The organism is Paenibacillus sp. 1011MAR3C5 (genome assembly GCF_003591485.1).
Taxonomy (GTDB): Bacteria; Bacillota; Bacilli; order Paenibacillales; family Paenibacillaceae; genus Pristimantibacillus.
The window spans coordinates 1-57671 of record NZ_QZCF01000004.1 but is presented as its reverse complement, the minus strand read 5'-3'; the positions used below and the strand labels follow the sequence as shown (position 1 = coordinate 57671).

45 protein-coding genes and 1 pseudogene (1 of these 46 running past the window's edge) are annotated in these 57671 nt (G+C 46.7%); 13 read left to right on the top strand and 33 right to left on the bottom strand.

The features are described 5' to 3' along the window. Nucleotides 1-926, top strand: partial view of a transketolase gene (gene tkt, locus D3P07_RS14040; protein ID WP_397334587.1) — the 3' end only. It extends 1081 nt beyond the left edge of the window; the window shows 926 of its 2007 coding nt (coding positions 1082-2007); its start codon lies off the left edge, out of view; it ends in the stop codon at nt 924-926. A 74-nt stretch (nt 927-1000) separates the two neighbouring features. On the opposite strand, the gene D3P07_RS14035 is transcribed toward tkt, so the two are convergent. Further along, nucleotides 1001-2455 (bottom strand): ABC transporter substrate-binding protein, encoded by a 1455-nt coding sequence (locus D3P07_RS14035; RefSeq protein ID WP_119801199.1) that lies wholly within the window; start codon nt 2453-2455, stop codon nt 1001-1003. Between the two features lie 387 nt (nt 2456-2842). Between D3P07_RS14035 and D3P07_RS14030 the strand changes: the two genes are divergently transcribed. Continuing rightward, entirely contained in the window at nt 2843-3661 is an 819-nt protein-coding gene (locus D3P07_RS14030; RefSeq protein WP_119800868.1) for a PIG-L deacetylase family protein, read from the top strand. After that, nucleotides 3661-3810 (top strand): annotated as a pseudogene (locus tag D3P07_RS14025) (OsmC family protein); the annotation flags it as partial. The gene D3P07_RS14030 and the pseudogene D3P07_RS14025, both read left to right, overlap by 1 nt. A gap of 59 nt (nt 3811-3869) precedes the next feature. Here D3P07_RS14025 and D3P07_RS27790 read toward each other — a convergent pair. From D3P07_RS27790 to D3P07_RS13975, 10 genes are all read right to left on the bottom strand, one after another. Further along, nucleotides 3870-5732: a flagellin N-terminal helical domain-containing protein gene (locus tag D3P07_RS27790; RefSeq protein ID WP_119800867.1), complete on the bottom strand. Its 1863-nt coding sequence runs from the start codon at nt 5730-5732 to the stop codon at nt 3870-3872. Between the two features lie 205 nt (nt 5733-5937). Continuing rightward, a complete protein-coding gene (locus D3P07_RS14015) occupies nt 5938-6642 on the bottom strand; it encodes a DNA alkylation repair protein (protein WP_119801198.1) in 705 nt (234 codons plus the stop codon). A 262-nt stretch (nt 6643-6904) separates the two neighbouring features. Beyond that, entirely contained in the window at nt 6905-7513 is a 609-nt protein-coding gene (locus tag D3P07_RS14010) for an acyl-CoA-like ligand-binding transcription factor (protein WP_259391503.1), read from the bottom strand. 24 nt (nt 7514-7537) lie between these two features. Beyond that, nucleotides 7538-9049, bottom strand: coding sequence for a DHA2 family efflux MFS transporter permease subunit (locus D3P07_RS14005; protein WP_119800866.1), 1512 nt, complete (start codon nt 9047-9049; stop codon nt 7538-7540). A 339-nt stretch (nt 9050-9388) separates the two neighbouring features. Further along, entirely contained in the window at nt 9389-10651 is a 1263-nt protein-coding gene (locus tag D3P07_RS14000; RefSeq protein ID WP_119800865.1) for a Gfo/Idh/MocA family protein, read from the bottom strand. 90 nt (nt 10652-10741) lie between these two features. After that, nucleotides 10742-12424, bottom strand: a complete 1683-nt coding sequence (locus D3P07_RS13995) for a response regulator (protein ID WP_119800864.1) — start codon at nt 12422-12424, stop codon at nt 10742-10744. 13 nt (nt 12425-12437) lie between these two features. Then, nucleotides 12438-14171 carry a sensor histidine kinase gene (locus D3P07_RS13990; RefSeq protein ID WP_119800863.1) on the bottom strand — a complete coding sequence of 578 codons (1734 nt, stop codon included), beginning with the start codon at nt 14169-14171 and terminating at the stop codon, nt 12438-12440. A 40-nt stretch (nt 14172-14211) separates the two neighbouring features. Beyond that, on the bottom strand, nt 14212-15096 hold the full coding sequence (locus D3P07_RS13985; RefSeq protein ID WP_119800862.1) for a carbohydrate ABC transporter permease: 885 nt from the start codon (nt 15094-15096) through the stop codon (nt 14212-14214). A gap of 33 nt (nt 15097-15129) precedes the next feature. Then, the gene (locus tag D3P07_RS13980; RefSeq protein WP_182914325.1) at nt 15130-16035 is read right to left on the bottom strand and encodes an ABC transporter permease; all 906 of its coding nucleotides are present in this window, start codon (nt 16033-16035) and stop codon (nt 15130-15132) included. 104 nt (nt 16036-16139) lie between these two features. Then, nucleotides 16140-17813, bottom strand: coding sequence for an extracellular solute-binding protein (locus D3P07_RS13975; protein WP_119800861.1), 1674 nt, complete (start codon nt 17811-17813; stop codon nt 16140-16142). Nucleotides 17814-18041: 228 nt separating this feature from the next. On the opposite strand from D3P07_RS13975, the gene D3P07_RS13970 reads away from it, so the two are divergent. The 3 genes from D3P07_RS13970 (at nt 18042) to D3P07_RS13955 (ending at nt 20331) form a co-directional block, all read left to right on the top strand. Continuing rightward, a complete protein-coding gene (locus tag D3P07_RS13970; RefSeq protein ID WP_119800860.1) occupies nt 18042-18728 on the top strand; it encodes an N-acetylmannosamine-6-phosphate 2-epimerase in 687 nt (228 codons plus the stop codon). After that, nucleotides 18728-19723, top strand: a complete 996-nt coding sequence (locus D3P07_RS13965; RefSeq protein WP_119800859.1) for an ROK family protein — start codon at nt 18728-18730, stop codon at nt 19721-19723. The genes D3P07_RS13970 and D3P07_RS13965 overlap by 1 nt, the downstream gene beginning before the upstream one ends. Before the next feature lie 338 nt (nt 19724-20061). Beyond that, a complete protein-coding gene (locus D3P07_RS13955; protein WP_119800857.1) occupies nt 20062-20331 on the top strand; it encodes a DUF6809 family protein in 270 nt (89 codons plus the stop codon). Nucleotides 20332-20624: 293 nt separating this feature from the next. Here D3P07_RS13955 and D3P07_RS13950 read toward each other — a convergent pair whose 3' ends face one another. The 7 genes from D3P07_RS13950 to D3P07_RS13925 all read right to left on the bottom strand — a co-directional run bounded on the left by D3P07_RS13950 (nt 20625) and on the right by D3P07_RS13925 (nt 25094). Then, on the bottom strand, nt 20625-21029 hold the full coding sequence (locus D3P07_RS13950; protein ID WP_119800856.1) for a VOC family protein: 405 nt from the start codon (nt 21027-21029) through the stop codon (nt 20625-20627). Between the two features lie 80 nt (nt 21030-21109). Next, entirely contained in the window at nt 21110-22057 is a 948-nt protein-coding gene (locus D3P07_RS13945; protein WP_119800855.1) for a helix-turn-helix transcriptional regulator, read from the bottom strand. Nucleotides 22058-22267: 210 nt separating this feature from the next. Further along, nucleotides 22268-22594, bottom strand: a complete 327-nt coding sequence (locus D3P07_RS13940; RefSeq protein ID WP_259391502.1) for a hypothetical protein — start codon at nt 22592-22594, stop codon at nt 22268-22270. Nucleotides 22595-22730: 136 nt separating this feature from the next. Continuing rightward, entirely contained in the window at nt 22731-22871 is a 141-nt protein-coding gene (locus D3P07_RS27055; RefSeq protein WP_182914324.1) for a hypothetical protein, read from the bottom strand. Nucleotides 22872-23468: 597 nt separating this feature from the next. Further along, complete coding sequence (locus tag D3P07_RS13935; protein WP_119800854.1) at nt 23469-23795, bottom strand: type II toxin-antitoxin system RelE/ParE family toxin; 327 nt, start codon at nt 23793-23795, stop codon at nt 23469-23471. Next, nucleotides 23779-24051: a type II toxin-antitoxin system Phd/YefM family antitoxin gene (locus tag D3P07_RS13930; protein WP_119800853.1), complete on the bottom strand. Its 273-nt coding sequence runs from the start codon at nt 24049-24051 to the stop codon at nt 23779-23781. Before D3P07_RS13930 ends, D3P07_RS13935 begins: the two co-directional genes overlap by 17 nt. 155 nt (nt 24052-24206) lie before the next feature. Then, on the bottom strand, nt 24207-25094 hold the full coding sequence (locus D3P07_RS13925; RefSeq protein ID WP_119800852.1) for a phosphotransferase family protein: 888 nt from the start codon (nt 25092-25094) through the stop codon (nt 24207-24209). Nucleotides 25095-25456: 362 nt separating this feature from the next. Between D3P07_RS13925 and D3P07_RS13920 the strand changes: the two genes are divergently transcribed. Next, on the top strand, nt 25457-26206 hold the full coding sequence (locus D3P07_RS13920; protein ID WP_119800851.1) for a class I SAM-dependent methyltransferase: 750 nt from the start codon (nt 25457-25459) through the stop codon (nt 26204-26206). Nucleotides 26207-26455: 249 nt separating this feature from the next. After that, the gene (locus D3P07_RS13915; RefSeq protein WP_119800850.1) at nt 26456-27823 is read left to right on the top strand and encodes an MFS transporter; all 1368 of its coding nucleotides are present in this window, start codon (nt 26456-26458) and stop codon (nt 27821-27823) included. Nucleotides 27824-27933: 110 nt separating this feature from the next. Here D3P07_RS13915 and D3P07_RS13910 read toward each other — a convergent pair whose 3' ends face one another. The 10 genes from D3P07_RS13910 to D3P07_RS13865 all read right to left on the bottom strand — a co-directional run bounded on the left by D3P07_RS13910 (nt 27934) and on the right by D3P07_RS13865 (nt 36753). After that, nucleotides 27934-30258 carry an ABC transporter permease gene (locus D3P07_RS13910; RefSeq protein ID WP_119800849.1) on the bottom strand — a complete coding sequence of 775 codons (2325 nt, stop codon included), beginning with the start codon at nt 30256-30258 and terminating at the stop codon, nt 27934-27936. After that, the gene (locus D3P07_RS13905) at nt 30258-30962 is read right to left on the bottom strand and encodes an ABC transporter ATP-binding protein (RefSeq protein WP_119800848.1); all 705 of its coding nucleotides are present in this window, start codon (nt 30960-30962) and stop codon (nt 30258-30260) included. The genes D3P07_RS13910 and D3P07_RS13905 overlap by 1 nt, the downstream gene beginning before the upstream one ends. Before the next feature lie 243 nt (nt 30963-31205). Then, nucleotides 31206-31619 (bottom strand): hypothetical protein, encoded by a 414-nt coding sequence (locus tag D3P07_RS13900; RefSeq protein WP_119800847.1) that lies wholly within the window; start codon nt 31617-31619, stop codon nt 31206-31208. 254 nt (nt 31620-31873) lie between these two features. Next, entirely contained in the window at nt 31874-32545 is a 672-nt protein-coding gene (locus tag D3P07_RS13895) for a sensor domain-containing protein (protein WP_119800846.1), read from the bottom strand. A 113-nt stretch (nt 32546-32658) separates the two neighbouring features. Next, nucleotides 32659-33840 (bottom strand): MFS transporter, encoded by a 1182-nt coding sequence (locus D3P07_RS13890; protein WP_119800845.1) that lies wholly within the window; start codon nt 33838-33840, stop codon nt 32659-32661. Between the two features lie 209 nt (nt 33841-34049). Beyond that, nucleotides 34050-34592 (bottom strand): histidine phosphatase family protein, encoded by a 543-nt coding sequence (locus tag D3P07_RS13885; protein ID WP_119800844.1) that lies wholly within the window; start codon nt 34590-34592, stop codon nt 34050-34052. Between the two features lie 13 nt (nt 34593-34605). Then, nucleotides 34606-35061, bottom strand: a complete 456-nt coding sequence (locus tag D3P07_RS13880; protein WP_119800843.1) for an NUDIX hydrolase — start codon at nt 35059-35061, stop codon at nt 34606-34608. Nucleotides 35062-35142: 81 nt separating this feature from the next. Continuing rightward, on the bottom strand, nt 35143-35673 hold the full coding sequence (locus tag D3P07_RS13875; RefSeq protein WP_119800842.1) for a GNAT family N-acetyltransferase: 531 nt from the start codon (nt 35671-35673) through the stop codon (nt 35143-35145). Nucleotides 35674-35952: 279 nt separating this feature from the next. Beyond that, on the bottom strand, nt 35953-36462 hold the full coding sequence (gene yidD, locus D3P07_RS27305) for a membrane protein insertion efficiency factor YidD (RefSeq protein WP_220482023.1): 510 nt from the start codon (nt 36460-36462) through the stop codon (nt 35953-35955). Between the two features lie 72 nt (nt 36463-36534). Then, on the bottom strand, nt 36535-36753 hold the full coding sequence (locus D3P07_RS13865) for a DUF4177 domain-containing protein (RefSeq protein ID WP_182914323.1): 219 nt from the start codon (nt 36751-36753) through the stop codon (nt 36535-36537). A 388-nt stretch (nt 36754-37141) separates the two neighbouring features. Here D3P07_RS13865 and D3P07_RS13860 point away from each other — a divergent pair, with 388 nt between their 5' ends. Together D3P07_RS13860 and D3P07_RS13855 are read left to right on the top strand one after the other, a co-directional pair. After that, the gene (locus D3P07_RS13860; RefSeq protein ID WP_119800840.1) at nt 37142-38131 is read left to right on the top strand and encodes an ABC transporter substrate-binding protein; all 990 of its coding nucleotides are present in this window, start codon (nt 37142-37144) and stop codon (nt 38129-38131) included. Beyond that, nucleotides 38128-40143, top strand: coding sequence for an iron ABC transporter permease (locus tag D3P07_RS13855; RefSeq protein WP_119800839.1), 2016 nt, complete (start codon nt 38128-38130; stop codon nt 40141-40143). The genes D3P07_RS13860 and D3P07_RS13855 overlap by 4 nt, the downstream gene beginning before the upstream one ends. 69 nt (nt 40144-40212) lie before the next feature. Here the strand turns inward: D3P07_RS13855 and D3P07_RS13850 are convergent, their stop codons facing one another. Further along, nucleotides 40213-40788: a DUF4256 domain-containing protein gene (locus tag D3P07_RS13850; protein ID WP_119800838.1), complete on the bottom strand. Its 576-nt coding sequence runs from the start codon at nt 40786-40788 to the stop codon at nt 40213-40215. A gap of 170 nt (nt 40789-40958) precedes the next feature. On the opposite strand from D3P07_RS13850, the gene D3P07_RS13845 reads away from it, so the two are divergent. Beyond that, nucleotides 40959-41630: a CatB-related O-acetyltransferase gene (locus tag D3P07_RS13845; RefSeq protein ID WP_119800837.1), complete on the top strand. Its 672-nt coding sequence runs from the start codon at nt 40959-40961 to the stop codon at nt 41628-41630. Between the two features lie 178 nt (nt 41631-41808). Here the strand turns inward: D3P07_RS13845 and D3P07_RS13840 are convergent, their stop codons facing one another. Further along, a complete protein-coding gene (locus tag D3P07_RS13840; RefSeq protein ID WP_182914322.1) occupies nt 41809-42777 on the bottom strand; it encodes a sigma factor in 969 nt (322 codons plus the stop codon). Nucleotides 42778-43026: 249 nt separating this feature from the next. Continuing rightward, complete coding sequence (locus D3P07_RS13835) at nt 43027-49005, bottom strand: S-layer homology domain-containing protein (RefSeq protein ID WP_119800835.1); 5979 nt, start codon at nt 49003-49005, stop codon at nt 43027-43029. 368 nt (nt 49006-49373) lie between these two features. Here D3P07_RS13835 and D3P07_RS13830 point away from each other — a divergent pair, with 368 nt between their 5' ends. After that, a complete protein-coding gene (locus tag D3P07_RS13830; protein WP_119800834.1) occupies nt 49374-49862 on the top strand; it encodes a YfbM family protein in 489 nt (162 codons plus the stop codon). Between the two features lie 94 nt (nt 49863-49956). Here the strand turns inward: D3P07_RS13830 and D3P07_RS27575 are convergent, their stop codons facing one another. Next, nucleotides 49957-55305: an S-layer homology domain-containing protein gene (locus D3P07_RS27575; protein WP_259391501.1), complete on the bottom strand. Its 5349-nt coding sequence runs from the start codon at nt 55303-55305 to the stop codon at nt 49957-49959. Between the two features lie 274 nt (nt 55306-55579). Here D3P07_RS27575 and D3P07_RS27050 point away from each other — a divergent pair, with 274 nt between their 5' ends. Next, nucleotides 55580-55717 (top strand): hypothetical protein, encoded by a 138-nt coding sequence (locus D3P07_RS27050; protein WP_182914321.1) that lies wholly within the window; start codon nt 55580-55582, stop codon nt 55715-55717. Between the two features lie 183 nt (nt 55718-55900). On the opposite strand, the gene D3P07_RS13820 is transcribed toward D3P07_RS27050, so the two are convergent. Beyond that, nucleotides 55901-57671 (bottom strand): InlB B-repeat-containing protein (locus tag D3P07_RS13820; RefSeq protein ID WP_182914320.1); only part of this gene is annotated, 1771 nt, incomplete at its 5' end.

Here is a 57671-nt window from a genome sequence, read left to right as displayed (position 1 = left end):
AAGAAATCATCAACGTGCTGGCGACAGAAATGCCGGGCATGATTGGCGGATCGGCTGACCTTGCGAGCTCCAATAAAACGATGATCAAAAACAACAAGCCGTTTCTACCCGAATCCTACAACGGGCAAAATATTTGGTTCGGCGTTCGAGAGTTTGCTATGGGCGCGATACTGAACGGCCTAGCCTTGCATGGCGGATTAAAGGCGTATGCGGGTACATTCTTCGTATTCTCCGACTACTTGCGCCCAGCAATCCGTCTAGCGGCTCTCATGGGATTGCCTGTTACTTACGTCTTTACTCACGATAGCATTGCGGTAGGCGAGGACGGGCCAACGCATGAGCCAATTGAACAGCTGGCCTCGTTGAGAGCCATGCCTAATCTGTCCATCTTCCGTCCAGCCGATGCCAATGAAACGATAGCGGCATGGAGATTAGCGGTAGAATCCCAGGATGTCCCTACTGCCCTCGTGCTTAGCCGTCAAAATCTGCCTACTATGAAAGATACCCAGCAGATGGCTTATGAGGGAGTCTCCAAAGGAGCTTACATCATCTCCAAGGGCAAGACTGATCATCCGCAAGCGCTTTTGCTCGCTACCGGCTCTGAGGTTCACCTGGCGGTACAAGTTCAACAAGCGCTGGCCGAGGAGCAAATCGATACAGCCGTTGTCAGCATGCCGTCCTGGGACCGCTTCGAAAAGCAGAGCGCAGAGTATAAACAATCTGTATTGGCACCGTCTATCAAAAAACGGATTGCGATCGAGATGGCTTCCTCTCTCGGTTGGGAACGTTATGTGGGCGATGAAGGCGAAATTATCGCGATTGATAAATTCGGCGCTTCCGCACCGGGAGATACGATTATTGAACAGTACGGCTTCAGCGTTAGCCAGATTGCGGGGCGTGTGAAGAAGCTGCTCAATATTCAATAAATCAGGCAATAGGTACAGCTACTTCATCAAAAAAAGTTGCAGACATGATGTCTGCAACTTTTTTATGTGTATCATTACTCTTGCACAATACCATCCGCTCCGAACGTTTCCGCTGCAGCCTTTTTAACCGATTCGAACATTTCCTCCGGAGTAATTTCATTGGCAAGTAAAGCTTGCAATTTAGGTATAATGACCTCTGTCTCCACTTTGATCGCTTTTGCACCCAGCTCAATTGGAATATCCGGGCGGGCCGGCGCAGCCTGCTTGAGCAAATTCTCAAGCGCGGCAAAGTTATCCGCATTTTGGATGGACTCCATGCTTTCTGCCGCTTTGCGGCCGCTGTCTGTAATATCTGCCAGGAAAGACTCATGATTGACCGTGGCTGCAATTTCCCCGCTCGCCAGGAAATACGCCGCTTTCACTACATTGGCTTTATGCTCATCCGTCGGTTCTTTTTTGCCGCGGAATGTTACGTAACCGTCAACAGCAGTATGGGATACCGCTTTATGGCCTCCAAAGGAAGGCAATGGCAGAACGACATAGTCCACCTTAATGCTATCCTGTACGGCGCTGCCGTCATTCGCTTCGATTTTTTTGTTATTGATATTCGCCGAATTTTCGAATGAAGTCATGCCTTTGCCTGTAATCATGGTTTGTCCGGTCAGGAACATATTCCAGCGTTTCCCCGCATCAATCGAGCTCAGCTCCTTCGGCATGGAACCGTCGTCAATCATTTCACGAATCGCTTTTAATACGTCTAGGAAATTCGAGCTTGTATAAGCGTACTTGTGATCCTCCGTAAACGGTGAAGGCAGACCCGCGTTTTTGACCAGTATGGTTAAATAATCTTTCGATGTGACGCCGGCAGTGGCAAAAACAAAGCCGTAACGGGCGGTTTTTCCATTCTCTTGAACCACGCCTTTTTGGATCGCCTCCCGGAATTGTTCATAGGTCCAGCCTTCCTGCTGCACCTTCTTCCAATCAATCCCGGCAGCCTCCATAAACTGTTTGTTTCCTCCGATTGATTGAACGGACATATATGCCGGGAAACCGTATAGGCCATCCCCATTTTTCATGTATTCCAATGGCACCTCGTCGAAGTCCTCTACCATCTCCGGAGTAACAATATCCTTAATGTCCATGAGCATGCCCATTTGCGCATATTTGGCGACCACATCCGCTCCGATAAAGGCAAGGTCGGGAGGGCTTCCCGCATTGACTTGCGTGTCGAGCTTCTGGGCCATATCCTCCCAGCTTGCAGGCTCGATTTTCAAGGTCAAATGAGGATACAATTCATTGAACTTTTTTTCCATGGCGTCAAAATTACTTTGAAAGTTGGCAGAGACAGGCGGAAGCAAAGCCGTGATAGTGTCTTTGGCAGGTGAATCCGACTCCGTCTTGCTAGTGACGGCAGGCTGGGTTGCGCTCGGCGTATTCACAGGATCCTTCGTTCCACAAGCAGCTAATATCATCCCCATAGATAACGTTATGGCCAACACGGTTGAAGCAACTTTTGTCTTCATGTTCAGGTTCCTCCCTGTAATAGGTTCCTCATTCCGCAAATAAAGCGCTTTCAATCAACATCATCTTAAACCGATTTGCAAAAGACAGTCAATAGTTTTTGAAATATTACTCCTTCATGAAGAATATATTCGAAATTTAATAACAATAATCTCACCAGCATTTACTCGATCGATTCTGATATTTTATTCCGTTTTTATAATACAATATGATTTTTTATTACAAATATTCATTGTCTGCTATATTGCGTCATGCTAATATGGGTTAGAGGAATGTGCTTATATACCCTGAAAAGAAAGCGGTTCCAATTATGAATCTTACGGATTTGGCTAGCATTTACGAAGACTTGATGCTCTACATCACCCAACCATTCTATCTTTTGGAGGAGATTACGTATGTCAAAGATTCTTAATGTGATCGTCATTGCAGCTCATCCCGACGAGCCGGAGGAATATGCAGGAGGCACCGCTGCCCTCTATGCCGAGCTCGGTCATCGCGTAAAGTTTCTTACTCTTACTAACGGAGATATTGGGCATTACGACTACAAAGGTCCTGAGCTTGTCAGACGCAGAGGCGAGGAAGCGCTTGTAGCTGCTGAACGTCTGGGCGTTCAAGAATATACAATATGGAATATATCCGATGGCTGGCTGGTGCCAAGTCCAGAAAACCGCGATAAGGTCATTGAACAAATTCGAGAGTGGGACGCAGATGTCGTTATTACATTCCATGGCCATGGCGGCGGCCATTTCGACAATCGCAACGCAGGCAGAATCGTCCGCCAAGCTGCCGAATATGTAGCGAGCGGCGCTGCTTCATTCAACAAACAACCGTTATTCCTTCTGATGCCAGACTTCACCGCACGTTCTATTTATAAAGCGGATATTGCCATTGATATATCCTCCGTTCTGGAGAAAAAGCTGCTTGGCTGTGATGCCCACGCTTCACAGTTCTACGAGCTGGCGCCTTGGCAGAAACGAATTGACCATCTCGTGCCAGAGAGCCTGGAGGACAAAAAAGCTTTTATTCTGAAGTATTGGGCTAACTTCTTCAATGTGTCGGAAGAGATGCTTCCTGCGCTTGAGCGCTGGTACGGGAAATATAAGACCGCCGAGATCCAATATGCCGAGCCATACGAGATTGCCAGCTACAACTTGCGCGAGTGGAGCGAGGAGGACATTAGAGCTTTAGTTCCGATGCTGCAAGTAGAGCAATAGACATCCGATATACCTTCTACATCAAGACCAATTCTCCTCAAGAGAAGGTCGAAGCTTTTGTACAGTTTCTAGAAAGCAAATGCCCGGTAGGCGATACCATCGCGAATCCGGTCAATCTTAAGCTGAACCGTATCGTAATTGAAAGTTAAGACTTACTCTCCCGCTAACCAGAAAAGGCCCTCCATAAAGAGGGCCTTTTGTCTATATCCTATTTGATCAATTGCAAAATGGCTTGCGGATTGGAATTCGCATGCGACAACATCGCTTGGGCTGCCTGAGTCAAAATGTTGGATTTCGTCAATTCCATCATTTCCTTGGCCATATCCGTGTCGCGAATTCTGGATTCGGCCGCCATTAAATTTTCGGCATAATTGTCTACCGACTTCATCGTATGCTCGAGACGATTTTGCAGGGCTCCATAAATCGATCTGAAATTCGTTACCCTTGATAAAGCGCCTTCGGTCTGGCCCAATGATACTGCAGGATCAGCCGGCGGCAGAATGCTAAGATTTGCAATTCCCAGGCCGTCAGACTTCGCATTGAACAATGGAATATGAAGCACCTGGTTTTCTTGATCGCCCGTTTGAATATCCACCTTGGGAGGGACATAGTCAATGTCCTTAATATCCGTGGTCACTGTCTCAACAATAGAATGGATGGTTTCGGTATATTCTTCCGTAAACCGGTAGACATCTTTTTTGAAATTAAAATTGCTTAGCGAAAAACCGAACTCCAGCACGCCCCCGTCATCCAGATCCGCACTCTCCCAGACTGTCGTAATGCTATTAGCAATTGAATCCAGCTCTGCACTCCCTGTCATCAACGAATTCGGCTTGACATAGCTTCCGCCATTCAGAAATGCAATTTCAAAATCGACCAACTCGTTAGACAATTCAAATACCGATCCTGCATCAGGAATGTCCGCGCTGGCTGCCGTGCTGCCGATCGGCACCCCGTTAGAGGAAGAAATGTCGTAGATAGCGTTGTATCTCGGTTGAAAAACTGTACTGAACCTGATTTGCTTGTCATCCGCGCCAGACTGATTGCGCACCTTGAACTCCACTGTGAATGACGTTCCATCTGTCATCATCGTTTTTTCGATTTCAATACCGTCCTTGGAATAAAAGATCGATAAAGAACCTGCCAATATATTCCCGCCGTCTACCGTAAACGTATCCAGCGTATGTGGGACGCCGTCAATTTCGATCACCGTATTCCCGTCCCAAAATCCGCCGAAATCTGGATATTGGCCCGCATGCGTCGAATTGACAACATATTCTGTCTGGAAGTAAATATCGCCAATCGAATTATGTTTAATATCCAGCTCTTTAAATTTCGGCTCGTTTTCCCAGATGCGTTCAAAGGTAAATTCGACAGTTGCAGTCTTATCCGTTTGCGTATGAACGTTTTTTTCGTAATCGTTAAAGCCCGGTCTGCCATCCGGAGAAACGATTGGCGTTAAACGCGCCTCATGATCGTATTCGTTATTGGTTGTCGTTCCCGTTGTTGACGTTACGACATTCTGAGGGTGATCGGGAGTTCCGACAGGATAGAAACCGTAATATACTTCCCGGTCGGTCACCGTAGTAGGAAACGGTCCTGTAGTCGTCACATCAACATTCAGGCTCGAACGATCCTCCAGCACTTGATAGTCTTCTCTGGAAAGCAGATTAATGGTATTAAAATCGGTTCTGCGCGCAATGTTGTCGATTTCCTCCGTCAACTGCTTGATCTCAAGCTCGATATTGCGCCGGTCATGATCGGAATACGTGCTGTTCATGCCCTGAATAATCAATTCCTTCTGGCGGTGGATCATGGCGGTGATTTCCTGGAAACCGCCCTCCGCCGTCTGAACGAGCGAGGTTCCGTCCTGAATATTCCGGCTCGCTTGCTCCAGCCCCCGAATTTGTCCCCTCATCTGCTGGGATATCGCAAGACCGGCCGCATCGTCTGCCGCCCGATTGATGCGAAGCCCGGATGACAGCTTCTCTAAGGATGCTCCCGAGCTTTTGTTGCTTTTATTTAAACGGTTTGCCGTATTTAGTGCCGAGATGTTATGCGCTATTTTCATTAACCCCACCCATAATCTTCGCTTTTTTATCTATATCGGCAAGTGGTATCCTAATATTTAGCATTTTACACATCTTTTTTGCTACTTTGGTCACAAAAATTTACGAAAAGCTCTCCAAAAATACCTTCCATTAGTCCAAAAGTAGCAATTCGTTATTGCTGCATGCCACACTTGCACAATTTATGGAAGCCCACATTTATAGCTATCAGCATCTTACATGTCTGCGCTTGAAGCCGATTTCCTCTTTGTCGATGGCCTTCTGAATGCGTTCGGAAGCGTTCAGATAGTCTGTTTTCTTGCCCTTCTGAACCTCTACCGGACCCACTTCGCTTGCAATCTCGACCGCCTTCTCATGAAGCGGCACAAAGGATACCGCTACGGTGTAGATGAAATTATTCATGGAGTATTTCGCACGCTCGGGCGCGTCGTGAATCGTATTTTTGGCTAAATCCAGCAAATCGGCCATCTTTTCTACGGAAAACTCGTGGTCCTTGCGGTTCCCCAGCAGCCAGCAATAGCAGCTCCAGCCCGCAGACCTTTTCAGCTCTTCATCGCTCGCAATCCACTTATCCGCCACTTGCTGCGCGATATCAGCTTCGGCGAGAGTGACTGCAACGATATAATCGGAGATCATATAAAAGTAAGCACGATCGATCCAGCGGTCAAAATCCGCTTCCGTCATCACTTTCGGCTCTGCAATAACCCCTGCGAAATACATGGCGTCGTAGTTGCCTGTAGCATAAAGCTGCTCAGCCAAAGGCTGATTTAATCCTGTTTTCTTTTTGATCGGCTTCATTTGGCCGGTCGCTACGCCAAATAACGGCTCCTGTGCGCCGTTGGTCATATACATCTTTTTAGTGCGTTCCTTGCCTAACGCTTCAAGCTCCTGCATAACCGCTTCGAATTCCATCGTCATCACACATCCTTTGTCATCAAAAGTATCTTCCTTACTTGCCGATCTTGCCTTGACGCTCCATTCCTCGTAACGCTTAGTAATAATGCTCGATGATGAGGAGATCATTTTTGACCAGCCTGTTTGTAGAATGAGAATTGTAGATCCCGCAATTCTTGCTCCTCTTTGATCAGTTCAGATCAATAGAAAAAAATCTCGCATTTTGAAATGATCAAAATGAGAGAAGGAGAACGCCTAATATAGCGATGGGTGGAGCTGATTAATTTATATCTCCTCTAAGACCCAATTCCAATTGATGAAATGCATCTTGAAGCAGCTCAGCCAAATCTGCTTCGGGGTGCTCGGCATAATGAAGCAAAACTGCAGAGCATGCTCCAGTCACCGCACCCGCCAGCACCTTAACTGACCAGTTGTCACTCGTTACGCCCAGACGCGCCGCCACCTGCTCGGCAATCATATCCATCGTCCCGTACATATTACTAACGGATGCACTGCGCAGCTCGGGAATCGACATAATGACCTCGATCCGCTCTCTGGCGGTCTTAATCTCGGCGGCTGACATACCGGCGACTCCTGACAGCATTGCGTTGCGTACAGCAGCCAGCGGACTCAGCTCCTCTGGCTGATTTTTTATTTCTGCAATCAAGATCGGATCGTAGTTATCGATAATAAGCACATCCTCTTTCGTCTTAAAGTAGCGAAAGAAGGTGCTTTGAGATATTTCGGCCGCTTCAGCAATCTGCTCGACTGTTGTCTCCTGATAGCCGTTTTCACGAAAAAGCCGCAGCGCATGCCGCTGCACAGCAGCCATCGCTTTCGCTTTTTTTCGTTCCCTCAGTCCGGCAGATGTCTTATTAATAGGCGGCATTCAACATTCTCCTTTGTCCTCTATCTATATATCTACTTGTTGTCCGGCAGAGGCACGCTCCTTCACTTTCCGCAAGAAAAGCACTGCAAGCAATAATCCTGCCGCAGCTATGCCTCCGCATATCCATAACAAACGACTCATCCCCAGTACAAAAGCATCCTGAACCTGCATTAGCAGCGGAAGCGAGTCCAACTGCCGGGCAATTGCTGCACCGGCTGCAACATTGCGCTGCACCGCTTCAGCGGCTTGCTCTGGCAAGCCGTTCACATCTAGTGTACCACGATAAGAACGGCTAAGCACAGTACCCAGAACCGCTACCCCAATGGTTCCGCCGATGTTGCGCAGCGCCATAATCAAGGCTGAACCGACCCCGCTCCGTTCGGCAGTTAACGAAGATAACGCCATATCCATCGCCGCAGGCAGTACAAGGCCAATTCCAAAGCCGGATATCGTAATCCATACTGCCGTCAAACCGAATCCGTCTGAAATCGGCATATTCGCACCAATGGCAAGTGAGACCCCAAGCAACACGAAACCGCATGCCATTGCGGCCCAAGCCCCCGTTTTATGCTGGATGGCATCTGCCGCCTTCGATCCGATAATCAAACCGCCTACAAGCGGCAACAACCGCAAGCCCGCGCCAAACGCGTCCGTCCCTTGCACTCCCTGAAAAAATTGGGGAAGCACAAATAGCAGCCCGAACATAATAAATGAAATAATCGTTGCCATGACAGAGCCCCAAGTAAATACAGCAGAGCGGAATAGCCCAGGATCGACCAGAGGAGCTTGACAGCGTCGAATCCACCATACAAATCCGGCTAGCAGCACTACACCGGCTCCAATTGACAAGAGCGCTTCCGCATTGCCCCATCCGCCTTCTCCCGCTTCAATTAATCCATATGTAATACCGACCAGGCCTAAGCTGGATAACAGCATGCCAACATAATCAGTTCGAACGCTGTTCTCGCCGTGCGATTCTTTCAGGAGCAAAGCGATAATAACAAAGGCTATAACAACAAATGGGATATTAATCCAAAACACAGAGCTCCAGTGATAGTGATTGAGCAGCCAGCCGCCTGCAATCGGACCAAGCGGTATGCCAATTGCATTGGCCATCACCCAAACCCCTATTGCCTTGGAGCGCTCCTCCTCTGCAAATAGGATCGGAATAAGCGACATGGACAGCGGAACCAGCAAAGCGGCACCAAGTCCGAGCATCGCACGCCCGATAATTAAAGTTGTCGATGTCTCTGCATAGGCGCATACGATAGAAGCCGCTCCGAATAAGAGCAACCCGATGAACAGCATCTTTTTTCTTCCCAACCGATCACCGAGCAGTCCCGCTGGCAGCAAGGCGGCTGCAAACACAAGCATGTAAGCATCGGCAAACCATTGCAGATCGCTGCTCGATGCCTGCAATTCAGTGGATAATGTAGGCAAAGCTAAATTTAAAATCGTCATATCCAGTCCGACAGCCAGCAGTCCGATCGCCAGCCCAATCAAAACCCACCATCTGCGACTATGTTGTTTCTCCATTGCTTTTTCCACCCTTCAAATAAAATATGACATCGACTTTCATTTGAGAGTATATATCTTTTGATACTATGAGTCAATTTTATTTATTTTCTTGTGAGAGCTGTGGCCTGCAACCTAGTCAGCGACTATTTTCTCTATAAATCCATCGTGAATAGACTCTGCTTAATGTGCAGCAGAAAAAAAAGCGCCCTGCAGACGGATCTGCAGGGCGCTCTACAATATTATTTATCATAAAAACTTAATTTTGTAGAATTCCGCTACAAGAAAAAACTACGACTATCCTTCAAAGAGGATGCCGTAGTCGAATGGCTGGCCAAGCGCGGCCATCACGAGATTTTCTTACGCTTCCGCCGCAAATTCCGACAGATTCACCGCAAATCCTTCATGCAAACGGGAATGTTCAGCCGCAAAGGCCATTAGATGGCTTTGCAGTGAAGCCGTTGCGGACGTCAAGCCGTGTGACGGGTTAAGCTCAAACTCGCGGACGTCGCGCAGGAACGAATTTACCATCCGCTCATCGCCGCCGCCATGGCCATCTCCTTCTACATGGCAGCGAATCTCTACCTGCTCGCCTGTCGCATAACGGAACAGCGTAAAGGAGCCTTTGTCCATATCGCCGATCATTTCGCCATGCGTCCCCATAATTTGAACCCGGCGAGTGCCGCTTTGGGTCAGTCCCGACATGATAAAGGAAGCGTTCGCGCCATTCGCAAAGGCCAGATTGACCACCTGATGATCCACCACATTGTTGTCGCAGCGGTAGACGCAGCGTCCGAACGGACCTTCCTTCAGTGCCTTCATAATTCCCTCTTGCGACAGATCGCTTGTCATATAACGCGCCCATGGGTGATGCGGAGGCTGGATATACATCTTCATGGCTGAAAATGGACATTCCCTCTCCACTGCGCAGCCATCGATACACCTGAGCGTCGAGCCTTCCGGAGCGTTCTCTTCCCGGAAATGCAGCAGTGAGCCGTATGAGCTCACACTCGTACAGGGCTGATTCATCAGCCAGGAGATGATGTCCAGATCATGGGAGGACTTCGCCAATATCATGGGGCTAGTCTCCTCCGAATTGCGCCAATTCCCTCGCACATAGCTGTGCGTCATATGATGATAACCGACATTCTCGGTTAATTGAATCGTCCCGACGATGCCCAGCTCGCCATCCTGGATGCACTTCTTGATCCCCGACCAAAACGGGGAGTAACGAAGCACATGCGTCACCACCAGCAGCCGCTTATGGCGAAGCGATGCCTGCTCAAGCCGGATGCATTCCTCCAAGGTAGGCGACATCGGCTTCTCCAGCATGACATGATAGCCCAGCTCCATCGCTTTCATAGCCGGCACATAGTGCATCCGGTCAAGTGTACATATGATCATCACGTCCGCAATGCGGCCTTGATCGAATGCCTTTTCCCAGGAATCGTACACAAATTCCGGCGGAATCGCATGAATCTCCGCGAATTGGCTTCTGCGCTCTTCATCCGGCTCGGCCACCGCAACGATCTTGAGCTCATTCGGAAATTTCTCCGCATAAGGCCCATAAATATATCTTCCTCTGCTGCCTGCGCCAAGCAGTACGGCTGTTAATGTTTTCATGCCCATTCCCCCTCTTAGCCCATCTGTACTTCCCATTGTAAAAGGAGGCTGTGCGAGGAGAAAGAGACTGTTCATGACATCCATATACAATTATTGACCTTTCGTTTGCGCTCCGGCGCGAGCCGTCCGGAAGTCCTGCGGCGTCGTGTCATTCATCTTCTTGAAGAAGCGAATAAATGCTAACGCTGAGTTATAGCCAAGCTTGGCGGAGATTTCGTTAACCTTCATCGACGTGTTCAGCAGCATGTCGATCGCAATGACATTCCGGTAGTCATTCACGTATTTGGACAAACCGATTCCAGTCATCTGCTTATACAGCCGTGACAGATAGGATGGATTCAAGCTGACGTAATCGGCCAAAGCTGTAAGCGAGATGTCCGTCGCAATATGTTCCTCGATATAGCGATGCACTTTATTGACCACTTCAGTCGGCAGCAAGCTGCCTCTTAGCGTATTCCACTCGAAGAAGCAGTCGGCCAACCTTCTGTAGTATTGAGTCAGCTCAGGCCATGAGGCCGAATCGCCATGACGGAATAACGGATCGAGATCCATCTGCGTATTGACGTAATCGCAAATATCCCGGTTTTGGTGCAAATAAAACAAAAACACCGCGGATAAGGAATGATACAATTCAATCTTCCGCTCATTGGAAGCTCCCGAATCCGCCCAAACCGATGTAAGCTCGGCATAAAGCTTGTTGAACGGCTCCCGATGGTTGTTTTCGAGGCAGCTCATCAGCAATTGAACGCGGGTATGGTAGAAGCTGTCCCGATAAGCTCCCGCTTTGTCACCGGACTCTCTGCTTTGAACGTCCTTGTCGGTCAGAATGACCTCATGAAACAAACCATGCCCCTGCACCAAGCCGTATTTGATGGAATGGAACCGGTCCGAGACATTGCTCCAAGCGGCTACTTCACTTCCAAGCAGGAACGAAACCGGCAGGCCCAGCAGCTCCTTGCACGTTCCTTGAATGGTCTCCAATATGCCGCTGGCGTAGCGGTGCGCCCTGATCCAATCCGGGCTGCCCGGCTCGGCCGTAATGCCCTCCGCTGCTTTCGGCTGAAACAGCCACACGATCTTCGACAGCTCGAATACGACCGAATAGCACCTCACCTGCGCAGTCAAATATTCATCGCCTACGTTTTGCAGCGCATAAGCAAGCAGAGCTTTGTCAGGCGTTGTGAACATCTCTTTCCAGGCATCAATTCTTCCAACCAGCATATAGACCGGCATGGACGCATCCAGCGGAATATCGATTTCTTTGAAAATTTGCGCCAGCTGGCCCTCCGTAACTTGCTTCCCTTGAAGAAGGCCCCACATGTATTCCTTTTGCAAGGAAGGTAATGCCCTTCTCATGTTGGACTCGGCCCTTGAGATCATTTGCGCCTGATTCTGTTCTTCCCTCAGCTTATCCATGGCGCGCTCAATGGCTTGAATGATTTTGTCGTCGCTTTCCACCTTCAGAATGTAGTCAAAGCCGCCATAAGTCATCGCATCTCTGGCATACTGGAAATCATTATATCCGGTTAAAAAGATTACCTTGCACGCCGGCCATTGCGACAGAATTTCCTGCAGCAGCTCGATCCCTCCAATGCCGGGCATCTTAATGTCGGACAGCACAATATCAATGCGATGCTGGGACAGGATTTGCAGCGCTTCTTCACCTGAATAAGCCTTATGCACCTCCAGCTGCAGATGCTCCGTCTGCTCGAACAGCTCCAACAGGCCATCTACAATAATAGGCAGGTCATCCACGATTAGCAGTCTATACATGCCGATTCCTCCTCTAGCTCGCGCTCAGTTTGATACTGACCTGCAGTCCTCCCAGCTCGGACCGCGACACCGTAAGGCCGTATTCCGCTCCATAACGCAACTGGACCCGGCGGTGAACATTGAGGATTCCGGTCGTCTCCTCGATCCGGTTCGTCGAATGCAGCAGCTTCTTCCGCAGAAGCTCAATGCCTTCATCCGTTATGCTCCTTCCGTTATCCTCCACATAGATGGAGAAGTCATTCCCCTCCTGCCGGCTGTGAACCCATAGCTCGCCGGGCTCCAGCATATTGCCCAGCGCATGCTTGTATGCATTCTCGATAATGGGCTGCAAGATCAGCCTTGGGACGGTAAAATCCGGGGCATCGCCTTCAAACAGCACATCGATCTTCTCGCCGTAACATATCGTTTGCATCTTCACATAGGTGCGGGAATGCTCCAGCTCAAGCGACAGCGGGATGTCATCTTCATCGTTGCGGGTAATGAACTGGAAGTATTGTCCGATATAAAGACAGAATTGATAGGCCTTCTCCTTCTGGCCCTCTGACTTGATCAACCGGCATAGCACAAAAAAGCAATTGTATAGGAAATGAGGATTGATCTGCGATTGCAGGCGCTTCAGCTCCGAACGCTGATTGCGGATTTGCCCCTCATAATTTTCTTCGATCAATGTCTTCAAATATCGGACCGTATCGTTGAACGCTTCATACAAATAACCGAACTCGTCGGCCCCGCGATCCATAACGATAGGGTCCAGCCTGTTCTGCTGGACGCGGCGGAAGGAATGGACCAGCTTCATTAAAGGCCGGTAAATAAACCGCAATAGAAAATACGTAAAAAACACCACGATGACAGCCGCAAGCGCACAAGCCCACCAAAATAACGTGCGGTACACTTGAAGCGAGCCAAGAGCCGTCTCCTCCGGAATACAGGTAATGGAGTACGCATTCCATAGCTCGGAATACTGATACACGGCAAGATACCTATGATCCTTGTAATGGATGGTTTCATACCCGCTGCTTGATAGCGCTTCCTTTTTTTCCTCCGCAAAAACTTTCATTTCTGCCAGCCAGTCGGCATCCGCGCCGCTGTCAATGCTCCATTCCCGCTCCAGATTGAACAGCGCCGTATGGCCGCCCCGCTTTCTGCCGATTTGCGCTAGCGTCTCTTTGATCTTGGCGGTGGACAGCTCGACTCCCACCAGATACATCGGCTCTCTGGACGTGTTGATCGGATATTGCATCGTAATGAACAATCGGTCACTCCAATAGATGAATGGCTCCTCATACAGCTTCGCGTTATGCTGCATCGCCTTGTATTCCTCATCGTCCAGGAACGTTTCGTAGCTATTGCTGAGCACCGTGCGTCCGATGAGCGGAATATAGGCTTTTGCTTCCTTAATAAACGGACTGGAGTTCTTCATCAGTTCCAGTCGCCTCTGGACATCCAATATGTTGCGGGAGCGGTCATACGAGCTCATGTCATTGCCCGTTGTCGCAATTTCCATCAAATCCTGATCCATGACATAATTGGGCAAATAACGGCTGATCCGGTCCGCTTCCTTATCCAGCGAATCCATATAAAACTGCGTCGTATTTAACACTGATAACGAAATTTCGCTGCGGATCGTATCGGAGCCTCTTTCAATAATCATCCACGTAATGGCCAGAAGCGGCAATAAGGCCGCCAGAAAGGCAGCCATAATCTTTTTGAAAATAGAGGAATCATGCAAGAAGAATACGCTTTTCATAAAGTTGTTCCCCCGTCGGCCAAGTTAGCGCGCATCTATCCTATTCTTTGACACTCCCCATAACGATGCCCTTGATAAAAAATCGCTGCAGGAAAGGATATACGATTAATATCGGGAAAGCCGCCACAAAAATTTGCGCCGCCCGGCTCGTACGGTCCGACAGCTTCAGCAGAAGCTCTACGTTCTCCGCCTTGATGAACCGGAAATCCATCTTGATGATCACGGTCTGGAGGAACGTTTGAAGCGGATAATTTTCAGTATGATTCATATACAGCATGCCGTCAAACCAGCTATTCCAATGGCCTACCATCGTAAAAAGTCCCGTCGTAGCCAAAGCAGGCAGCGATAGCGGCACATAGATTTTCCAAAGGGTTGTAAAATGGCTCGCGCCGTCAATCCGCGCGGATTCTTCTAGCTCCTTAGGCAAGCTGCGGTAGAAGTTCAGCAGCAGGATCACGTTGAACACAGGTATCGCGGTCGGAAGCACAAGCGCCCACATCGTGTCGATCAGGCCTAGCGACTTGACCGTCAAGTAGGACGGAATAAGACCTCCGCTGAACAATATGGTAAAGACGAATACCCAGGCGTACAGCGTTCGGAGCCGAAGCTGACGGTTATCTTTCGATAACGGGTAGGCCGTTATAATCATAAGCACCATGCTAATCGATGTCCCAAGGACGACGCGCTGGATTGACACCCAGAACGCGCGCAAATATTCCGGTTTTCCGAATACGTTCTCATAGGCGGCGGTTGTGAAATCTACCGGCCATAAGGTTACCTGACCGGCTGCCGCTGCGTTCCCCGAGCTGAATGAAAGCGCCAAGATGTGAATGATCGGCAATAGACATAAGACGGATATGAACAACAAGAATGTATAGTTGCATGCTACAAAAATGGTTCTGCCGGGCGATCTGCTAGTAATCACGGTAAGTCTCCCTTCTGCATGGCGGATGAATCGTTAGAAGATACGATAATTCGCAAGGCGGTAAGCCATAATGTAGGAAAGTGAAATGAAAATAAACGAAACAATGGATTTGAGAAGGCCTACGGCGGTAGCGAAGCCGAACTGCGCCTGCTGAACGCCCATGCGGTACACAAAGGTATCGATAATATCCGCGCTTTCATAGACAGGAGGGCTGTACAGGTTAAAGATTTGCTCGAACCCGGCATTCAGCACATTGCCGATATTAAGCGTAAGCATTAACACGATGATCGGCATCATGCCGGGCAAAGTCACATGGAGCGTTTGCTTGAACCGTCCCGCTCCGTCAATCTCAGCCGCTTCATACAGGGAAGGATTAATGCCCGTCAGCGCAGCCAGATAGACAATCGTGCCGAATCCGAATTCCTTCCACACATCGGAGATCACCATCGCATATGGAAACCAAGCGTTGTCCCCCAGAAAAAAAATCGGCTTGATGCCGAATACGCCCAGCAGTTGGTTGAGCACCCCGGACGACGGCGACAAGACATCGACCAATATGCCGCTCAGCAATACCCATGACATGAAATGAGGCAAATACACAAGTGTCTGAAACGTTCGCTTGATCCATTCCCTCCGCAGCTCATTAAGAAGGATTGCAACGGTAATCGGTACAAACAGACCCGCTACGATTTTCATGACGGCAATATAGACGGTGTTGAAAAAAATGCGGCCAATATCGGGATATTCCATCAGCAATTGAAAGTTTTTGAGCCCGATAAAGGGCGATCCGAACAAGCCTTTGTTCGGCACGTACTTCTGGAAAGCCATTATGATGCCCGCCATCGGCACATAGCTGAAGATGAGCACCAAGCCAATAGCCGGAAGCAGCATCAGATGAAGAGGCCACTCCCTCTTCCATAGCCGTGATAGTCCACTCATGCCTTTCACCTCGTTGTTTGACTAAAATCCGATCCGTCAAAGGCTAATAAAAAGAGGGATTGTTTCGCCCAATCCCCCGATTTATCCGCTTTGCGATTCGTGAATTATTTATGAGTCGCGTACCACTCATTTACTTCTTTCGTAATTTCATCTCCGCCAAGCTTCTTCCACTCCGCAACGAATTTATCGAATTCATCGATGGACACCTGGTTCATGATGATTTTGAAGAAAACTTCATCCCGCTTCTTAAGCAAAATTTCTTGTCTGTCCACCATTGTTGGGGTTGGTGCGCCATAAAATTTATTTTGCAGGTACTGCTTGTTTTTCTGAATGTCAGGCACGAGCGAATACACGCCTTTTGGACCGGAGATCAAGTATTCCCACCACATGCTTGTGTCGCCGTCCTCCACATACTTCATCGCGCGCTCATACCGCGTTTTATGATCCTTGGTTTCCAGAATGCTTGGATCTTTGTTCTCAATCGCTTTCGGCAATATCTCGCCGTTGTTATCCATTTGCTTGCCTACGCGCAGCGGGCTGAGCAGCCAGTAGTTATTGCCTTTTTCCACACGATCTTTGCCGAACTCATATACTTTTTGTTCTTCCGTCGGATGGTTGTCGACCGCAATCCATTGGTTCAGCAATCTGATGACGCCTTCCGGATGCTTCGCTTTTTTGGAGATGACGTAATATTCGTCTACGCCAAGGCCGATTTGCCCAAGCGTCGGATTGCTGTCCACCGAAGGGATCGGGAACGCGCCCCACTCTTGCACAACCTTGCCGTCCTTCACTGCGCCCTTCACCAATTGTGCCGGCGTCCAGGATGCGCCGAATACCATGCCAATGCTGTTGTCATATACCAGTTCAGCCGCTTTTTCCGTATCCTTAACCGCAAACTCGGGATCGATCAGCCCTTTTTTGAACATGTCTTGCAAAGCGGCAAGCGCATTCTTCACCTCAGGCTGAATGTCGCTGTTGACCAAACCGCCGTTGCCGTCTTCGATCCAGATGTTCTCGTAAGCATGATAGCCGTTCAGGAAAGCTCGGAGGCCAGTAACGCCTGTCTCGATGCTGAACGGGTTTTTGCTTACAGCAAGGCCGTAAGGAGTGCCTGTGCCGCCCGGATCTTTGGCCTTGAACGCCTCTGCGATCGCCACCATGTCCGCCATTGTTTTCGGCTCCGGCAAATTCAGTTCCTTCAGCCAATCCGTACGCACGAACAGGGTCTGGAATTGGAATGGATTGTAGGAGCTTGGAATGCCCATCAGCTTGCCGTCGAACGTGGCCGTCTTCATCTGCATGCCGCCGTCCATCGTCAGAAACTTTTTCGTTTCTTCCGTTGCATGCTGGTCATACACTTCCGTCAAATCCATGATCATGTCCGCTTCGGTCAATTCCTTCAATTGCGTCGCGTTGACCAGCAGGAAGTCCGGCAGGTCGTCGGAAGCGATTGTGATCTTCACCTTTTCCTTGAACTGGCTGACATCCGCTACCCACTTGTTCGTAATTTTGACGCCGATATCTTTTTCGTACGCATCATATACCGCATTTTTCTCGAAGTTTTCGCCTTCGTCAAACTTCAGGTATTGATCGCTTGGCGAAACGGTTGAAACTTCAATCACTTCAAGCTGCTCGCCTTGGTCTGCAGGTGCGCTTGCACTTGCGCTTGGACTTGGACTAGCGTCAGTCCCGTTGTTGGTTACGCCTTTGCCGCATGCGGTCAAGGCCAGGCAAAGAACCATGGCGACGATCATAAGCACTTTCTGTTTCTTCTTCATGCTACCCCTCCAGATGATCTCAATGTGAATATCGTTTCGGCTTTCATAGTTCTAGTATAGAAAGGTGAGCTCGCGCCATCCATATACTACTCTTTACTTTCGTATACACCTCTTGACAAAGCCATAGGATTGGTAAAATATTACTAAATCTCGTATTGACTCTCCCAAAAAATTGGTTAAGATGTTGAAAAAGAACAGCAGCCTATATCATTTAATCGGAGGGATACCATGAAGAGTTTGAGTCGTATTTTTAGTAAAAGAGGATTAATTGTATCTTGCCAGGCACTGCCGGATGAGCCGCTATTCGGCGGCGACACCATGGCGAAGATGGCGGATGCGGCAGTGCGGTCCGGTGCGATCGGCATCCGGACGAACGGAGCCGACGATATTATGGCTATTAAACAAAAGGTTAAAGTGCCGGTAATCGGGCTGATCAAACGGGACTTCCCAGGCTCGGACATCTTCATTACACCGACGCTGGACGAGGTGATTACGATCATATCCGCGGGCGCTGACGTCATCGCGCTGGATGTGACGGACCGGGAAGGAAGGCTTGAAGCGGTGCAGCCTCTCATTAACTATGCGCACCAACACGGCGTTGCCGTCATGGCGGATGTATCCACCTTTGAAGAAGGAGTTGCGGCGCAGCAGCTTGGAGCCGACTTTGTCGGAACGACGCTGTCAGGCTACACGCTCTATAGTCCGCAGCAGGAAGAGCCCGATCTTAGGCTCGTACGGCGGCTTAGCGCAGCGCTTGAGGTGCCTGTTGTAGCGGAAGGCCGCATATGGTCGCCTGAAGATGCCGCGAAGGCGATGCAAGCAGGCGCTTCCTATGTGGTCGTAGGGAGCGCCATCACTCGGCCGCAGCTAATTACAGGCCGTTACGTTGAGGCGCTGAGAGGATTGGCTAAATAATGGCTCCGATCGGAGAAGAAGCCATGACAACCGAAGCGACAGAGTTGTTCGATCCTTCATCCAAGTATGCAATCGGCATAGACATCGGAGGAACCAAAATAAATGCGGGTATCGTGACGCATAAAGGAGAGATATTGCTTTCGGAGAGCTTGGAGACGTTGGCCGGACAAGAAAACACGGTTCGCCGCGTTCAACAGGCCATTCAACATGTGATCGAGGAAGCAAGCAAGACATGGCCGGATATCCGGTATAGAGGGATTGGCATTGGGAGCGCAGGCCAAGTTGACTGGCATGAAGGCAGCATCCGGTATGCTTCAGAGCTCATTCCTGGTTATAGCGGAGCGCAGCTTAAGTCTATTTTGGAAAAACAGTATGGTATGACGGTATGGGTCGATAATGATGTGAATGTTATAGCACTGGCAGAGATGAGGCTCGGCGCCGGCCTGGGCAAGCGTCAGTTCATTTGCCTAGCGCTTGGAACGGGAGTCGGCGGAGCCGTTGTGATCGATGGCCGCCTGCTTCACGGCGCATGGGGCGGAGCCGGGGAGCTGGGGCATATGTCGGTCGACTTCCGGGGCATTCCGTGCATCTGCGGCGCAAGAGGCTGCCTGGAGCAATATGCGTCCGGGACGAGCATCGCCCGACTGATGCGCGAGCGCTTGGCGGCAATCGGCACGCCTAATGAACAGGTGAACGCCCGTGATGTATTCGCTCTCTGGCAAGAGGGCGACCCGCTGGCAGCTAGCGTTATGGACGAGATGATTGCCGCGCTTGGTTCAGCTATCACTTCGCTCATCCATATTTTCAATCCGGAATTGATCATCATCGGCGGCGGAGTCGCTGAATCCGGTGAACAGTTGGTGGACCGACTGCGCCAGGAAGTCAGCAGGCATACTATGCCATCATTCGCAGAGGGTGTCCAGATCGAAACTGCCCGCCTCGGCAATTGGAGCGGCATGATCGGCGCAGCTCTGCAAGCTTGGGAGTATGAATAGGGCATGCCGAATGACGAAGCGATGGCCATATATATGGCAATGCCCTAAGAAGCTGTATTTTTATGTGCTTTATGCACGACGCAAGAAAAGACATCCTGCTCCATTTTATGGGGCAGGATGTCTTTTCTTTTTTCTTATGGGCGATAATTCAAACAAAGCTGATTCTAATTAAGATATTAACGCTGATATATTGCAAGTTGCTATTCAAATTATACGAATACTGCATAAAATCCAATATGGAAAAATCTAATATAGTAGAATGAATTGGATTGATTTTATTGTACAAATGAATACGAATTTCACGCGAAGATAGGGTTGTAAAAAAAAGGGGGGGTGCCTTGAATATTATAGAGAATTTATACGAAGGGAACATCGACCCGGTAGCATCGATTGTCCCAAGAAACCCCGAATACCGCGTATTAATTCAAAAAATATCAGATGACTTACTCAAATGGAAAAAGAAACTATCGGAAGATGAATTTGCGGAGCTTGAACGATTACTGGACTTACGAAGGGAACTGGAGATACTGCAATCGCGAGAATCCTTTATTCAAGGTTTTAAGATTGCTGGGCAAATGATGGTTGAGGTACTTAATGAAAAGGATTAAAAAGTTTAAATACGGAATTGAATGACTCAGTTGCCGCATCCGGTGAGGAGCAAGGCTTATTTATTTTATCTGCAAATAAAAGCGTCTGGCTACCCTGTTACCTTTATTAATAGTGGGCAATACTTTAGTCAGGACGAACTAAAAGCCCCTGAAACTCAAGGTCTCAGAAGCTCTGCGGTTTCTTTCTATTAAATTTTTTTCTACATTCTTACACCATATTTTCGCCGTCACTTATGGTATGGTGCACCGCGTTGTCTGTAACGGCAAGTTTGAAGGCCATCCTTTACTGCCCGTCAATGTCTACCTTTGAACCGTTTAATCGCATCCTCAGTCACCGGCTCGAAGAGGTTAAGAAGGTTGCCATCGGGATCGCGGAACAGCATAGAACGGTTCCCCCACGGCATCATGGTCGGTTCCTTTACCCAATTATCGACAAATGGTTTCAAGCGCACGTATTCAGCTTCGACATCTTCGACCCGGAACTCAATAATAACAGTGCGATTATTGTCACTCACAACGGCATCGATGCCGAATAGCTGCGTCGTCTGGGTGTGGCCGATTGCAAGGGTGCATGATGGCACAACGAGTTCGGCAAATACGGGCGCGGGTCGCTCCGCCGAAACTCCCATGACCTTCTCATAGAACTCGACGAGACGATCCACGTCGTCAGTAATAATGCGTACAGAAGCGAAATTCACAAAACATCATCCTTCCTCTATCTCTTTTACATGTACATGTACATGTCCAATTATAAAAAAACGCTACTGACAACGTTATGTCAGTAGCGTTTTAGAATTTTTTGGGCTTCCTCACGAATTCGATTTCGGAATGATTCGGGTTCCAACACGGTTACGCCCGCTCCCCAGCCAAGCACCCATTGCAGTATTTCATCCAACTGACGAACGCGTAAGACCACATCCAATCCATCTGGATGCTCTTTCATATCTTCTACGTAATGATAGCTCGATTCCTTCACCTTATCTGCGATGTCATGGTTAAATCGAAGGCATACTCGCAAGTGGCGATCATCTAAAGGTGTATACTCCCTTAAGTCAAAATGCTCCGGGAGTTCGAATCGTTCGTCCAGTTCGATTAGCTCAGCCATTCGGGACAACCGGAAATGGCGGATGTCTTGGCGCAGATCACACCGGGCCACAAGCATCCAAGACCCTTCTACGAGTACAAGGCCATAGGGAGCGGCGGTACGTTCGCTATGGCGGCTCCCCGTGGAATCCGTCATTTTTTTCGAATAATGAAAACTGATCTTTCGCCTATCTAATAGAGCCCGGCGGATCTTATCGAGGTTTTCCCTTTCGTTTGACAGAGCTGTCTGTTTACCAGGAGCAAGCAATCGCATCGACTTGCGTATACGGGAGGTCTCACTGCGGACACTGTCTGATAGAGTGATCTCGATTTTCCTCCTAGCAACATTAGCTCTTTCACGATATTTATCATCAAATCGTTGCTCGATAAAATCTGTTCCTATAAGCAAGGTCACGGCTTCCTCTATTGTAAAACTGATCGGAGGTAAAAAATATCCCTCCATTAAGGAATACCCTGTGCCTGTAGTGCTTGTTATCGGAACGCCCGCTTCGCTGAGCGCCTGAATGTCGCGATAGATGGTCCTCACACTGGTTTCAAATAGTGCCGCCAAATCTTCGGCACGTACCACTTTCCTGCCTTGCAGCTCCAGCACGATGGCCAACAAACGATCCGTTTTGTTCATGGACTACTCCCTTGAAACGTAATACTGTACAACAGAAACTTGCCGCTACTTATGATACGGCTCAGCTTAATGGAGTTATCAACGAAAAGACTAGAAAACAACACTCGACGATATTGAAAGACAGCGACAATCACATCTGCTCTAAATCATGAGAATTGCCAAAAGCCTGCTACTGGAATTTGCATCTCATCCGTCTCGACTTTGGAGAAATTAGAGAGACCCAAAGCCAAAAGGATAACTGTAATCATCTTGAAGTAAGGTTTCGGGGTAACCATCTTCGTCTACCTGAAATAAAAAAGAAAATGACTCCTCCTTCGGCTTCGTAAAATAATAATCTTTATTTTGAATAAGTCTCGGGTTTCCCCCTACTTTAATTAAAAAAGACTGATCCATCGATTTCTCGTAATTGGTTAGTGCCCCGTCTGAAATTGCACGTTTTATTAGACCTGGGTTAGTAAACATATCTTTGACGCTTTCAGTTGAAATTGGATGCTCAAGCACCTTTATTGAACAATTAGGATAAATATTGTTTTCCAAATATTCCCCATATTCCTCAGGAATAAAGATCGAAATCATGCTCTCAGGTTTAAAGGGATGGACGAGACTCAAATAAAAGTAATATTTTTTTTACCTTCGTGGATGAGGTCCCCTTCCCGATATGATCAAGGGCATTTTACAACTCGGCGCTGTATTCCTTTACAATTTGACCTTCTACGGTTTTATATACGATGTAAGTGTCATTTGCTTTTGCATCCAGCTTGGCGCGATCTCCGGTGAGCTTAATAAACTTCTCTAAATCTTTAAATTTATCCATGGTTTCACCTTTCCATCACTAGTATCGACATTTAAACAAACTATACCATAGCAGCACACTTCTCTAACACACACATGTTTTTCTTATCATTACTACAAAATCCCTCTGAAGGAAACCTGTAATATAAACAGAGCCCGATTACTTAAGACGTCCTGTTTTATAAGTCGGGAACATATCCTTAATTTATTCCCATTGTTCATCGCTTACTTCATAACGTATTTGAATTATTATTGATGTCCAGTCACTTTTCTCAAATCATAATGAAAATCCCTTCGTTTTCAGACACGTCCTAGAACGAAACTGATTCTATTCTGATTTGCACTCGTATGGCTGGGCTTTGTGTCTGGCCCAATTAGTCGACGCTCACATCAAATTCAGAAATTAACACTACGCAAAGACAAGGTTATAAATAACTTGAACATTATAGAGAATTTGTACGAAGGGAACATAAAGAAAATTTCGGAAGATAAATTCGCGGAGCTTGAACGATTACTGGACTTACGAAGGGAACTGGAGATACTGCAAGCGGTGATACGGTTGACAGTAATGAATATGTAAAGCAAAAAAACAGCCTCTCGCAATGAGCGGCTGTATATATTATTCAAACGGACCAAACAACTCACGCAAGTAGTCTCTACGCCCATGCAAAATACGGTGGATGATTATGGTATCATTCATGATTCGATAAAAAATCAAATACGGATTCACTACAATAAATCGATAACCTCGTTGAATAAGAGAAAATTCGTCGTCAGATAATACAGAACCTTTATTGGGGAAATCCGCCAAGCTTGAAATCGTAACGTTTAACTTATTCAGCATATTTCCCGCCGCATCCATGTTATCTTGTGAAATATACGAGAAAATCTCGTCCATGTCATCAACTGCTGCCGGCGTATATTTAATTTTACTCTTTAGCGGCATCGATCTTCCTCCGCATTCTTTCCATTACCTGATCATGGTCAAGTAATTCTGAACCTTCTGCAATCTGTTTCTCCGCTACTAAGAGTTTAGATTGTAGTTTAATTCGTGCTTCCATTCGCCGGTATGCCTCATGACTCATTACAACTAAATCGGCTTCTCCGTTACGTGTCAAAACCACTGGCTCATCAATCTCGTGACAATATTTTGAAAACCCGTTGTAATCTTGTCTAATTGTTGTTGAGGGCTTGATATGCATGATTAACAACCCCTTCCCAATATGGCATTATTCTGACTACATTATATCATTAAACTGACAGTTGCTGCTACTCTTCGCATTACCACTATTGGTGATACGCTTCTCCGTGCTATCTGTAACGGCAAGGGCCATCCTTTGGGATGGCTTCTAAACAACTATACTCCATAACCCACCGAATTCTTTAAAATAAGAATATTTTCTTTAAGGAACGTTTGATTTTTTTCAATGCCTCTGTTTTTACACCAAACAACGGAGCTGAAAGCATCGTAAATATCATACAATGGCAGCACACTTTCCAGAGCCAACATGGGTCGAATCGATTGATAACCTTCAATGAACGGTATTTTTGTTCTCGGATTGACTTCCCAAATATATCGATTGACTTTTGTAAAATCCACCTCCGACGATCCGCCGCGAGCACTCTCGAAATCAATAATGCCAGCAACCTCGTTACCATTCACCAATATATTGCCTGGTCTAAAATCCATGTGAACCATGCATGGTCCGTCAGGATCCGGCAAAGCAGAGAAAACTTCATCAAAGTGAAGAATACATCTTTCATACAATGCTGGGTCGAGAATCTCCTTGCATGGCTCTTTCCACTTTTCAAAAGTATTTTTGATATGTAATCTCCAATTATTCTGGTCAAGCAACTTAAAACCATCGGTTACATGGTAACCATACCCAGGAGTTTTAACCTCATGGAGCATAGCCAGATACACGCCAATTTGAAAAGAGAGCTTCTCATCAATGTCTCCTCTACAAGGCATACCTTGAATTGCTGAAAGAAGCAATGCCCCCGTAATACTTTCATCCCCATACCAAATGTCCAATACCTTAGGAACAGGTATTATCCCCTTTAATGTTTCAAGCATCTGAAATTCACGGAATAGTTTATCCTTGTTAAATGGAATTTTTACATAAACATTTTCTCCGCTTGTAAGAGTAAGTTTGTATACATCAGAACTAAATGACTCTGGAACATCTTCTATATTCGAGACATTCAACTTTAGCTTATCTATAACGTTAAGAATGGAACTCATAGGGTACCTCCTGTTTTAGGTAGCAAGTGATAATTCGATTAGTACCAAGAGCCATTTTCAAAGGGTTCAGATTGTCGAGAAACCCACGATCAATATCTTTAATTTTTGAATTCCTAGCGAGAATCACATCAAACTTTCGATGTTTACTTCTTGATTGAGAAACTCTCTTCGAACTATAATTGAATCAATCTTTCAAATGGGGTGAAATGGATGTTGTTCCATATTGTTCGAGATATTTAGTTTTCGGGCTGGAGAAAACGCGTACCAGCCATCAAGGGGGTAGTCTGCCCTTTTGATCTCATGAAGCTAAAACATGAATAATATCGGTCAACATTTTATACTCATTGGAAGGTGGAATAAACATGAATCCATTGGAATACAAAGAGTTTTATGATAAAGTCGGCAAAATCAACGGTTGGAATTTCAGCAATGTGAAATGCGTTTCGGAAGGAACAAGACGGGACTTGTATCGTGAAGTAACGAAGGTCTGCAAGAAATCGGATATATTGCTTGACATTGGTACTGGCGGCGGAGAAGCGATATTATCAATAGCTGAATCTGCACTACTTCTAGTTGGGATTGACCAATCCACTGGAATGATTGAAACCGCAACTAGAAATTCTGCTAAATCAGGCATACCTAATGTACGTTTTCTAAAGATGGAAGCTGAAAAATTGGACTTTCCTGACGACTTATTTAATGTGGTCTCGTGTAGACATTCGGAATTTTCCGCTAAAGAAGTCGCAAAAGTTTTAATTAAGGGCGGTACATTCCTCACTCAGCAAGTAAGCGAAAACGATAAATCAAATATTAAAGAAGCGTTTGGAAGAGGTCAGGCATTTGGAACAAAGGCAGGTACATTAAAGCATCAGTATATTACTGAATTGAGCGAAGCGGGCTTTAGCGACATTCAGGCATTTGACTTTAATGTTTTTGAATATTACCAAACGGCTGAAGACCTCATTTTTTTACTAAAACACACTCCAATTATTCCCGACTTTGGACGGACTGATGTTGATTTCCAAATACTCCAACAGTTCATTAAGGAAAATCAAACTCAGAAGGGCATTAGGACAAATTCGGAGCGCTTTATAATTGTTGCTACGTTATAGAGATTGAATGCAAAAAGGATACTCGTTAATCGGGTATCCTTTTTGTTTATAACGCTTTATAAAATAGAGAATGTTGAAGTGCTTATGTCCCTAATCTGGCTATGATACAATTGAATGGTTTTACATTTCACTTATTTGGAGGCGTATTTGAACATGCGACAACACTATTCTGTTAGGGTACAACAATTAGGGGAAAACGCATAATTGGCCCTATAAACTGCGATTCCCCTTGATCTTAAAGGGGTAAATATGCAAGTTCTGCATCGAAATGAAGTTCACGATTCACGATTCATCCTTTGGCTGAGCATTTTGACGTTTTTCAGCGTGATGAACGAAACCATGTTTAACGTATCATTGCCGGATATTGCCGCTTATTTTGACATTGCACCGTCGGCGGCCAATTGGACCAATACCTGCTTCTCGCTATCCTTCGCCATTGGCATCGTTGTGTACGGCAAGATATCGGAACATACAGGCATGAGAAAGCTGCTGTTATTCGGGATGTTGACCTATGGTTTCGGTTCGATTGTCGGCCTATTATGCCATGCCTGGTATCCAGGCGTGCTGGTCGCCCGGTTTTTTCAGGGAGTCGGCGCTTCGGCCGTTCCATCGCTTATTATGGTGATCATTGTCAAGATTGTCGAACCGGAAAAACAGGGCAGAGCGTTTGGCCTGATAGGCTCTGTCGTTGCATTTGGCGAGGGGATTGGCCCGGTTATCGGAGGCGCGATTTCCGGCTATATTCATTGGTCCTTGTTATTTGCACTGCCATTGCTGTCGCTGCTGGCCCTTCCTTTCGTACTGCGGACACTGCCTGACGAGACTGCAGAGAGAAAATCATTCGATTTAACCGGCGCCGTGCTGCTATCCGTCGGCATTCTCTCGTTTGCGCTGTTCATGACGCTGTACCATTGGATATACCTGGCTGCAAGCCTGGTTCTGCTCGGGCTTCTCGCTCGCCATATCCGACGGCAACAGGACCCGTTTCTGGAGCCGTCCCTGTTACAGAAGAAAAGGTATATGGCCGGTGTGCTTACCGGTGCCTTGCTGCTCGGCACGGTCGCAGGATTCTTCGCCATGGTTCCTTATCTGATGAGAGCCGTATACCATATGCCGACCAGCCTCATCGGAAGCGCCATTCTGTTCCCGGGCACACTGAGCGTTATCTTGTTCGGGATGCTAGGCGGGATGCTGGCTGACCGCAAAGGTCATATTACTGCAATGTTGTCTGGGCTCGGCATGATTGCCGCAGGTTTCCTGATCGTGCTCTTCTATACGGATCGGGCTCCTTGGCTTATTGCAAGTTCGGTGGTCATGACGTTTGGCGGTCTTTCGTTTGTGAAAACGGTCATTTCGGCAAGTGTCGCCAAGACGCTGGAGCCGGATGAAGCAGGTTCTGGCATGGGCATGCTCAACTTCGCCTGTTTCCTTGCCGAAGGCATTGGCATTGCCAGTGTGGGCGGACTGCTGACTAAGCCGTGGCTAAACTCTCCCTTGATCGCGACCGTAACCAGTCCAGCAGCCGCGCTTTACAGCAATATTATGCTGATTTTCATTGCACTCCTAACGTTTGGCGGCCTTCTGTTCGTCTTGTCGTACAAGCGCAATCGTCATTGATTGCATATTAATCAAGTAATCAGGCTTGCATAAGAAAAGAGGGGCTCTCAGCCCCTCTTTTCTTATGCAATCGCTATTTCTGCATGTTCCTCTCGTGTTCCTTCAACGTTCTATTCTACGCTTTTTAACGATTCAATCATGTTGATGGCAGTCATTTTTCTCCTGAGCAGCAAGCTCGACAGTATGGTAAGCAAGAACGCAAGAATAATAGAAACCAACATGTTCACTATATTCAGTTGATCCGGGATTTGCTGGTGGGCGCTAGACAGTGCCTTTACAATGATGCTATACACATAGCCGCTTATTGGTAAAGCTACAAGTACCGCAAAGGCGGTCAGTATCATATTTTCAAAAAAGATAAGTCTGTTTATCTTGTTTTTTTGATAGCCTAATACTTTAAGCGTTGCAAGCTCGCGATTCCTTTCATAAATGTTGATGGAGGATATCGTATAGATGGCGCCAAAGGAAAGCGTGACGGCACAAATGATAAACATAATAAAAACAAAGCTGTTTTGTTGCAAAATATATTGAGCCGATTTCTTTAAATCATTTTTATCTGTAATGGCATCTACTCGTTGATCTTCTTCAAAAAAGCTGCGAACGCTCATCAGATCTGCCGAACTGTCGGCTTGAATGAATAGCGAGGTTGGACGGTAGTCTACGCCAAAGCTCTTTATATAATCAGGCGTACTATAAAATGACGGATTCGAATACTGGTTGGATATGTTCATAACCTTCATATCTACAGCCTTATTGTTAAGCTCTGGTGCTGTGAACTTGATTTGGATGACATCCCCTACTGAGATATGATGTTTGTCGGCATAGGATTTGGGTACCAGCAGCCCATGATCCTCCAGAGATATCTTATTATCATTTTCGTCAAAGAAATGAATGAGCTTGTTATCTTGTTCAGTAACAACTAAAGAGGCATTTGCCTTTTCATTATTTTTTACGAGTTCAACAGGAAAGGTGGATAAAGCATAATGATCTTTAATGCCGGAGGGCAATTGGACTGAATCAGAGAATGTTCCCATGGTGTAATCTACTCTTAGATCATAGGTATACACATCCTCAACTTGGCTCGCAACCTTTAGCAAAGCCGATTGCGTGCCGAAAGCCGTTATCAATAAAACGGTGCTGATCACAACGCCAATGGAGCTCGCTAGTGCTTTTTGCTTATTTAAAAATAGGTTTCTCAGTATGAGTTTGTAACTGTAGGGAATGCGACTCCACAGTCCCGGAATTCTCTCTATCCATAGCTGCTTCATCTTCTTAGGCGGTTTCGGGCGCATAGCCTGAGCCGCACGTTCTTTCAATAGGGTTCTGCCGCTAAAGTAACAGGCCAGGATACCAAAGACGCTAGAGAAAATAATGGGAGGAAAGATCGAATAAAATGAAAGCGAGAATGTAATATCAGGCAGGGAGTAGGCCCTTGCGTTGGACGCCGTTACGAGTGGAATAAATACAGCGGCGGCAATCGCGCAACCTATGATAGAGCCTAGTACGCTTACCAGCACAGGGTATCCCATGTAATGAAGCATGATATTTCTGTTTTTCACACCCAGAGCCTTCATGATGCCTATTTGATTTCTTTGCGAATCGATAACCCTCGACATGACAAGGAACAGAATAATCGCTTCAATCAAAAAGAGAACCAGAGGTATAACCTTGCTCATCAATTTATTATTATGAATTGTTTGATGGATTTGAGAATAATTGAACGTCCGTTCTTTGCTTACCTGATCCAAATAAGCCAGTTCCTTGGATTGCGCTTCAATGGATCGGCCCAAGGCATCCATATCGTAGCCTTCCTGTGCGTCAATCATGATTTCATTATAGTAAAATCCGCCTGCGATTTCGGGTATGGTCTCTTCGGCTATATAACCTATCCCGTTGTTTTTATGGTCTTGAATGTCGTTCTTCTTGGCATGCTCAACATTCTCGCCCAAGCCGCTAATGATAAGCGTGATGTCTTTCTCATTCACTTTCAGGCTGATTTGATCACCGACACGATAGTCATGTTCTTCCGCATAACGGGAATCCAACAAGATCTCGCCTTTTTTTGACGGGATCATGCCCTCCATCATGGCAGGCGTATTTATTTCGTTTTGTACCGGGATGGAATGAACTTTCAGTGTAGCTTTATAGCCATCAAAGGCTTGCGAGGCATCAAAGGTATAACGCCCTTCTATTTTATTAATGCCTTCCACGTTGCTTAATCTAGCCACATCGTCCTGGGAAATTTGACTGTAATATACATTCAAGTCGCTTAAACGATGTTCCTTAAAATAAGCCTCTGTATAAGCGCTAAGATTGTCGCTATACGTGACCAGCCCCGCATAGAAAAAAGCCCCTACTGCGACAACCAAAACCAACGCTAGCGTCTGGCCTACAGATTGCTCGATGTCCCTCAATAGCTTTAGAACTAATTTCATCACCACTCAATCCCTTCAACGCTTTGTTTCACAGCATTCGTTGCAACGCTTTCGATCCTTCCGCTTTTGACCTTAATAATTTTGTCCGCCATAGGAGCAATTGCGGAATTATGCGTGACCAATACAACGCACTTCTTCGTTTCTGTGTTCAAATCTTGAAGAAGCTTTAAGACGGACTTGCCTGTCACATAATCCAAGGCTCCGGTTGGTTCGTCACAGAGTAGAAGCAGCGGGTTTTTGGCGACAGCTCTAGCGATAGCCACTCTTTGTTGTTCTCCTCCCGAGAGCTGGGAAGGGAAGTTTTGGATACGATCGGATAACCCGACTTTATGTAAAATATCTTTGGCATCCAGATGGTCTCTGCATACTTCGGCAGCGAATTCAACGTTTTCCAGAGCGTTGAGATTCGGAATCAGGTTGTAGAATTGAAAGACAAAGCCAACCTTCTCGCCGCGATATTCGGTTAACTTCTTTTCGCTGAGCTGTGTGATATCCTGATCGCCTACTAACACTTGCCCCGAGGTAGCTGTATCCATGCCGCCAAGTATGTTCAGTATGGTGCTTTTTCCGGCTCCGCTTGCGCCTAGAACAACGACGAATTCACCCTCTGATATAGAAAAATCCACACCATCCAGAGCTTTGATTGGCACTTCTCCGATTTTGTATTCTTTTCTTACGTTTTTGAATTCAATCAGCGTTTTCACTTATGACAACTCCTCGTATAGGATATAAGTACCATAATATACCAAATAAAAAATGCCGCATCATGCAGCCGATGTATTTTTGTGTCCGTCTAAAGAAGGAGATTGATTTCAGTGTTCACTCGACCTCTAAACTTTGATCAATGGATTCTATTTTCTAAATAGAGTCATGGAAAAGTCCGGCTGAATCGTAAACCATAAAAAAGGAGGGGCGAAAGCCCCTCCTTACTATTTCCGTCAATCATCTTATTTGCCTTCCAAGACTGCATTGAAAATGGGTTCGTCCCCATTTAGATGAATAATTTTCAGGCGATTCGTGTCTTTGACAAATATAGACTTGTATTGCTCTTTGCCCTCTTGTTTATCGGCTAGAAGAAGAATACGTTTGCCCTGGTTATCGGTTACCGTTTTGAACGTATAGTCCTTGTCATCAATATTCTGAATAATGGTATCGTATTCAGGCAGCGAAGACCATTCATCATGTTTCGGACTTTCTTTTGCGGGCTTGTTGTTTTCTTGCACGACTTCTGTCTGTGCGGATAGCTGGGTTTGTTCAACCTGATTGCTGTTGTTAGCTTGGTTGCTGCTCCCCGCTTGATTACTGCCGCAAGCAGTCAGTATGGTTGCAACTGTGAGTACTGCTAAAACTGTTTTTTTCATTTCAAGTCATCTCCTGTTGTGTCAATGCCTATTCTTCAGAACTGTCGTACATTCGGAATTCAATATTTTTTAACGATGTGTCCTGTCCTTGCTTCCTGCAACCGTTTCAGATTAGCGATTTTTATGGAACAAAAAAGAGAGCTTCTAAGGCTCCCTACTGCATTAACCCTGAATAGGCCCATGAACTGGTTGTTCCTTATATGGCGGGTAATCCGGCGCTTACATTTGATTTTGCAATGGCATTGTCGATTGCATTAAGGTTCATCCACATACATGAGTCTGCGCTGAATTTGCATAAGCCCATTCACGACGTGCAGCGCGATCCACATAAACACAAGGCCAACGCCTACGTACAGGAAATATTGCTGATTATAAGTCCAATCAATTTGAAAATAACTGAATACACTGTCCTCCAAAATATCAAGCTGAATTTCTTTCATCAAAATGATATGCACGACTGGAAGAGCAATCAGTCCAAGCCCTAGGGAAAGCAAAGTGACCATTATCACAAAGAATAGAATGCCCGTTACAAATCTCAGTAATACGAGCAGCAGATTCCGAATGAATAGCCCACTGTCAAAACCTCGCACCATACTCATCAGCCAGTTCTGCCCAGCTTCAGGCTGTGGATTGTAGGCGTGCGAAGCAGTGGCAGTCGGTAAACCTAATATTTGTCGAAGCATGCTTTGTTCAAAGTTGACAATCCCATTCAAAATCTTGGCTACTCCAAAGAACAGAGGTATTCCAATAAATATTGGAGTTAAACCGATCGATAGAGCGAGCCCCGTTATCGCTACTGTAAAGTAAATAATCCCTAACGGGAGAGACAGCAATAAATAGAGGATCGATGCATAGGTTTTTGGATTAAAAAGCACCCCATTCGCTTTACCTGTCGGCATATTGGCATTCGCTTCAGTTGCATTCATATCAAACACTTCCTTTGGATTCATCGTTCACGCTCAAAGCTATAAATTCATTATAGCCGCCGTATTTGATTGACATAACCGTCTTTGGAAGTGTCAAAAACCCCGCCTTAAGTCTAGGTCCTAACGAATACCTTTCTCAATCGGATTCCCGAGAAGATGCTGCTCACCAGCAGTACGAATTCGCCAAACAGATAAGGCAAGTTGACATGAACTTCAAATAAAATACCTGCCAGCATCGGTCCAAATATCATACCGAGACTCGTATAAGCATTATTCATCCCTGCCACAAACCCTTGTTCAGATCCGGCCACTTTGGACAACAGCGTATTGATCGTGGGACGCAAAATATTAGTGAAGGTAAAGAAAAGCATCGTCACTGCCATGACATAATAAAATTGGCCTGAGAACAATAAGCATACCAGAGATACTGCCGACAACAACAACATAGCGCCAATAATCCGTTTTTCCCCGAATCGTCGTGTGATTCGCTCGGTCAATAATAGTTGATTCAATGTGCCGATGAGCGAACATACAGTCAGTAGTATTGCGATTTCACGCGTCGAGAATCCGTAGACCTGTACGACAAACAGCGGAAAAATCGCTTCAAAATGCGTCAAACCGAAGGTCATAGCGAACACAATGAGCAACAGGAAAAAGTAGCAAGAACGAACCGAAAGCACGATTTGCCGGAAAACATTCTCCTTCTTTTCCTTCACTTGCTGACGCATCTTGCGAATGTCCGCCGACAGCGATTCAGGCAATCCCCACAGACTGCAGATCATCGCCACAAGCCCTACACATGCGGATACATAGAATGGCGCCTTGATGCCCCATTCCGCAAGCAGTCCGCCGACCCCTGGTCCAATAATAAACCCGGATGTCATCGACGCGCCTAACCATGACATGGACTTGCTGCGCTGATCAGCCGTAGTAATGTCGGCAATATACGCAATAATAGACGGGATTAAGGCTGCTGAGCCTACTCCGCCAATCAATCGGGATACAAATAATAATGTGAGATCGTTTGCTAATGCTGCGAGCAGGTTGGAGAGTGCAAACAGGATCAAACCTATCATAATCATCGGTTTACGGCCGTATCGATCTGACAAATTGCCTGCAAGGGGTGAGAATAGAAACTGGGTCAGGCCGAAGCAAGCAACCAAATAGCCCGCAGCCTGTCCGCTTGCCGAAAACATCTCGAGAAGCTCCGGCACGATCGGAATAACAAGACCCATACTTAAATTAGCGAGGAACATATTCAACAACAGTAATGGGAACGCTGACTTCTTTAACATAAAGGACCACCTATACGAATTGAATAAATAACATGCAGAGACAACTGACTGCCAGTCCCCTCTCTAGCTGCATTTGTATATGTTAGCATGCCGCCTTCGACAATCCTAATATGAAAAACATTTGCGGACTTCATATTTTTGATATATATGAAGAATGTCTCTGTACGAAAAAAAGAACGCCCCTGGCATTGAAGGGACGTTCTCTGGTACTAATCCACCCATATTCTATGTATGCTCGGTTCATCCTCTAAGAAGGAAAGCTGATATACATCAGGATTAGACAGTCTCTCCCACTCTTTGAACCCGATGCGATGATCGAAGTGCTTGAGAAGAAGCGATATCAGATTGCCATGTGAAACAACTACAATATTGCTGTTCTTGCTATCCAAAACTTCCTTGACCACACTAATGGCACGGCCCATAGCCGTGTTGCTGGATTCCCCGCCCTCATAACATAAGTCCAGATCCTCGTAAGTCTGAAGAAGCATATTACGCCACTCGGGATGGTTTTGAGCTGACAAAACCCGCTCTGACAATCTTTCCTCCAAAACGATTTCAACACCAAGCTTATCGGCCAGAGGCGTTATCGTACGGTAAGCCCTGCTAAAAGGACTCGAAATGATGTAATCGATATTTTTGCCCGAAAGAAATTGAGCAAGTCTTCCCGCTTGCTGAGCTCCAGCAGCGGTTAACGGAGCATCAGGGGCTTGCCCTTCCGCCTGGCAATGCCGTACAATATAAATGTTTTTCATCCACACGGCCTCCTTATAAGCCAATATTGCTTTTCAGCCCCTTGTAGCTTCCTGCCTCAGGAAACCCGTTCTTAACAAGTTTCTTGAACTTTTCAGTAAAGCCGTAGGCAACAAGGTCGTGAATCGGTACCATAGCTACATCGCGAATGGGATTAAGATCAAATTCATTCGAGGGTAGCCTCAGCTCCCCTCCGACCCTCCGTACCTGGAACGTAATATGCAGAAGAGACGGATCAGCATCCGGTTTGTCGCATAGATATAACAAGTTGGACACTCTTGTCACTAAACCTGTCTCCTCTTCGATCTCTCTAACAACAGCCACCTCCAGTGTCTCACCTTGCTCTACTCTGCCCCCCGGCAATGACCATGCCCGCTCAGATGACACCTTTTGCTTCACCAATAATATCAATAATATCTGGTCATCTTCAACCAAAATACCCGTTACTCTCACCTGCAATAGATAGCTCATTGAATAAGGCCTCCTGTTTAGAAATTGAAGAACTCTAACACATTCAAACCATTTAACCTCACACAAAGAGCTTAGTGAAACTTAATCCGCTGCCAACTTGGAATAAATGCTAATATCTTTGAGCATTCCTTTTATTTTCTCGTACTGTCTTAAGGTGCCCTCGTACGTAAAATTCAGCTTTTGCAGCACTTTTATGGAATTGACGTTTTCAGGCTCTACTTTAGCTTCAATTCGATTCAGCATCAACGTCGTAAAGGCATACTCCAGCAGCTCGCCAATTGCCTCTGTTGCGTAGCCTCTTCCCCAGTAAGCTTTGGCAAGATCGTATCCAATCTCTGCCTTGGCATGCTCCATATCAAGAAAATTATAACCGCCAGATCCAATGATCTGACCGGACTCCTTCTCAATAATAGTGAAACGAATCGCTTGGTCATCTTCGGAGAGATTATTAAGGAATTGAATCATTTCTTTTGCCTGAGCTTCATCCGTAAATTGATCGATATTCATGAACCGGGTGACATCCGGATCAGACCAAATTTCAAATAAACTAGCCGAATCCGAAACCTCCATTTTACGCAAATATAGCCGTTCTGTATGTAGTACTGAGCTCAATGTTTGGCCTCCATTATCATTTATGTTAATTAACTTTATCCTTATTTATAATTCTATGAATGGAGCAGCAAGCTGCATCCTATTTTCAATTAAGCTTAGCCTGGCGTTAAAATCATATTATATACTAGAATGATGTAGTTTCAATCATGCAAATTCATTACCCTACGACCATAAATATCCTTGCCAACAAAATGCGCCTCAATATGAAAAAACCAAAACAATCACCTCTCCTACTTAGAGAGAGCCCGTTTTGGTTTGCGTTTCATTTATGCTCTTTCCTCACGGCCAATCATAGCCGCCTCCTTGATGATTACAGCGCCCAAGCCGCTGTATTCCTTTACGCATGCCCTTCAGTGCACCATATTGGGATACCGCTAGAATCATATACTCCGAGCAGGAAGGCTCGAATCTGCAACGGTTGCGTATGTAGTCAGGTGCGAAGTGCTGATACAGGCGTACGATACAAAGGGTAATTCTCTTTAGACGTACCATACAATAGCCTAACGTGAACATCGCTGCAATAAGCATGGCCCCCCAAAGAGCAGCCCCCCAATACCTTGTCACGTAAAACAGACCCGCAGCTAATACTAACATCACTATGATTTGGAGGAGCAGCGATCCCCACTGGATTGCAGGTCTCACAAGCGTCCGCTCATAATTGACGCTTCTTGGATCACTCGCGTCCCCCTCCGGGAAGAGAGATTGAATGAGCAAGCTCTTATCTGGAACTTCCCCATAGAGGACCTTCGTTTCTTTGAGTTCCGATTGCTGAATTCGTTCATTATGCATCTGTATTTTCTCCATAAGTAATCTCAAACAGCAGCTTTAACTATATTAATCTTCTCTATGAATCTAGGCAGCCTACTCTTGGACAAAAATGAGCATGTAGAAGTTCATAGGGGTGGGTTGCTGAAAACAGCCCGGCTTCTCTGTTACGGTAATCGTTTCCATAGAATGATATTCCCAGCCTTGCTGAGCTTCTCGATTAATGATGTCAGCAAAAAGATTGAATGCCGCCTGAGAATCCCCTTTTCCAACCTGTACGTTTTTAGGACCAGCTACCGCTTTATACCTCTTCATTTTAAAAACCTCCATTATCATCTGATCTATGTGTGAAATGACTTAAAACTGTTATCAATGTGCGAAGCCATTATGTAGATGTGATATAGGTCGATAGTTGGAGGTAAATCGAACCATCTATACATGATTTTACATTGAATTATCATTATTTCAAGCAAAATCATAAAACTGTTGTCGATTATCCCAAGAATAAGACGCCGCTTCCTAGTGCAACTGTTTTTTGGAGACCAGGCTGCTGTCCTGCGCTCCAACTCGTTCAAGCTATTCGCTTATCTACTTCATTGGACAGTTATTGACAGAAATTATTAAATAGTGCTACTCTAGTTTCATTCCAATTGGTATTGATTATCATTATTAGTTACATCACTAAATTATTGGGGGAAACAAAATGAAAAGGCTCTTACAGGTTAGTATTGTATTAATATCTATCCTGCTTATCACGGCAGCTTGTGGTTCGAAAAATTCGGATAACACCAACAATGCCGTTGTCCCGGATCATACCAGCAATGCTGGTCCTATCACGATTAAACATGGAAAAGGCGAGACAAAGCTTGATAAGCCTGCAGTACGAGTCGTCGCCTTAGAGTGGATTTATTCAGAGGAATTAATTGCACTAGGGATTCAGCCTGTAGGAAATGCGGATAATGCGGAATATTCGATTTGGGTAACAGATGAAGCGGCACTCGCAGATAGCGTGACCGATGTCGGCTTGCGTTGGGAGCCCAATCTGGAGACGATCGCGTCACTGAAGCCTGATCTGATTATCTCGAATACAGACAATAACGATGCGATCTACAAGCAGCTTAATGCTATTGCGCCCACGATTGAATTTGATCCCTACCCGAACGAAGGAGATGCCTATACAGGAATGGTCAACGATTTCAAAACCATTGCTGCAGCAGTAGGCAAATCGGAAGAAGCAGATCAAGTGCTTGCAGATCTTGACGAGCATTATGCAGCGGCTAAGAAAAAACTTGCAGCAGCCGGCAAGGACAAATTCAATTATGTCATTTCCCAAGCATTCAGTAGCCAAAATTCGATAACGTTGAGAATGTTTACGGATACCTCGACAGTCGTTCAAACGCTCGATCGTATCGGTTTAACCAGCGACTGGAAATCGGAGAAATTTGAGAAGTATGGTTTTACAGATACCACCTTTGAGGCCCTGCCAGCAGTGAGCGATTCCAATTTCATCTACATTGTTCAGGAAAACGATAATGTATTCGGCGACTCGGTGAAGGATAATACGGTTTGGAACGGATTGAATTTCGTAAAAGAAAACCGGACTTATGGCATCGGCGGAGACACATGGACCTTCGGCGGCCCCCTCTCCTCCAAAGTATTAGTTGACCGTGTTGTAGAAGCTATAACCAAATGAGAGCGGTTCGTTTATTCGGGGGTGGCGCAGCCACCCTCTTCATACTGTTAATAGCGAGTCTTTGCTTCGGAGAAGCACAGATCTCTTTCAAGGTCGTTCTAGAAGCCCTGTTCCATCGTCAGGATATACTCTCACATAATGTGATATGGGATATGCGCATGCCGCGTGCGATACTGGGATTGTTCTCAGGCGCAGGGCTTGCAGTCGCTGGGGGCTTGCTGCAGACCGTTACGAAAAACCCGCTAGCTTCCACAGATACACTTGGTATTAATGCAGGCGCTTATTTTATGGTTGTATTAGGAACGATCTATTTTCCTTCCCTGTTACACCAGGCGCCCTTTCTCTTTGCTGCCGCTGGCGGAGGCCTAGCTGCGATGTGTGCTTATGCCCTTGGAGGCGGTCGATCTACAAGTCCAATCCGACTAGCACTTTCCGGTATGATCGTAGCTATGGTGATCGGTTCATTTACAAGCGCTCTACATATATTCCATGCTACAGAAACACAGTCACTATTTTTGTGGGGCTCAGGCTCACTCTCCCAGATCGACTGGAAAGGTGTTGCCTATGCCTGGCCTGGAGTCAGTGCTGTTATTATCATTGCTTTTGTGATGAGCAAGCAATTCGATGTATTGAACTTGGATCACTCTACGGCAACTTCCTTAGGCCAGAAGGTTGATCTCACTCGCTTCGCCGGATTGGCGCTTGCGGTGCTTGTTGCTTCAGTCGTAGTCAGTGTGGTCGGACCTATCGGATTTGTTGGTCTCGTCGCTCCGCACTTGGTTCGTCTAAGCGGTTTGCGTAAGCATATTTGGTTTATTCCCGCCACTGCTTTATGGGGAGCCATATTACTCACCATGGCTGATGTTCTTACGCGTATGATTCGCAGCAGCATAGGTGAGCTGCCTGTAGGTGCGATGATGGCGATCATCGGGGCACCATGTTTAATCTGGCTCATACTTAGGAGAATGAAAGGCATCTCAGGTTCCCTTTCGAGCTCATCCATGTCTATTGGCAGAAGCCGTATGCAGCTTCAATTCCCGCTTATCGCGTTCAGCATGCTTTTCTTCGTTGTCTCATTCATCCTGATCAGCATGACAATGGGCGGCACACGTATTCCGCTAAGTCAGTTATTCATGAGCTTGATTGGATCTGACAAAGCAGAGGCTTATTCCTTCCTCTTGCAATTACGATTGCCTCGTACCCTTGTCGCCGCAGGCGCTGGAATAGCCCTGAGCGTAAGCGGAGTTCTTATTCAAGCTTCTGTTCGTAATCCATTAGCCGATTCTTCTATCCTGGGGGTGACCTCGGGGGCAGGTTTCGGAGCAATGCTTGTACTTATTGCCTGGCCGCAAGTATCGATCGTATTTCTTCCGATCGCTGCTATGGGTGGAGCCATCATGGCTGCAGCCGTCATATTCCTATTCGCATGGCGAAAGTCGCTCAATCCTTCCGTCCTTATTCTTCTGGGTATCGCGGTTTCTGCGATCGGCTCCGCGGGTATTCAAGCCTTAATCGTTCTTGGGCCATTATGGGGAAGTAGTAGCTACATATGGTTGACTGGCTCTACTTACAGCCGCACGTGGGATCAATTCATTATAATCTGTATATTCCTTGTCCTTCTTCTTCCCGTTGCATGGTGGCTTGGTCGCAGGTTTGATGTTCTCGCATTCTCTGATGATAGCGCTACAGGTTTCGGTTTATCGGTGCGTAAAACACGACTCGCTGCCATGACTGTAGGGGTGCTTCTTTCTGCCGGTGCTGTCGCCGTTGTAGGGACGGTTGGATTTCTCGGTTTAATCGTCCCTCATATGGTTCGAAGCCTAATCGGACATAACACTCGGCAATCCATTATATTATCGAGTTTACTGGGGGCTCTCCTTCTTGTATTAGCCGACGCCATCGGTCGAACAATACTTGCCCCGGTCGAAATTCCATCCGGTCTATTCATTACATTGATTGGTGCACCTTATTTTCTATACTTAATGTTTCGGTCACATACCAAGAAGCTATAGGCCCTCAGCTAGTGAAGGTTCATCCCTTTGCTAGCTGTTATTATAAATGCACTGACTCCTCACCAAAATTCAAACCCTCAGCCAACCACGAAAACCCCTTGCAGCATAATAAGACTCTGCCCCATTGTGGTACACAAAGACAGTATCGTAGCGACGGTCGCAAAAGATTGCCCCGCCAAGCTTTCTTATAGGGGCAGGCGTGATGACCCAGCTCGAGGATTTTGCATCATAATTCCCAAGCTCCTGCAGCTTTCGATATTGTTCCTCCGTTAACAGCTCGATGCCCATTTCAGAAGCCATCTCCACAGCACTGTTTACCGGCTTATGTTCTTTCCTCGACTCCAGCGCGGCATGGTCATAGCACAGGCTTCTGCGGCCTTTTGGGCTTTCTGCCGAACAATCATAGAAGACATATTCGCCCGTCTTCGCATCTTGATAAACGACATCCGGCTCCCCGCCCGTTCTCTCCATCTCATGTAGTGACCACAGCTTCCCGGCGTTTGCCTCAAGCTTAGCTTGTACATTCGCCCATACTAGACTCTCATGCCGGTTCATGTTTTTCTCGAATCGGGCTTTCATTGCTTTGAACAATGCTTCGCGCTGTTCGGCTGACAATTCTGGTGCAATTTCATTTTTATTGGCCATGGTAATGACTCCCTTCGAATTGACCTGCAAAAGATTCGTTGTTACAATGTCCCCATCAACAAGAAAAGGATGAGGACGATGATTCGTCGTTTGAAACGGTTAAAGAATGTCGCCATTGCAGTTAGCTTCTAAGTAAAAGAATTACATTTACTTGGAAGCGAGGAATAACTATGACAGAGCATCGGTTTAACCACTGGTCGGAAATCAAATACCTGAAGGATATGGTCACCAATCCAATGATTGAAGTAGGGGAATACTCCTACTACTCTGGTTATTATGATCAGCATGATTTTGAAGATGGATGCGTGAGATACCTTTGGGGAGACGAAAAATCAAGAAAGTTATTTAATCCCGCAGAAGACTTTGGTTGGGTTTTAGATAAATTAATTATAGGAAATTACGTATGCATTGCAAGTGGCGTTATTATTCTAATGGGTGGCAATCACAATCATCGTTCGGATTGGATTACGGTTTATCCGTTTGCGGAACAGATTGCAGGCTCGTACGAACCGAAAGGTGATACCATCATTGAAAGTGATGCCTGGATTGGCATGAACGCCATGATTATGCCCGGTGTGAGAATAGGCGAAGGCGCCATTGTGGCGGCGGGATCGGTTGTTGTAAAAGATGTCCCACCCTATACAATAGTAGGCGGCAATCCTGCCAAAGAGATAAAGAAACGCTTCACAGACCAAGAAATCGACATGTTAAAGGAAATGCGTTGGTACGATTGGGAACGGAAAGATATTGAACGAGCCACTCCTATTTTATCAAGTTCTTCTATTCATCAATTGTATGACTTTTATCAAAGGGAACTAAAACCTTATAGTAAATATCGATGAATATAGATTCAACTCACAGGAACGCTAGTTAGTCGGATCGTTTTGTTGTAAGCTTATCGGTCAATCATTCGTATAAGGTGGTCATCCCCCACAGCAGTGCTTAGCGCCATCCTTTTATTGCTCGCGGATCTGGCCAGACGAATATAAGAGGGCACTTTGAAATGCCCTCTTATCACCATTATTTCTCTACGTATGTCTTTGCAAGTGCGACCATATCGGCCTTTTTCAGATCTCCGCTTATTTCTAAAGTAATGACGTTAAGATCAGCCGTTCTATAGCTTACTAATAAGAAATTCTCTCCATATTCGCCCTCAAACATAGCCAGTATATCATCTGTAATCTCAACATATTCCCATGAAGCTCCATAGTTTATTTCCAGCGTCTTGCTGGGATCTCGCAAAGAATCCGTCATATGCCCATTTAGATATTGTCTTACCACAATATCTGATTGTTTCCACTGAAAGAAATCGTAAAATCCGCCCACAACCCATTCATCTACTGTCTTCACGCGATAATTGGGATCCTTCAGTACGGCACCAAACGATTTCACAAGTGTAAATTTGCTATCTTGCGGTCTCAATAGAGGGTATGAAAATTGCTTCGCTGCTTCATCTACGGATAACGTCTCCCAAACATCTGACATTTTAAACAAAAACGCCTCAAGCTTCTCCTTATAGGAGATATCACTCTTCTCCGCAGGCTGGGACGCACTCTCGCCATAATCACTTATATTAATTTGTATTCCATTCCAATTGGTTTTGAGGAGAGCAGCAGCGCTTACCGATGCAGTAGAAATCAATAATACAACACACACCGCAGTCCAGATGGGGCTGATCCTGAACCGCTGCTGTTTTTGAACACGCTGATTGCCATGGAAGGAATGTACCTTTTGCATCACTTTACCGGCTATCTCGGCATCGAGTATCTTGGTCTCTTTCATGTTGTGAATTAATCGATCAATATTCAAATCGCTGTTCATATCGGGTACCCTAAAAAAGACCTCTTGCGCCGCGTCCTCGGCTTCCTGCCGATTGCCAAGCATGAAGTAACAAAATGAAAATATCTTTTTCTCAAAATGACGAACAATCATCTCAAATGCATGAACATCGCCGTGCAGAACCTGATCAATGTGTTTCTTCAAATCCATGATTGTGAACCTCCTTTCTCTTTTCATTTTCTTGCCGCTTACCCTGTATAACTATCCAAGTTGGCCCCATGTGACCGCATGGCAAAATTTTTGTTCATTTCACACCCTTCTCTTATATTACAGTTAAATACAAAAGAGTTCAGGTACATTCCCCTGAACTCTCTTTATAGTATTGCTACTATGGCACATCCATACAACTAGTTGATTCAAGCCTGTCACATCTCATTTTCGAACCATTCCTTCATAAGGCTAGAGAATTTCTGCATACTCTAGCAAACGAACGATAATTGCAGCAACCTGCTCTCTCGTCACTTGATCTTCTACAGACAGCTTTCCATTGTTGCCCATAATAATCCCTTCTCGTACGGTGAAGGCAATATCTTTTCTGGACCAGTTGCTAAGCTGCTCTTGATCGCTGTATCCTCCCAGGATACTGTCAACTTCAGAGTCGGATAATCTACTTTTAAAATCAAGATAGTCTAGCACTCTCGCTACAATGACCATCGTTTCTTCTCTAGTAATCTGCTGAGATGGTCGATAAGTACCGTCCGGGTAACCATTCATAAAGCCAAGCTTCGCCACCGCTGCTATAGCATCTGAATACCATGCCCCTGCAGCAACATCGGTATAATTCACGCTGCCGGAGATGTTTACTAGCCCAAGAGCCTTGCTAATGATACTAGCAAATTCAGCTCTTGTGATAGCGCGCGTAGGTTCAAAGGATGTTTCATTCACACCATTAAGAATAAGCTTGGAAGCCAATGTATCTATGGCTGCAACTGACCAGCCAGAAACGTCTGTAAATCCAGGCTTCTTGCGAATCAGCGTATAAGTGCCTGATCCGTAGTTGATTACATGAACCTGATAGCTTTGGTCCTTTATTGCGATTGTTGCTAAAACCGGGCTTTGCACGCCATTAGGCAGAAGCTTCAACAAAGCAGTTGGCAATTCTCCCGCACCAGTTGAACTTAGCACGATTGCACCAAGCCCTTGCAGCTGCAACGGATTAGCTCCTTCACTATGCGCCGATAGCTCAATTGTAATCGGAGCTCCGATTAATTGATAAGTGCCTTTTTTCGCTTGCTCCTGTGCGTTAGCCAGTACTTCTCCAGATTCATGCTTTATGCTCATTACAAAACGGCTGTGATTTGCCGCTAGCATTTGTTTTAAATCCTGATTGCTCCATTTATATTGTAAGCCTGGTGTTGTAAATAGCAGACTATTGCCGTTTGCAGCAAGCTTATCTAGCGCTTTATCGGAGATTATGAGCTTGGCATCTGAATATGCCCCAGTTAAGCTCAATTCAACAGTCTGATTTTCATGCGATTTGTTTAACTGCGTAAGCTGCTCCTCTGTTAAATGAACCTCAATAGAGCTTCCCTGCTCATTGACCTGGCCTGCAACCGCCATTTCAGTTCCATGTTCACCAAGCCTCAGCATAACTTGCGTTGGCGCTGGTGCTGGCGTTTCGGCAGAAGGGATGCTCACTGTGTACTTGATGGTTATTGTAGCGATATCCGAATAGTCTGTACCGTCAAACACCCGATAAGTAAATGCATACGTACCATTTTGATTTCGATCCAGTGTAAATGTAAATGTTCCTGTGTTAGCATCCATCACTGCCTGCCCCTTTGCTGGAGCATCCACAATATGATAGGTTAATGTATCTCCTTCTATATCCTTGGCAACAACTGTTCCTTCTGCCGGGCTAAAATTCGTTTTGATCAATTCCAAATCTTCAGCTTCTGGAGCATCATTTACCGCTGCAACCTGAATAGTGAGAACTGCATTCGAAGCTGCTGCAACACCATCTGCACTGGCATTCCACTCAAGCTGCTCCGTTCCAAACCAATTTAATTGAGGCACATAGATAACTTTGGCAAGCTGTTCGGCTGTAAGCACTGCACCAGCTTCAATCTCTTTATTCTCCAGTATGAGTAAGCCATGCTCCGGCATTGAAACTAGCGTATAGGCGTCCGGCTTCACGCTATCGTCATTCGTATATGTGAAATCTGACAGTGCCAATGGATACGGAGTATCTTCTATCGCATTTACCGTATTACTATTCAGTTTAGGAATAGAGCGATAAACCATAGTGGCACTTGCAATGTCTGATACATTGCCCGCTTCATCTATCATGCGTACATAGACCTGCTTTGTACCAAATCCACTGCTTACCGTCCACTCTTTATGTTGAGCATAGCTCTCCGCAGGCAGCCAGCTAATACCGTCATGAGACAATTCCATGACAAGCTTAGGCGTGTCCAGCTCTCGTCCTGGGTCAGATGCATCAATCGTTAAATCTACAATATTACTGAACGTAATTGCTGCTCCATCTTCAACCGCAATAGATACAATCGGCTTTACTGTATCCACATATATAGAGCTAGATGCCATATATTCATTTCCAGCGGCATCAATAAACTTTACATAAACCGTTTTTTTGCCATTGCCTTCTACAAGCCATTGCTTTGAATTCGTATAGGCTTCAAGCGCCGACCATGTTGCTCCATCCGATGAGAACTGAATTCCAGCCAATTCACTGGAATCAGGAGTTGTTAATGTCAGCTCAAGCTTAAGTGAATTTGAGAAATCATCGTTATTGTTAATGACTAGCTGCCCTGTTGGCGCTACCGTGTCCAGTATAATGCTTGCCTGAGCTGCGCCGGTATTGCCCGCTCGGTCAATGAATCGGACATAGACGGTTTTGCTGCCATCGCCTGTTGGCAGTGTGTAGTTTATGCTTGGACTGTACGCTTGTTCATCTGACCATGTCACATTGTCATTAGAAAATTGTACGCTGACAACATCCGTCACCCCTGCTCCTAGTGTAAAGCCAAGTGTTACCTTTGCAGCTGTTGTATAAGCAGCTCCGCCATTTATTGCAACTGTTCCCGTTGGCGCCACCGTGTCTAAAGTAATGGTTGACGAATATACAGGCGATACATTGCCTGCATCATCCATAAGCTCAACCGTAATTTTTTTCTCTCCATCTGTGTTTCCAACGTCTATGATGAAGCTATTCGTATAAGCGATCGTTGTTGGCGTCGATCCATTAATGGTGTATCTCATATTTACAATATCCGCTACTCCTGTTGCTGGCGTCACTTCAACGGTAACATTCGCATCATTCGTATACGGTTTACTCTCATTCACCACGACGTTGCCTGTTGGAGCAACTCGATCCAGGGTAACGGTTGCCGTTAATACGGTTGTGTTTCCTGCCAGGTCTGACAAGCGAACCTGCAAGGTTTTCACGCCATCTTTCTCCGTATCTTGCAACGTGTACGTCTGCACGCTATTGCTGTAAGCTACTCGAGCCTTGTAAGGCTGACCAGCCTCGCCCAGCTCCATAAAGTTGGCATCGCTGCTTGTAACCGTAAGGGTCACGCTTGTATCATTCGTGAGGACAGGTGATGTGATGGTTAGCGTGCCTGTTGGCGCTGTTGTATCCAACGTAATGCTGTCTTGAGCTGCGCTTGTATTGCCTGCACGGTCTATGAATCGGACATAGACGGTTTTGCTGCCGTCACCTGCCGGCAATGTGTAGCTCATGCTTGGGCTGTACGCTTGTTCACTTGACCATGTCACATTGTCATTCGAGAACTGGACGCTCATTACATCGTTTACACCTGTTCCTAACGTGAAGTTAAGTGTCACATCAGCAGCAGTTGTATAAGCAGCTCCTCCATTAATCGCGACTGTTCCCGTCGGCGCCACTGTGTCTAATGTAATAGTTGAAGTGTATACAGGCGATACATTGCCTGCACCATCAATAAGTTCAACTGTTATCTTTTTCTCTTCATTTGTGCTTCCAACGTCTACGATAAAGCTATTCGTATAAGCGATCGTTGTTGGCGTCGATCCATTGATAGTGTATCTCATACTAACAATATCCGTTACACCCGTTGCTGGCGTCACTTCAACTGTGACATCCGCATCATTCGTATACGGCTTACCGTCGTTCACCACTATGGTGCCTTTTGGCGCAACTCGATCCAGGGTAACCGTTACATTTAATACGGTTGTGTTCCCTGCCAAGTCCGACAAGCGAACCTGCAAGGTTTTTACGCCATCATCCTGCGTATCCTGAAGCGTGTATGTCTGCGCGCTATTGCTGTAAGCTATTTTCGCTCCGTAAGGCTGACCAGCCTCGCCCAGCTCCATAAAGTTGGCATCGCTGCTTTTAACCGTAAGGGTCACGCTTGTATCATTCGTGAGGACAGGCGACGTGAGGGTTAGGGTACCTGTTGGCGCTACCGTGTCCAGTGTAATGCTAGCCTGTGCTGTGCCTGTATTGCCCGCTCGGTCGATGAATCGGACATAGACTGTTTTGCTGCCGTCGCCTGCTGAGAGTGTATAGTTCATACTTTCGCTGTATGCCGCTTCAGATGACCATGTAAGATTGTCATTCGAGAACTGTACACTCGTGACATCCTCAACGCCTGCTCCTAGAGTGTAATCAAGCGTGACCACTTGCTCCGTTGTATACATTGCGCCACTATTAATGGCAACCGTTCCTGTTGGCGCTACCGTATCCAGCGTCACCATGGCGCTATATATGGGAGATATATGTCCTACTCCATCAATAAGCTCTACCGTAATGGCTTTTGCTCCATTCGTGCTTCCTACATCAATCGTAAAGTTATTCGTATAAGCAATAGTCGTTGGCACTGATCCATTGATTGTATAGCGAATGCTCACAATATCTGTTACTCCTGTGGCTGGCGTCACATCAACGTATACATTGGCATTATTCGTATAAGCTCTGCCATCATTCACAACAACTGTCCCTGTTGGCGCTGTTGTGTCCAATAGTATACTATCTTGAATAACCGTTATATTACCGGCTCGATCAATCAAACGTATATATACCGTTTTATTTCCATCTCCTGCTGGCAACATATAGGTTCTGCTTGTACTAAAAGCTTCGATACTTGACCAAGAACTATTGTTATCTGAATATTGTACGCCAACCACATCGGTCACACCGCTGCCTAAAGTTAGATTCAGTGTAACTTCACGATCCGTTGTATATGAGTTGCCATTATTAATGACAACAGAACCTGTTGGCGCTACCGTATCGAGTGTAACGGTTACTTGGTATTCCTGAGATTCATTTCCTGCTCCATCAACGAGCTTGAAGGCCAATACCTTATCTCCGTTAACGGTTCCTATGCCTAGCATAAAGCTTGGCACATAAGGCATCGTCGTATATGGATTTCCATTAACCGAATATCGTATATGAGTAATATCATTTACTCCCGCATCTGGCGTCACGGAAACCGATACACCAGCAGAATTCGTATACGGTTGACCTTGATTTACAACCACTGTCCCTGACGGGGGGGTCTTGTCTATTCTAAATTGTACCGTTTCTGATTGGCTTCCATGCGTAACAGTAAGCGTATAAGAGCCTTCAGCAGTTACAGGTGTACCGTTTGTAAAGGGATTTCCATTCAGTGTTGCCGTACCCATGTTAAATAGGGGCGTCACATTTGTATGGTATAGACCACCATTGACAACACCTGTTATTTCAATGCTAATTTTTTCCGCATAGGTAACAATTAAATAGGGTCGAATGCTAGTGATAACATGACTTTCCTCTGTTTGAATATAATGATCTAGAAATGAAATATTAGCATCTTGTGCTTCTTCAGCTGAAAAGCCTGAGAGGATAAATGTAGCTCTTGGCGTGGATTTAAGAACTTCTTGTGTAATATAGCTCGTAAAATCAATAGGACCAAGAGTTGGCTTGCTCACCGGATCATTGACTGCTACAGGAACAGATTGTGTAGAGCCAGGAATAGCCGCTGGTAATGTAAGAGAAGTCACACGGTCTTGAGTCCATTCATGACTTGTACTTGCTGAAGCTTTTAATGTGAAGGGAACTCCAGCACTCAGACTGCCTCCAGTTACAGGAAAGTAGAGATTTGCACTTTGAATCTCATACCCAGCGGGGATCGCTGGCAAATCATATTTGAGCAGGGTTTGAACTTCAAGAGGTGCTCCAAAGGTTCCTTGATAACCTACATCAAGATAGCCCAAACCGCCATCTTCATACATAAACTTTCCTGCACCAATTCCTTCGTAAACGATTGTTGTGTCCTCTGTTGCATAAATAGGTGTCGTGACTATATTTGCAGACACAACATCTTGATTATTAAAAGTAAAGATGAGTCCAATACTAGCAACTAAAAGTACGATGGCAACAAGCTTCTTTTTCACCCATTACACTTCCTTCCACACTGGTTACTATTAAAATATTTAAGATAGTTAATTAAGTTCATAATAACATTTTTATCCTGTTTAAAGCAGTTTTCAAACTCATTCTCCGAACTATGCTCCTCCTTATCTCGATACCCGTTAACTCCTCCATCAGATAGTATAGTTCGAATGACTAGAGGTTGTAGTCCAACTAAAGTTGTACATTTTTAAAAAAAGGAATGGACGGATCAAATCAAGTTATAATCCCTGTCTCAACTTTTGTTAGATTTGTCACTTGTGTCTAAGGTTCCTTGAACACACAATTCCAGGATGTTACATTTAGATCATGCAGTATAGTCACTACTAAATAGGGGAGGAAGACTGACAACATGGGAATGCGCGGGTATTACTTTGCTATGGCTGACAACCTGGTGCAGCAAATCGCTGCAGGCGACCTTGCATTGAAGAGTTTGAAAATAGACAACTATCCCGGTCTGGACATTGATAGATCCTGGGAGGCGATTCACTACTTGCTTTGTGGAAATATTGCCGATGGTGAGCCCCCTCTTGGCTATGTGGTTCCGCTGACATCGGACAAAGGCATCGAATTCGGCTCGTTCGGGGCGTTTTCCTTGCGCGCCGAGCAAGTTGCAGCAGCGCTGCAGGCTATGTCTGAGCTGGATGAAGCGCAGCTCCGCTTGCGGTATGATTTCCCCATCATGCTCAAGGAAGAAGTATACCCTCTTGAGCAGGGCGTGGTTTCAGACGAGGATGCGGACGCATTCTTTGCTTACATCCTGCAGCATTTTAATGAAATACGGCGTTTCTTCAGCCAAGCTGCAGCGGAGGGCAAAGGTCTCATCTTCTATATTTTCTAATTCGCCTATGCTGAGCACACAATGCAAATGAGACTTGAATGCACAGGAGACCTGGAATCTCAATGGATTCCAGGTCTCTTTTTGAGCCTTGCTATTAAATCAGATCGGATTTCCGAAGCAGCCGCTGGATAACCGTCGCAACCTCAGCTCTAGTGATATAAGCTTTCGGTGCGAGCTGCGTGTCGCTTCTTCCCATAATAATGCCTGCTTGAATGTTATCCGCGACGCTGCTCTTCGCCCAATCGGACAAAGCGGATGCGTCTGCGAATGGATGTAGCAGCGATTCAGCCGATTGCTCCGAAAGTTTGGCGTTTAGACCGGTAATCTTCATCGCCTTGACGACAATGACCATTGCCTGTTCCCGCGTAATCTTGTCGTTCGGGCGGAACGTACCGTCCCCGAAACCGTCAATCAACCCGTATGCGAATGCCGTACTAATCGCGCTATTATACCAATCCGTCCCCTTGACATCCTGGAAAGGAGCGGCTTCTTTGCTCGGTTTCAACCCCAATCCGCGGACGATAATCGCCGCAAATTCAGCACGAGTAATGTCGCGATTTGGACTGAACTTGCCATTGCCAGTGCCACTTACTACCATGCGGGAGCCCATATCGTTGGCCGCATCTTTCGCCCAATGCTTCTCCACATCGCTGAATTCGAGAGGGTGCCACACGACCGAGTATGTGCTGTTGGTCAAGCTATTGATGACGGCGAAATACCTGCCATCGATAATTGTGATCTTGGTCGGCACATGGCGGGAAGTGCCATCCGGATCGACGACGACACCAGTCGTAATCTTGTTCGGATCGAGGCCGTCCGGAATTGCAATAGCACGTTCAACATAAACGCTGAAGGTTGAAATTTCTACTGTCTTGTCGCCATAGGTACCCTTGACGATAAAGTCCATCGCTGGCATTACAGGCGTAAAGCTTCCGTTCGTTGCCGATTGCCCGACGACCTTCGCCATATCGGCCGGTGTTGAGCCAAATTGAAGCTCTACCTTGATGTCCTGCAGCGAAACATTCGTTCCGAATTGCTTCGATAACTCATTCATGTTGATTTGAACGGAAGGCACGGTGTATATTGCACGATCAGTTTTTACAACAAGAGTAGCTTGCAGGTCTTCCATTTCTTGAATCAAATGGCCATTAAGCTCTGCTACAACTACATCGGAATTGGTTTTCACCGGAACCGTCACGACCGCACCAAAACCCTCAGTCGCAAGTTTTTCCTCAATCTTTTTTTGATCAACGATGATGATCATCGCCGATTGACCGTTCATTGTAGTCGTTATTGCAGTGCCTGCGTTTTCGGCTTTACCATTAACTAAAACAATGACGCTGGATTCAGATTCGCTTGAATCTGTGGATTCAGAAGGATCCTGTGGCGGCATCGGAGTTGAGCCTCCATTCCTAACGGTTACAACTATCGTCTTCGTATCCGTCGCTCCGCTAACATCGATCCACGCCGTACCGTCCCATGTTTGCTTTTGGAACGTCGCTGTTACCGTATAGTTTCCGGCGGCCGAGGGCCTGTAAGCAGCCGTGTAGTTGCCGGTATTGTCCTTCGTGAACGTACCCGTCTTGCCGCTTTCTATCGAGCTCCAGCCTACCGGCACGTAACGCTCGTCACCGACAAATGCTCCGTCCACCGATTGCCGATCGCCCGCAGCCGTCAGTGTGACCTTTCCGCCCGACGTTACACTGCCCGAGCTTGCGCTGACACTGTTGTTACCAGCATTCGCTTCCGTTGGTTCCGTCGGTTCCGGTACGGCTGTTACCGTCACCGTTGTGGTCTTTGTATCCGTCGCTCCGCTCACATCGCTCCACACCGTACCGTCCCACGTTTGCTTCTGGAATGTCGCCGTTACCGTATGGCTTCCAACGGCCGAAGGCTTATATGCAGCCGTGTAGTTTCCATTATTGTCCTTCGTGAACGTACCCGTCTTGCCGCTCTCTGTCGAGCTCCAGCCTACCGGTACGTAACGCTCGTCACCGACAAAGGCGCCATCCGCCGATTGCCGATCGCCCGAAGCCGTCATCGTAACCGCTGTGCCCGACGTTACGCTGCCAGGGCTTGCGCTGACACTATTGTTGTCGGCTTTCGCTTCCGTCGGTTCTGTCGGTTCTGGTGCGGCTGTTACTGTTACTGTTGTCGCTTTCGTATCCGTCGCTCCAGCGACCGCCACCCACGCCGTACCATTCCACGTTTCCTTCTGGAATATCGCGGTTACCGTATGGCTTCCAGTGGCCGAAGGCTTGTAAGCAGCTGTGTAGTTGCCGTTATTGTCCTTCGTGAACGTCCCCATCTTGCCGCTCTCTGTCGAGCTCCAGCTTACCGGTACATAACGCTCGTCACCAACCAATGCGCCGTCCGCCGTTTGGCGGTCGCCATCAGCCGTCAGCGTGACCTTTCCGCCCGCTGTTACGCTGCTTGGGCTTGCACTGACACTGTTGTTGTCGGCTTTCGCTTCCGTTGGTTCTGTCGGTTCCGGTGCGGCCGTGACCGTCACCGTTGTCGTCTTCGTATCTGACTCCCCGCTTACATCACTCCACACTGTACCATTCCACGTTTGCTTCTGGAACGTCGCCGTTACCGTATGGCTTCCTGCAGCCGAAGGCGTATAAGCTGCCGTGTACTTGCCGTTATTGTCCTTCGTAAACGTACCCGTCTTGCCGCTCTCTGTCGAGCTCCAGCTTACCGGTACATAACGCTCGTCGCCGACAATTGTGCCGTCCGCCGATTGCAGATCGCCCGTAGCTGTCAGCGTGACCTTTCCGCCCGACGTTACACTACTCGGGCTTGCACTAACACTGTTGTTGTCAGCAGTTGCTTCCGTTGGTTTCGTCGGTTCCGGTGCAGCCGTGACCGTCACCGTTGCCGTCTTCGTATCCGCCGCTTCGCTAACATCGCCCCACGCCGTACCATTCCACGTTTGCTTCTGGAACGTCGCCGTGACCGTATAGCTTCCAGTTGCCGAAGGCGTATAAGCAGCGGTGTACTCGCCGTTATTGTCCTTCGTGAACGTTCCCGTCTTGCCGCTCTCTGTCGAGCTCCAGCTTACCGGTACGTAACGCTGGTCACCAACCAATGTGCCGTCCGCCGATTGACGGTCGCCTGCCGCTGTCAGCGTGACCTCTTTGCCAGTCGTTACGCTGCTTGGGCTTGCGCTGACACTGTTGTTGTCAGCAGTCGCTTCCGTTGGTTTCGTCGGTTCTGGTGCGGCCGTTACCGTCACCGTTGCCGTCTTCGTATCCGTCGCTTCAGCAACCGCTACCCAGTCCGTACCATCCCAGCTTTGCTTCTGGAATAGCGCCGTGATTGTATAGCTTCCAGCTGCCGAAGTCATATAGTCGGATGTGTAGTTGCCATTATTGTCCTTCGTGAACGTACCCATTTTGCCGCTCTCTGTCGAGCTCCAGCTTACTGGCAAATAGCGTTCATAACCGGCAAATGCGCCGTCCGACGATTGCCGATCGCCTACAGCCGTCAGTGTAACCGTTGCGCCCGACGTCACACTGCTTGGGTTCGCGCTGACACTGTTGTTGCCGGCGTTCGCTTCCGGCGCTTCTGGTGCAGCCGTAACCGTCACAGTGGTCGTCTTCGTATCCGTCGCTCCGTTAACATCGCTCCACGCCGACCCGTCCCACGTTTGCATCTGGAAGGTCGCCGTGACCGTATAAGTGCCCGCAGACGCAGGCGTATAATCGGAAGTGTAAATTGCATTGCCGTCCTTGGCGAACACTCCCGCCTTGCCGCTCTCCGTTGAGCTCCAGCTTACCGGAACATAACGCTCGTCACCCGCCAATACGCCGTCAGCCGATTGGCGGTCGCCTTCAGCCGTCAGCGTGACCTCCGTGCCCGCCGTTACGCTGCTCGGATTCGCGCTGACACTGTTGTTGCCGGCGCTGGCTTCCGTCGGTTCCGTCGGGACCGTTGCCGTCACCGTTGTCGTTTTTGTATCCTTTCCGTTTTCGTACCATACGCCGTCAAAAAGCATATACTTTTGGAAAGTTGCTGTTACAAGATAACTGCCTGCAGCCGAAGGCGTATAGGCAGACGTGTAGTTGCCGTTGCTGTCCTCAGTGAATGCTCCTGACTTCCCGTTCTCCTCAGATGTCCAGCTAATCGGCACATACCGTTCATCTTGGGTGTTCCCGGTGGTTGCTTCTTGGCGGTCGCCTTTGGCCGTAAGCGTCACTGACCCTCCTAACGAAACTTCGCTCGGACTGGCTGTCAAGCTGTTATTGTCAGGGTTTGCGAGTTTTGCCGGAGGCCGGGTGACTGTCACAGCCGGGAGGGGCAACGTCGTCAAGGAATCTTCAAATTGATCGTTCCAACGACCGTCGTACCATCTTTGCAGCATAAATTTAACATTTATTTCAAAGTACCCTGGATTTCCGGGAGTATACTGGGCGGTGTAGCTGCCATCTTCGCCAAGTATGAAGGAGCCTGTCTTTCCGCCACCTTCAGTTGACGACCATGTCTTTGGTAAATAGCGTGTGTCCCCTTGATAGTACGTACTGCCCGGAGGCCCGTCTCCTTCCGCTGTCAGAGTGACCGTCTCGCCTACGTTAATAGACGTCGAGCTCAGAGTAAGCTTATTCTTGAACTTGTCTGCATTGTAAGACTGAACAGTCACACTCAGTGACTTAGAAGGACTGCGACCATTCGAGCGTGGTTGCCATTCTTTCAAATATCCATTGTACTCCAATTCCTTAAACATAACCGTCACAGTGAAAGTTCCGCTGATTGAAGGTGTGTACACAGAAGTGTACCTGTTGTCGCTACCCAAGACGAATGAACCCTCCGGATTACCATATTCAGACGATTTCCATTTATCCGGAATAAATTTCTGATCAAGATGTGAAATTCCTTCTGCGAGTTGACGGTCCCCTTCAGCCACTAACGTGAAAGATGAGCCGCTGTTTATTGTCGTTGAAGGCTCGGCCTCGGCTTTGACATTTACTACATTTGCCAAAGTCGGCCAATCTGATACCAAAAAATGGGTCGTCCTCCTATCAACATCGCCGGTATCCACCCAGTCGCTGCCGTCCCATTCTTGCTTTTTGAAGTAATAGTTCAAATCAAACAATCCCAAGGTAGTACCTACGGTAAACCATAATATCTGACGGTTATCTTTGTTTGACATGCCGCCATTATTATCGGTCTCCCAATAATCAAAGACATATCTCTCATCTCCGATAACTTCCGGATCACTGTCTTCTCTATCTCCAATTACATTTCCATTCCCTATCCGCAGATTACCATTAGGGGGATATGACTGTCCTGAAAAGTCCTGATACTTATTGCCGCTGGGATCCGCCAAGATCGGCGCCACCGCAGCCATTGCCCTTTGCCCGCCAAAATCAGGCAAAAGCATAGCCAAAACGAGAAATCCCGCCAAAAATCCTTTTAAAACTCTTATCCTCTTTCGAGTCATCTTCTAGTCTCCTTCGCAGCATAATGTGAACTCGAACTGCCGTCTCTTCTACCTCTATCATTGGGATTCGATCCTCAATTGATAGGCAACGGCATCATTGTACAACACGGGAATAAACATAGAATAAACAAAAGTGTCCTTAGTCCTATATGGGATACGTCTAATGCCCTGCTTCAATGTCGATATCTGACAAAAGAAGAGCCCCTGGCGGTTCGAGGCTCTTCTACATTGTTTTCTCAGGAATTGGACTATTCTGATGGAAAGGGTAAGGCAAATGGACGACAAACGGTTGACAGCCCAGTCAGCGATGGAACGTCTGCAACCGTTCATTGGCAAGTGGAATACGGAAGGCACGATCCAAGCTGCGAATGGAACGGTCATGAAGTTGGATGCCATCGATACTATTAGGTAGGTCCATAGCCAATTAACAGGCACTTTCACATCACCTTTTAAGGTGTTCACCATTCTCGTTTGCGGTGGCTGAATAAAAAGCATTTGCTAGAAAAAGAGGCTGTCCGAAAAGTGGACAACCTCTCTCTCATTCCTATTATGAAGCAAGCACGGAATAACCTCTTTTATCTTTCAAGTAAATAGTTTACAAATGAAGTGCACGGTACATAAATGCTACAAATTGCGCACGAGTAACTGGTTCTTCAGGTTTGTAATACCCATCCTCACCGAGCGTTAAGCCGTGAGACTCCAAAGCAGCGATATATGGAGAAGCCCAATGTGTGTGAGGTACATCTTGGAAAATACTCTTTCCGCCTATTGGCAAATTGAAGGCAATGACAAGAATCTTGGCCATTTGTGCTCGCGTAAGCTGCTGATCTGGATAAAAGTATCCATTCGTTCCTTCGAAAATGCCTGCTTGTGAAGCCTTCGAGATAGCCTCATCGTACGGACTATCGTTTGAGACATCATTAAAGCTGTTTGACGGGCGGTTTGGCGATAATTCCAATGCTCTTGTGAGCATTACCGCAACATGCGCTCTAATAAGCGGAGCATTCGGTTTAAACTCTCCGTCCGGGTATCCTATTATAATACAACGACCAGCAATGTCTCTTATCGCGTTCTCCGCCCAATGAGCAGATATATCTGTGAATCTTGTAGGACATACATTTTGTACAGGTTCTTCTTCCGGTATGGGTTCCGGTTCCGGTTCCGGTTCTGGTTCTATAATGGGTTCTGGCGTTTCAACATAAACAGTTTTTGACCATTTGGCATACAGCGTCATATCGGCTGTAACGACATCTGTTTTGAAATTCCAGCCCAATGTGAAGTCCTCATCTTTGAACCAACCTGCAAAAGTATATCCTGACTTTTTGGGATTTGCAGGTATAACTGCACCTTCTTCAAATGCAATTCGTTGATCAATGATTTCCGTTCCTCCAGTTGTTTCGAAGCGAACGGTATAGATTTCTTTATCCCATCCAGCATAAAGAGTGATCTCTTCTGTAACGACATCCGTGGCAAACACCCAAAGTGTTGTTAATTTCTCATCTTTATACCAGTTAACAAAGGTATGACCTGCTTTGCTTGGGTTTGTCGGCGATGCGATCTTGCCGTCGTAGGCTATCGTTTGAGCAGCTACCGCTGAGCCGCCATTCGACTGAAAACTTACCTTATAAGTATTGGCTGTCCATTTCGCATACAGTGTCAAGTTTTCTTTAACCAAACCGGTACCAAAATTCCAGGCCGTTGTTAAACCGGAATTCGTATACCAACCCGCGAAGGTATGACCTGCTTTGCTTGGATTGGTCGGCGATGCGACCTTGCCGTCGTAGGCTATCGTTTGAACAGCTATCGCCGAGCCGCCGTTCGACTGGAAGCTTACCGTATACGTTTCGACTGTCCATTTTGCATACAGCGTCATATTTCCTTTAACCAGACCTGTACCAAAGTTCCAAGCCGTCGTTAAACCGGAATTCGTATACCAGCCCCCGAAGGTATGACCTGCTTTGCTTGGGTTTGTCGGCGATACGATCTTGCCATCGTAGGCTATCGTTTGAGCAGCTACCGCTGATCCGCCATTCGACTGAAAACTTACCTTATAAGTATTGGCTGTCCATTTCGCATACAGTGTCAAGTTTTCTTTAACCAAACCGGTACCAAAGTTCCAAGCCGTCGTTAAACCGGAATTCGTATACCAGCCTGCGAAGGTATGACCTGCTTTGCTTGGGTTTGCCGGCGATGCGACCTTGTCATCGTAGGCTATCGTTTGAGCAGCTACCGCCGAGCCGCCGTTCGACAGGAAGCTTACTGTATAGGTATTGGCCGTCCACTTCGCATACAATGTCATATCTCCTTTAACCAAATCGGCACCAAAATTCCACACCGTTGTTAAACCGGAATTCGTATACCAGCCT

Excerpts from the sequence above, each read along its gene's own strand:
- D3P07_RS14030 (WP_119800868.1), top strand. The coding sequence starts at position 2,843 with ATGTCAAAGATTCTTAATGTGATCGTCATTGCAGCTCATCCCGACGAG.
- D3P07_RS27790 (WP_119800867.1), bottom strand. The coding sequence starts at position 5,732 with ATGAAAATAGCGCATAACATCTCGGCACTAAATACGGCAAACCGTTTA.
- D3P07_RS14015 (WP_119801198.1), bottom strand. The coding sequence starts at position 6,642 with ATGGAATTCGAAGCGGTTATGCAGGAGCTTGAAGCGTTAGGCAAGGAA.
- D3P07_RS14010 (WP_259391503.1), bottom strand. The coding sequence starts at position 7,513 with ATGCCGCCTATTAATAAGACATCTGCCGGACTGAGGGAACGAAAAAAA.
- D3P07_RS14005 (WP_119800866.1), bottom strand. The coding sequence starts at position 9,049 with ATGGAGAAACAACATAGTCGCAGATGGTGGGTTTTGATTGGGCTGGCG.
- D3P07_RS14000 (WP_119800865.1), bottom strand. The coding sequence starts at position 10,651 with ATGAAAACATTAACAGCCGTACTGCTTGGCGCAGGCAGCAGAGGAAGA.
- D3P07_RS13995 (WP_119800864.1), bottom strand. The coding sequence starts at position 12,424 with ATGTATAGACTGCTAATCGTGGATGACCTGCCTATTATTGTAGATGGC.
- D3P07_RS13990 (WP_119800863.1), bottom strand. The coding sequence starts at position 14,171 with ATGAAAAGCGTATTCTTCTTGCATGATTCCTCTATTTTCAAAAAGATT.
- D3P07_RS13980 (WP_182914325.1), bottom strand. The coding sequence starts at position 16,035 with ATGAGTGGACTATCACGGCTATGGAAGAGGGAGTGGCCTCTTCATCTG.
- D3P07_RS13975 (WP_119800861.1), bottom strand. The coding sequence starts at position 17,813 with ATGAAGAAGAAACAGAAAGTGCTTATGATCGTCGCCATGGTTCTTTGC.
- D3P07_RS13970 (WP_119800860.1), top strand. The coding sequence starts at position 18,042 with ATGAAGAGTTTGAGTCGTATTTTTAGTAAAAGAGGATTAATTGTATCT.
- D3P07_RS13965 (WP_119800859.1), top strand. The coding sequence starts at position 18,728 with ATGGCTCCGATCGGAGAAGAAGCCATGACAACCGAAGCGACAGAGTTG.
- D3P07_RS13945 (WP_119800855.1), bottom strand. The coding sequence starts at position 22,057 with ATGAACAAAACGGATCGTTTGTTGGCCATCGTGCTGGAGCTGCAAGGC.
- D3P07_RS27055 (WP_182914324.1), bottom strand. The coding sequence starts at position 22,871 with ATGGATAAATTTAAAGATTTAGAGAAGTTTATTAAGCTCACCGGAGAT.
- D3P07_RS13935 (WP_119800854.1), bottom strand. The coding sequence starts at position 23,795 with ATGCCGCTAAAGAGTAAAATTAAATATACGCCGGCAGCAGTTGATGAC.
- D3P07_RS13930 (WP_119800853.1), bottom strand. The coding sequence starts at position 24,051 with ATGCATATCAAGCCCTCAACAACAATTAGACAAGATTACAACGGGTTT.
- D3P07_RS13925 (WP_119800852.1), bottom strand. The coding sequence starts at position 25,094 with ATGAGTTCCATTCTTAACGTTATAGATAAGCTAAAGTTGAATGTCTCG.
- D3P07_RS13920 (WP_119800851.1), top strand. The coding sequence starts at position 25,457 with ATGAATCCATTGGAATACAAAGAGTTTTATGATAAAGTCGGCAAAATC.
- D3P07_RS13915 (WP_119800850.1), top strand. The coding sequence starts at position 26,456 with ATGCAAGTTCTGCATCGAAATGAAGTTCACGATTCACGATTCATCCTT.
- D3P07_RS13910 (WP_119800849.1), bottom strand. The coding sequence starts at position 30,258 with ATGAAATTAGTTCTAAAGCTATTGAGGGACATCGAGCAATCTGTAGGC.
- D3P07_RS13900 (WP_119800847.1), bottom strand. The coding sequence starts at position 31,619 with ATGAAAAAAACAGTTTTAGCAGTACTCACAGTTGCAACCATACTGACT.
- D3P07_RS13895 (WP_119800846.1), bottom strand. The coding sequence starts at position 32,545 with ATGAATGCAACTGAAGCGAATGCCAATATGCCGACAGGTAAAGCGAAT.
- D3P07_RS13890 (WP_119800845.1), bottom strand. The coding sequence starts at position 33,840 with ATGTTAAAGAAGTCAGCGTTCCCATTACTGTTGTTGAATATGTTCCTC.
- D3P07_RS13885 (WP_119800844.1), bottom strand. The coding sequence starts at position 34,592 with ATGAAAAACATTTATATTGTACGGCATTGCCAGGCGGAAGGGCAAGCC.
- D3P07_RS13880 (WP_119800843.1), bottom strand. The coding sequence starts at position 35,061 with ATGAGCTATCTATTGCAGGTGAGAGTAACGGGTATTTTGGTTGAAGAT.
- yidD (WP_220482023.1), bottom strand. The coding sequence starts at position 36,462 with ATGCATAATGAACGAATTCAGCAATCGGAACTCAAAGAAACGAAGGTC.
- D3P07_RS13865 (WP_182914323.1), bottom strand. The coding sequence starts at position 36,753 with ATGAAGAGGTATAAAGCGGTAGCTGGTCCTAAAAACGTACAGGTTGGA.
- D3P07_RS13860 (WP_119800840.1), top strand. The coding sequence starts at position 37,142 with ATGAAAAGGCTCTTACAGGTTAGTATTGTATTAATATCTATCCTGCTT.
- D3P07_RS13855 (WP_119800839.1), top strand. The coding sequence starts at position 38,128 with ATGAGAGCGGTTCGTTTATTCGGGGGTGGCGCAGCCACCCTCTTCATA.
- D3P07_RS13850 (WP_119800838.1), bottom strand. The coding sequence starts at position 40,788 with ATGGCCAATAAAAATGAAATTGCACCAGAATTGTCAGCCGAACAGCGC.
- D3P07_RS13845 (WP_119800837.1), top strand. The coding sequence starts at position 40,959 with ATGACAGAGCATCGGTTTAACCACTGGTCGGAAATCAAATACCTGAAG.
- D3P07_RS13840 (WP_182914322.1), bottom strand. The coding sequence starts at position 42,777 with ATGGATTTGAAGAAACACATTGATCAGGTTCTGCACGGCGATGTTCAT.
- D3P07_RS13830 (WP_119800834.1), top strand. The coding sequence starts at position 49,374 with ATGGGAATGCGCGGGTATTACTTTGCTATGGCTGACAACCTGGTGCAG.
- D3P07_RS27575 (WP_259391501.1), bottom strand. The coding sequence starts at position 55,305 with ATGACTCGAAAGAGGATAAGAGTTTTAAAAGGATTTTTGGCGGGATTT.
- D3P07_RS27050 (WP_182914321.1), top strand. The coding sequence starts at position 55,580 with ATGGACGACAAACGGTTGACAGCCCAGTCAGCGATGGAACGTCTGCAA.